Source organism: Schaalia sp. HMT-172, from assembly GCF_030644365.1.
In the GTDB taxonomy this organism is placed as follows: domain Bacteria; phylum Actinomycetota; class Actinomycetes; order Actinomycetales; family Actinomycetaceae; genus Pauljensenia.
On the sequence record NZ_CP130058.1, the window covers coordinates 864,162 to 921,832 of the forward strand.

Annotated in this window: 51 protein-coding genes (2 of these 51 cut by a window edge); 27 read left to right on the forward strand and 24 right to left on the reverse strand. The window is 65.7% G+C overall.

Translation table 11 applies throughout. From position 1 onward, the window contains the following. Together era and QU663_RS03520 are read left to right on the forward strand one after the other, a co-directional pair. Positions 1-272 carry the end of a GTPase Era gene (gene era / locus QU663_RS03515; protein ID WP_021612111.1) on the forward strand. It extends 958 nt beyond the left edge of the window, so only the last 272 of its 1,230 coding nucleotides appear in the window; the start codon falls outside the window, past its left edge; the stop codon is at positions 270-272. A gap of 1 nt (position 273) precedes the next feature. Further along, complete coding sequence (locus QU663_RS03520) at positions 274-2,739, forward strand: excinuclease ABC, A subunit (protein ID WP_021612110.1); 2,466 nt, start codon at positions 274-276, stop codon at positions 2,737-2,739. 688 nt (positions 2,740-3,427) lie between these two features. Here the strand turns inward: QU663_RS03520 and QU663_RS03525 are convergent. The 7 genes from QU663_RS03525 to QU663_RS03555 all read right to left on the reverse strand — a co-directional run bounded on the left by QU663_RS03525 (position 3,428) and on the right by QU663_RS03555 (position 10,398). Further along, positions 3,428-4,099 carry an LUD domain-containing protein gene (locus QU663_RS03525; protein ID WP_021612108.1) on the reverse strand — a complete coding sequence of 224 codons (672 nt, stop codon included), beginning with the start codon at positions 4,097-4,099 and terminating at the stop codon, positions 3,428-3,430. A gap of 1 nt (position 4,100) precedes the next feature. After that, positions 4,101-5,705: a LutB/LldF family L-lactate oxidation iron-sulfur protein gene (locus tag QU663_RS03530; protein ID WP_021612107.1), complete on the reverse strand. Its 1,605-nt coding sequence runs from the start codon at positions 5,703-5,705 to the stop codon at positions 4,101-4,103. Between the two features lies 1 nt (position 5,706). Continuing rightward, on the reverse strand, positions 5,707-6,504 hold the full coding sequence (locus QU663_RS03535) for a (Fe-S)-binding protein (RefSeq protein ID WP_034481523.1): 798 nt from the start codon (positions 6,502-6,504) through the stop codon (positions 5,707-5,709). Between the two features lie 365 nt (positions 6,505-6,869). Further along, positions 6,870-7,421 (reverse strand): hypothetical protein, encoded by a 552-nt coding sequence (locus tag QU663_RS03540; RefSeq protein WP_304990682.1) that lies wholly within the window; start codon positions 7,419-7,421, stop codon positions 6,870-6,872. A gap of 45 nt (positions 7,422-7,466) precedes the next feature. Continuing rightward, a complete protein-coding gene (locus tag QU663_RS03545) occupies positions 7,467-8,012 on the reverse strand; it encodes a hypothetical protein (RefSeq protein ID WP_021612103.1) in 546 nt (181 codons plus the stop codon). A 22-nt stretch (positions 8,013-8,034) separates the two neighbouring features. Beyond that, positions 8,035-8,586: a hypothetical protein gene (locus QU663_RS03550; RefSeq protein WP_304990683.1), complete on the reverse strand. Its 552-nt coding sequence runs from the start codon at positions 8,584-8,586 to the stop codon at positions 8,035-8,037. A gap of 150 nt (positions 8,587-8,736) precedes the next feature. After that, positions 8,737-10,398: an L-lactate permease gene (locus QU663_RS03555; RefSeq protein ID WP_021612101.1), complete on the reverse strand. Its 1,662-nt coding sequence runs from the start codon at positions 10,396-10,398 to the stop codon at positions 8,737-8,739. A gap of 204 nt (positions 10,399-10,602) precedes the next feature. Here QU663_RS03555 and leuA point away from each other — a divergent pair, with 204 nt between their 5' ends. Further along, positions 10,603-12,357 carry a 2-isopropylmalate synthase gene (gene leuA / locus QU663_RS03560; RefSeq protein ID WP_034481521.1) on the forward strand — a complete coding sequence of 585 codons (1,755 nt, stop codon included), beginning with the start codon at positions 10,603-10,605 and terminating at the stop codon, positions 12,355-12,357. A 70-nt stretch (positions 12,358-12,427) separates the two neighbouring features. On the opposite strand, the gene QU663_RS03565 is transcribed toward leuA, so the two are convergent. Beyond that, complete coding sequence (locus QU663_RS03565) at positions 12,428-13,012, reverse strand: TetR/AcrR family transcriptional regulator (protein WP_021612099.1); 585 nt, start codon at positions 13,010-13,012, stop codon at positions 12,428-12,430. A 397-nt stretch (positions 13,013-13,409) separates the two neighbouring features. Continuing rightward, positions 13,410-13,949 (reverse strand): TetR/AcrR family transcriptional regulator, encoded by a 540-nt coding sequence (locus QU663_RS03570; protein ID WP_021612098.1) that lies wholly within the window; start codon positions 13,947-13,949, stop codon positions 13,410-13,412. A gap of 242 nt (positions 13,950-14,191) precedes the next feature. Between QU663_RS03570 and recO the strand changes: the two genes are divergently transcribed. Beyond that, a complete protein-coding gene (recO, locus tag QU663_RS03575; RefSeq protein WP_021612097.1) occupies positions 14,192-14,929 on the forward strand; it encodes a DNA repair protein RecO in 738 nt (245 codons plus the stop codon). Next, positions 14,926-15,750, forward strand: coding sequence for an isoprenyl transferase (locus QU663_RS03580; protein ID WP_021612096.1), 825 nt, complete (start codon positions 14,926-14,928; stop codon positions 15,748-15,750). The genes recO and QU663_RS03580 overlap by 4 nt, the downstream gene beginning before the upstream one ends. On the opposite strand, the gene QU663_RS03585 is transcribed toward QU663_RS03580, so the two are convergent. From QU663_RS03585 to QU663_RS03610, 6 genes are all read right to left on the reverse strand, one after another. Further along, positions 15,747-16,289, reverse strand: a complete 543-nt coding sequence (locus tag QU663_RS03585; protein ID WP_034481518.1) for a membrane protein — start codon at positions 16,287-16,289, stop codon at positions 15,747-15,749. The genes QU663_RS03580 and QU663_RS03585 overlap by 4 nt on opposite strands. Positions 16,290-16,381: 92 nt before the next feature. Continuing rightward, positions 16,382-16,780, reverse strand: coding sequence for a Fur family transcriptional regulator (locus tag QU663_RS03590; RefSeq protein ID WP_021612094.1), 399 nt, complete (start codon positions 16,778-16,780; stop codon positions 16,382-16,384). Then, positions 16,768-17,718, reverse strand: coding sequence for a metal ABC transporter permease (locus QU663_RS03595; RefSeq protein WP_021612093.1), 951 nt, complete (start codon positions 17,716-17,718; stop codon positions 16,768-16,770). Before QU663_RS03595 ends, QU663_RS03590 begins: the two co-directional genes overlap by 13 nt. Then, positions 17,711-18,556: a metal ABC transporter ATP-binding protein gene (locus tag QU663_RS03600; RefSeq protein ID WP_034481516.1), complete on the reverse strand. Its 846-nt coding sequence runs from the start codon at positions 18,554-18,556 to the stop codon at positions 17,711-17,713. Before QU663_RS03600 ends, QU663_RS03595 begins: the two co-directional genes overlap by 8 nt. Then, entirely contained in the window at positions 18,553-19,575 is a 1,023-nt protein-coding gene (locus tag QU663_RS03605; RefSeq protein ID WP_021612091.1) for a metal ABC transporter substrate-binding protein, read from the reverse strand. Before QU663_RS03605 ends, QU663_RS03600 begins: the two co-directional genes overlap by 4 nt. A gap of 65 nt (positions 19,576-19,640) precedes the next feature. Next, a complete protein-coding gene (locus QU663_RS03610) occupies positions 19,641-20,657 on the reverse strand; it encodes a LacI family DNA-binding transcriptional regulator (RefSeq protein ID WP_021612090.1) in 1,017 nt (338 codons plus the stop codon). A 162-nt stretch (positions 20,658-20,819) separates the two neighbouring features. On the opposite strand from QU663_RS03610, the gene QU663_RS03615 reads away from it, so the two are divergent. From QU663_RS03615 to aroD, 9 genes are all read left to right on the forward strand, one after another. Beyond that, positions 20,820-22,043 (forward strand): extracellular solute-binding protein, encoded by a 1,224-nt coding sequence (locus QU663_RS03615; RefSeq protein ID WP_021612089.1) that lies wholly within the window; start codon positions 20,820-20,822, stop codon positions 22,041-22,043. 217 nt (positions 22,044-22,260) lie between these two features. Then, complete coding sequence (locus tag QU663_RS03620; protein WP_034481513.1) at positions 22,261-23,847, forward strand: ABC transporter permease subunit; 1,587 nt, start codon at positions 22,261-22,263, stop codon at positions 23,845-23,847. After that, entirely contained in the window at positions 23,847-24,743 is an 897-nt protein-coding gene (locus QU663_RS03625) for a sugar ABC transporter permease (protein WP_021612086.1), read from the forward strand. The genes QU663_RS03620 and QU663_RS03625 overlap by 1 nt, the downstream gene beginning before the upstream one ends. A 495-nt stretch (positions 24,744-25,238) precedes the next feature. Continuing rightward, positions 25,239-25,628, forward strand: coding sequence for a GntR family transcriptional regulator (locus QU663_RS03630; protein WP_009057142.1), 390 nt, complete (start codon positions 25,239-25,241; stop codon positions 25,626-25,628). Next, positions 25,625-26,518, forward strand: coding sequence for an ABC transporter ATP-binding protein (locus QU663_RS03635; protein WP_021612084.1), 894 nt, complete (start codon positions 25,625-25,627; stop codon positions 26,516-26,518). Before QU663_RS03630 ends, QU663_RS03635 begins: the two co-directional genes overlap by 4 nt. Then, the gene (locus QU663_RS03640; protein WP_021612083.1) at positions 26,515-27,219 is read left to right on the forward strand and encodes a hypothetical protein; all 705 of its coding nucleotides are present in this window, start codon (positions 26,515-26,517) and stop codon (positions 27,217-27,219) included. The genes QU663_RS03635 and QU663_RS03640 overlap by 4 nt, the downstream gene beginning before the upstream one ends. A 726-nt stretch (positions 27,220-27,945) precedes the next feature. Continuing rightward, complete coding sequence (locus QU663_RS03645; protein WP_021612081.1) at positions 27,946-29,334, forward strand: glycine--tRNA ligase; 1,389 nt, start codon at positions 27,946-27,948, stop codon at positions 29,332-29,334. 40 nt (positions 29,335-29,374) lie between these two features. Further along, entirely contained in the window at positions 29,375-30,652 is a 1,278-nt protein-coding gene (dusB, locus tag QU663_RS03650) for a tRNA dihydrouridine synthase DusB (protein ID WP_034481535.1), read from the forward strand. A gap of 12 nt (positions 30,653-30,664) precedes the next feature. Then, entirely contained in the window at positions 30,665-31,489 is an 825-nt protein-coding gene (gene aroD, locus QU663_RS03655; RefSeq protein WP_021612079.1) for a type I 3-dehydroquinate dehydratase, read from the forward strand. A 364-nt stretch (positions 31,490-31,853) separates the two neighbouring features. On the opposite strand, the gene QU663_RS03660 is transcribed toward aroD, so the two are convergent. Then, positions 31,854-33,980, reverse strand: coding sequence for a glucose PTS transporter subunit IIA (locus QU663_RS03660; protein WP_021612077.1), 2,127 nt, complete (start codon positions 33,978-33,980; stop codon positions 31,854-31,856). Positions 33,981-34,177: 197 nt separating this feature from the next. Here QU663_RS03660 and QU663_RS03665 point away from each other — a divergent pair, with 197 nt between their 5' ends. Genes QU663_RS03665 through QU663_RS03675 form a run of 3 tightly spaced genes read left to right on the forward strand, consistent with a single transcriptional unit; the run spans position 34,178 to position 37,984 of the window. Continuing rightward, positions 34,178-35,482: a deoxyguanosinetriphosphate triphosphohydrolase gene (locus tag QU663_RS03665; protein ID WP_034481532.1), complete on the forward strand. Its 1,305-nt coding sequence runs from the start codon at positions 34,178-34,180 to the stop codon at positions 35,480-35,482. Between the two features lie 45 nt (positions 35,483-35,527). Further along, on the forward strand, positions 35,528-37,498 hold the full coding sequence (gene dnaG, locus QU663_RS03670; protein WP_021612075.1) for a DNA primase: 1,971 nt from the start codon (positions 35,528-35,530) through the stop codon (positions 37,496-37,498). A gap of 6 nt (positions 37,499-37,504) precedes the next feature. Further along, entirely contained in the window at positions 37,505-37,984 is a 480-nt protein-coding gene (locus tag QU663_RS03675; RefSeq protein ID WP_009057133.1) for an S-ribosylhomocysteine lyase, read from the forward strand. Positions 37,985-38,101: 117 nt separating this feature from the next. Here the strand turns inward: QU663_RS03675 and QU663_RS03680 are convergent, their stop codons facing one another. Then, complete coding sequence (locus tag QU663_RS03680) at positions 38,102-38,599, reverse strand: hypothetical protein (protein WP_021612074.1); 498 nt, start codon at positions 38,597-38,599, stop codon at positions 38,102-38,104. Between the two features lie 91 nt (positions 38,600-38,690). Between QU663_RS03680 and QU663_RS03685 the strand changes: the two genes are divergently transcribed. From QU663_RS03685 to manA, 6 genes are all read left to right on the forward strand, one after another. Further along, positions 38,691-38,933, forward strand: a complete 243-nt coding sequence (locus QU663_RS03685) for a type II toxin-antitoxin system Phd/YefM family antitoxin (protein ID WP_016461269.1) — start codon at positions 38,691-38,693, stop codon at positions 38,931-38,933. A 2-nt stretch (positions 38,934-38,935) separates the two neighbouring features. Next, positions 38,936-39,196: a Txe/YoeB family addiction module toxin gene (locus tag QU663_RS03690; protein WP_021612073.1), complete on the forward strand. Its 261-nt coding sequence runs from the start codon at positions 38,936-38,938 to the stop codon at positions 39,194-39,196. 130 nt (positions 39,197-39,326) lie between these two features. Beyond that, positions 39,327-40,475 carry a branched-chain amino acid aminotransferase gene (locus QU663_RS03695; protein WP_021612072.1) on the forward strand — a complete coding sequence of 383 codons (1,149 nt, stop codon included), beginning with the start codon at positions 39,327-39,329 and terminating at the stop codon, positions 40,473-40,475. Between the two features lie 164 nt (positions 40,476-40,639). Beyond that, complete coding sequence (locus tag QU663_RS03700) at positions 40,640-42,241, forward strand: ABC transporter ATP-binding protein/permease (protein ID WP_021612071.1); 1,602 nt, start codon at positions 40,640-40,642, stop codon at positions 42,239-42,241. Then, the gene (gene cydC, locus QU663_RS03705; RefSeq protein ID WP_021612070.1) at positions 42,238-44,001 is read left to right on the forward strand and encodes a thiol reductant ABC exporter subunit CydC; all 1,764 of its coding nucleotides are present in this window, start codon (positions 42,238-42,240) and stop codon (positions 43,999-44,001) included. Before QU663_RS03700 ends, cydC begins: the two co-directional genes overlap by 4 nt. 80 nt (positions 44,002-44,081) lie before the next feature. Continuing rightward, positions 44,082-45,299: a mannose-6-phosphate isomerase, class I gene (manA, locus tag QU663_RS03710; RefSeq protein WP_304990684.1), complete on the forward strand. Its 1,218-nt coding sequence runs from the start codon at positions 44,082-44,084 to the stop codon at positions 45,297-45,299. Positions 45,300-45,514: 215 nt separating this feature from the next. Here the strand turns inward: manA and QU663_RS03715 are convergent, their stop codons facing one another. From QU663_RS03715 to QU663_RS03740, 6 genes are all read right to left on the reverse strand, one after another. Next, a complete protein-coding gene (locus QU663_RS03715; RefSeq protein WP_021612068.1) occupies positions 45,515-46,207 on the reverse strand; it encodes a type 1 glutamine amidotransferase in 693 nt (230 codons plus the stop codon). Positions 46,208-46,240: 33 nt separating this feature from the next. Then, positions 46,241-47,314: a hypothetical protein gene (locus tag QU663_RS03720; protein WP_021612067.1), complete on the reverse strand. Its 1,074-nt coding sequence runs from the start codon at positions 47,312-47,314 to the stop codon at positions 46,241-46,243. Beyond that, positions 47,311-47,946: an ABC transporter ATP-binding protein gene (locus QU663_RS03725; RefSeq protein WP_021612066.1), complete on the reverse strand. Its 636-nt coding sequence runs from the start codon at positions 47,944-47,946 to the stop codon at positions 47,311-47,313. The genes QU663_RS03720 and QU663_RS03725 overlap by 4 nt, the downstream gene beginning before the upstream one ends. Further along, a complete protein-coding gene (locus QU663_RS03730; protein WP_021612065.1) occupies positions 47,931-48,974 on the reverse strand; it encodes a hypothetical protein in 1,044 nt (347 codons plus the stop codon). The genes QU663_RS03725 and QU663_RS03730 overlap by 16 nt, the downstream gene beginning before the upstream one ends. Before the next feature lie 24 nt (positions 48,975-48,998). After that, the gene (locus tag QU663_RS03735; RefSeq protein ID WP_021612064.1) at positions 48,999-49,622 is read right to left on the reverse strand and encodes a hypothetical protein; all 624 of its coding nucleotides are present in this window, start codon (positions 49,620-49,622) and stop codon (positions 48,999-49,001) included. 325 nt (positions 49,623-49,947) lie between these two features. Then, positions 49,948-51,141 (reverse strand): cobalamin-independent methionine synthase II family protein, encoded by a 1,194-nt coding sequence (locus QU663_RS03740; protein ID WP_021612063.1) that lies wholly within the window; start codon positions 51,139-51,141, stop codon positions 49,948-49,950. Between the two features lie 322 nt (positions 51,142-51,463). Here QU663_RS03740 and ilvD point away from each other — a divergent pair, with 322 nt between their 5' ends. The 4 genes from ilvD (at position 51,464) to QU663_RS03760 (ending at position 57,432) form a co-directional block, all read left to right on the forward strand. After that, a complete protein-coding gene (gene ilvD / locus QU663_RS03745; protein ID WP_034481509.1) occupies positions 51,464-53,311 on the forward strand; it encodes a dihydroxy-acid dehydratase in 1,848 nt (615 codons plus the stop codon). A gap of 23 nt (positions 53,312-53,334) precedes the next feature. After that, a complete protein-coding gene (locus QU663_RS03750) occupies positions 53,335-54,384 on the forward strand; it encodes a biotin/lipoate A/B protein ligase family protein (protein WP_021612060.1) in 1,050 nt (349 codons plus the stop codon). Between the two features lie 139 nt (positions 54,385-54,523). After that, a complete protein-coding gene (locus QU663_RS03755; RefSeq protein WP_021612059.1) occupies positions 54,524-56,152 on the forward strand; it encodes a DUF262 domain-containing protein in 1,629 nt (542 codons plus the stop codon). A gap of 11 nt (positions 56,153-56,163) precedes the next feature. Continuing rightward, positions 56,164-57,432, forward strand: coding sequence for a type II toxin-antitoxin system HipA family toxin (locus tag QU663_RS03760; RefSeq protein WP_021612058.1), 1,269 nt, complete (start codon positions 56,164-56,166; stop codon positions 57,430-57,432). A 66-nt stretch (positions 57,433-57,498) separates the two neighbouring features. On the opposite strand, the gene QU663_RS03765 is transcribed toward QU663_RS03760, so the two are convergent. Further along, a protein-coding gene (locus QU663_RS03765) for a MarC family protein (protein ID WP_021612057.1) crosses the window boundary here: on the reverse strand, positions 57,499-57,671 show its final stretch. It continues 448 nt past the right edge of the window; only the last 173 of its 621 coding nucleotides appear in the window; the start codon falls outside the window, past its right edge — the gene reads right to left on this strand; it ends in the stop codon at positions 57,499-57,501.

Below are 57,671 nucleotides of genomic sequence, written 5' to 3' on the forward strand. Positions count from 1 at the left end.
CCGTCCAGGTCGAGGAAATCATCGAGCGCCCCCGCCGCGAGGGCGACGACCGCCCGCCCATGCTTGACATTCATGTGAACGTGTACGTCGAGCGCGACTCCCAAAAGGCCATCATTATCGGCCGCAAGGGAAGCCGCCTCAAGCAGATCGGCACCCAGTCCCGCGCCCACATCGAGGAGCTGCTGGGCCGGCGCGTCTACCTGGACCTGCACGTGCGCACCGCCAAGGACTGGCAGTCCGACCCGAAGATGCTGGGACGATTGGGGTTCTGACATGCCCAGCGTCATCCGCGTGCGCGGCGCCCGCGTCCACAACTTGAAGAACGTGGACGTTGACGTTCCCCTGAACGAATTCGTCGCGGTCGCGGGCGTGTCCGGGTCGGGCAAATCCTCCCTGGCCCTGGGCACGCTCTACGCGGAGGGGTCGCGGCGCTACCTGGAGTCCCTGGCGACCTACACGCGCCGACGCATCTCCCAGGCTGCCAAGGCCTCGGTCGACGAGGTTGCGCACGTGCCCGCCGCGCTCGCGCTGCGCCAGCGCCCGGGTGTACCCGACGTGCGTTCCACCTTCGGCACGGCGACGGAGCTTCTCAACCACCTGCGCCTCCTGTTTTCGCGCGCGGGCTCCTACCTGTGCCCGAACGGGCACCGCGTCCCGCCCTCGCGAAACGTGGCCCTAGAAGTGCCTCTCACGTGCCCGCAGTGCGCGGAGTCCTTCTACGGCCTCGGTGCGGAGGAGATGGCCTTCAACTCGGGCGGCGCGTGCCCCGTCTGTGAGGGGACGGGCGTCGAGCGCGTCGTCAACCGGGCAGCCCTCGTGCCCGACGAGTCCCTCACTATTGACGAGGGGGCGGTCTCCTCGTGGGGGTCCCTCATGTGGAAGCTCATGAAGGACGTCGCCCGTGAGATGGGCGTGCGCACGAACGTGCCCTTCCGGGACCTGAGCGATGCGGAGAAGGCGATCGTCTACGAGGGGCCCGCCGAAAAACGCCACATCGTCGTCGCCACCAAGACGGGCGGCGCGGAGCTGGACTTCACGTACTTCAACGCGGTGGCTACCGTTGAGAACGCCCTGTCGAAGGCGAAAGACGAGAAGGCCCTCGCCCGCGTGGAAAAATACCTCATCACCCGCACGTGCCCCGCGTGCGACGGCACGCGCCTGGGGGAACGTGTACGCTCCACATTGATCGAGGGCATCGACCTGGGCGAGGCCTCTCGCCTGACGCTCACGGAGCTGCGCGAGTGGGTCCAGCGCGTCCCCGGCCTCGTTCCGGATGAGGTAGCTCCCATGGCCCGCGTCATCGTCGACGAGATGATCGAGCCGATGCAGCGCCTCGTCGAGCTCGGCCTGTCCTACCTGTCTCTCGACCGCGCGTCCTCGACGCTGTCCAACGGTGAGCGTCAGCGCGTGCAGCTCGCGCGCGCCGTGCGCAACCGGACGACCGGGGTCCTCTACGTCCTCGACGAGCCGACCATCGGCCTGCACCCCTCCAACGTCGACGGGGTCCTAGCGATCATTCGTGAGCTCATTACTGACGGGAACTCCGTCGTCGTCGTCGACCACGACACGCGGGTTCTGGAGGCCGCCGACCACCTCATCGAAATCGGGCCGGGAGCTGGCGCGGACGGCGGTCGCGTCATCTTCCAGGGTGCCATCGACGAGGCCTTCCACGCCCCCGCTTCTCGCATCGGCCCGTACATGGCTGGGCTGCGTCGGGTTGAGCGTGTCGCGGGGGAGTCGGGTCGGGGCGCAGATCACGACGGTCGCGGCGCGCTTCACCTGGAGACTTCGCAGATACACACGGTGCGGCCCCTGAGCGTGGACGTACCCGTCGGCTCGCTGACGGCCGTCACGGGCGTGAGCGGGTCGGGCAAGACGACGCTCGTGCTGGAATCGTTGGTTCCCGCGCTGCGTGCGCGCCTCGCGGGTGAACCGCTGCCCGCGCACGTGCGCGACGTGGACGGCGCCGGTATCTCACGGGTCAACCTGATCGACGCGACACCCATCGGCGTGAACGTGCGCTCGACCGTGGCGACGTACTCTTGCGTCCTCGACGAGCTACGCCGGGCGTTCGCGCGCACTGAGGAGGCGCGGGCCGATGGGTTGAAGCCAGGTGCATTCTCCTACAACACGGGTTCGCTTCGATGCCCCACATGCGACGGGACCGGGCAGATCACCCTGGACGTGCAGTTCCTGCCCGACGTGGACATTGAGTGCACCGAGTGTCGGGGGAGCCGCTACGGTGCGCAGGCTGCGTCGATTCTCCGCGATGGGTTTTCGTTGCCGGATATTCTGGCGATGAGTGTCGACGAGGCCCGGGTTGCCGTGCGCGGCCTGAAGAAAGCAGGCGCTCTCCTCGAGACGCTGTCCGGCCTTGGTTTGGGCTACCTGACGCTCGGCGAGGCGACGCCCGCTCTGTCCGGTGGCGAGGCGCAGAGGCTCAAACTGGCCTCGGAAATGGGGAGGCAGCAGGACGGCACGCTCTTCGTTTTCGACGAGCCGACCATCGGCTTGCACCCCGATGACGTGCAGGTCCTCATTGACGTGCTCCAGCACCTCATCGAGCGGGGAGCGACCGTTCTCGTCATCGAGCACGACCTGGACCTGATCCGTTGCGCCGACTGGGTCATCGACATGGGGCCGGGCGGCGGAATTGAGGGCGGCCGCATCGTCGCACAGGGGACGCCGACCGATATTGCAGCCAACGAGGCCTCGGTGACGGGCCGCTATCTGCGCTGACGGGGCCATCATTACCGGCTCGGCGCCCTGTGCCTGGGCTGGTTGTGGCGGTGAGTGGTTCGGTTTGCCAGTTCCGCGTTTGTTCTTGTGTGTTGGGGCGCTGCACCCGATCCGTAGGCAATGCACCTCTTCTGTTCGGGTGCAGTGCCCCATATCGGGTGCAGTGCCCCTGTGCTTCTGGCAGTTGTGGTGGCCGGGGATGTGGGCGTCTTCTGGGCTTGAGTTTTCTTGTGGGCTTGTACGTCTTCTGGGCTTGTACGTCTTCTGCGTGGGTTCTTCGTGGCCTCGCGTTGTGGTTCCTCAGAAATGTCGCATGCAATTCCCATGTAAACATTTCAAACATTGAAATCACATCGTTGGAATTGCAACGTTTTGGGGTGCTGGAGAAAGTTCGGTCACCCGAATTGCATGCGACTTTTGGGTGATGAGGTGCCCGAGGCGAACTCCTGTGTGCGGACGTCGGTCCACGACACGGTCCACGATCTCTGGGACGCTTTGACCTGTCAGGCTCAGCTGCGATGTCGTGGTTTGCGGTGCCCCCGTAGGACCCAGCTGTGCATTGAGGAGCTGCGGGTGCGACCCATAGGACCCAGCTGCCATGCCCCGGCACAGAACGACGAAGAAGGCATAACGCAGCGCCCGGCTGCGCAATGGCAGCCGGGCGCGTGACGTTGTCAGAGCGAGACGATCACTTGACGATGACGACTCGCAGGAAGCGGGGGCCGTGCACGCCGTTGACGCGGACCAGCTCGATGTCGGAGGTCGCCGAACCGCCGGCGATCCAGGTCATCGGACGGGTCGGGTTCTTTCCGAGGATGTCCACCGCCTGGGGGACCGTGGGCACGATGTCGGAGGCCTTGAGGACGACGACGTGGGTGTCGGGCACGAGCGAGATCGCGCGGCGACCCTGGTCGGGCTCACCGTCGAGGACGATAGTGCCCGAGATGGAGATCGCGACGCGGCAGCGCGTGACGACCGCGTTGATCTCGTCCAGCTCCAGCGTCGGGATGGCCTGCTCGCGGCTGTCCTCGCGGACCGTGCGACCGTCGCGGGCGGCGGCCTTCTTGAAGGCGTCGTCCAGGCCGGTCGGCACGACGACGGAAGAGGCCTTCTGGTCGGCCAGGAACGTCGAGATCGCGTCGGCGACCTCGGACTCCTTGGAGACCACGACGACCTTCGCCGAGTAGTCCTCGAGCTTCTCGATCATTTCCTCGATGACGGCCTGCGAACCGGGCGCGTGCTCGGTGGAACGAATGTAGTCGCGGGGGATCGGGCGCACGGGACGGCCCTGCTGGGAACGGGAGATGGCGTCGCGTGCGCGCGCCAGAATCGCGGTCTTCGCGTCCATGGTGGTGGTCATGTCACGCCTCCTTCGGGGTCGTGCTGGTGGTCATGCCGTGTTCGGAAGCGAGCGGGAGTCCCGTTGCTGGGCGGTCCGTGCGCGGCGCGTTGGCGTCGGAGTCCTTGTGGGTGCGCTTCCACCACTGACGGAAGGTCTCCTTCGGGGCGACCGGCAGGTCGCGTGCGCGCGTCCACAGTGAGGCCGGGAATGGCAGCGCGCCGATCGAGCCCTTCTTGGCGAACAGGCGAGTGGCCTTGGTGCCGGTGCCGGCAGCCTTCCACAGGGTCGAGTTCGACATGACGGGGGTGGTCACGCCCATCGCGAGGTCCCACACGTCGGGTACGAGGTTGCGCTTGACGTCGACCGTGCGCGCACGCATGTGGATGAGGATCGTCGGAATGTCGATCTTGACGGGGCAGACCTCGCCGCACGCGCCACAGAGGGAGGACGCGAAGGGCAGGGTGTGCACCGGGTCGTGCTCGTCGAGGCCCTGGGTGAGCTGCGGGGTGAGGATCGCGCCGATGGGGCCCGGGTAGACGGAGCCGTAGGCGTGACCGGAGGTGTGCTGGTAGACCGGACAGATGTTCATGCACGAGCCACAGCGGATGCAGGCGAGGGCCTGGCGGCCGATCGGGTCACACAGGACCTTGGTGCGGCCGTTGTCCATGAGGATGAGGTGGAATTCCTGGGGGCCGTCGCCGGGGGTGACGCCCGTCCACATGGAGGTGTAGGGGTTCATGCGCTCACCGGTCGCGGAGCGGGGGAGCAGCTGGGAGAAGATCTCGACGTCCTGGAAGCGGGGGACGAGCTTCTCGATGCCCATCAGTGTGATGAGCGTGTCGGGCAGGGTCAGGCACATGCGGCCGTTGCCCTCGGACTCGAAGATGGAGACGGTGCCGGTTTCTGCGACGCCCATGTTGGTGCCGGACACGGCGACCTTGGCGTGCAGGAACTTCTTACGCAGGTGGGCGCGGGCTGCGGCCGTCAGCTCGGTAGGGTCGTCGGAGAGGTCGCGGGGCGCGTCTTCCATGCGATCCAGGAAGATGCCGCGGACCTCGGAGCGGTTGCGGTGGATCGCGGGGACCACGATGTGGCTGGGCATGTCGTCGGCCAGCTGGACGATCATCTCGGCGAGGTCGGTCTCGCGAGCGCTGATGCCCTCTTCCTTCAGGAACTCGTTGAGGTTGGTTTCCTGGGTGGCCATGGACTTGACCTTGACGATCTCGTCGACGCCCTTGGACTTGATGATGTCCGCGACGATGCGGTTGGCCTCGTGCTTGTCGCGCGCCCAGTGGACGATGCCGCCGCGGGCGGTCACGTTGCGCTCGAATTCCTCAAGCAGCTCGGGCATGCGCGAAGCGACCTCGAACTTGACGGCCTCGGCGGCGCTGCGCAGGTTCTCCCAGTCCGGCATTTCTGCGACGCGCTGGGCGCGCTTGGAGCGGATGGTGCGGGTGGCGTGGCCCAGGTTGCGGCGCATCTGGGTGTTGGCCAGCGTCTTGTGGGCGCCCTCGGGGAAGGTGGGGCCCCAGCGGAGGGTGTCCTCGGGGATGGTGACGGTGGTGCGCCAGCCGCCGGTGTGGGAGTCGGGGGCGGAGGGCATTCCGATGAAGGTTGCGGTCATGTCAGATCACCTGTGCGCTTTCGGGTGCGAAAGAGATGTTGCCCTCGAAGGGCTGGTCCTTGGTGGATGCCAGGATTTCAGCGAGGTGCATGGGGCGGATGCCGGAGTTGAGGCGGGACAGGCCGCCGCCGACGTGCATGAGGCAGGAGTAGTCGCCCATGACGAGGACTTCGGCGCGCGTGGACATGACGTTGGTGACCTTGTCCGCGAGCATCGAGGTGGAGGTCTCGGAGTTCTTCATGGCGAAGGTGCCGCCGAAACCGCAGCAGACCTCGGCGTCGGGCAGGTCGACGAGGGTCAGGCCTTCGACGGCCCGCAGGAGGCGGTAGGGGCGGTCGCCGACCTTGGCGATTCGCAGCGAGTGGCACGTCGGGTGGTAGGTGACGGTGTGGGGGAAGTAGGCGCCCACGTCTTCCAGGCCGAGGACGTCGGTGATCAGCTCGGTCAGGTCGTAGGTGTGCTGGGCGATGAGCTGGGACTTCTTGGCCAGCTCGTGGTCGCCCACGTGCTCGGCGACGACCTTCTGTTCGTGGCGCGCTGCACCGGTGCAGGAGCCGGAGGGGACGACGATGGCGTCCCACTGGCCGTCGAGCACGGGCTCGAAGGCCTTGACGTGGTTGCGGGTGATCTTGGCTGCGTCTTCGAAGTAGCCAGTGTTGGCGTGCATCTGTCCGCAGCACACCTGGTCTTCAGGGAAGACGACTTCGTGGCCGAGGCGCTCGAGCAGTGTTACTGTCGCCTGGGCAGCCTGGGGGAACATGACGTCTGCCAGGCAAGTGGAAAAGAGAGCGATACGCACTGGGGATCCTTCCTCGTGGGTGCTGTCGTCCATCAGTATGGCTGGGTCCGAGGTCCCGGGAGACCAATTGTGCGGGGCCTTCGGTGGGTGCCTTTCGGGAGTGGCGTTATCTCGCGGAAAAGTCAGGACATAGGGATCGTGAAAAGTTGGCTCGGGGAGGGGAGTTTGGGACCTCTGGGACCCGACTTAGAACAAGGAGATCTTGCGTTTATCGTTTCTTTATCGTCGCGTGCCCTCACAGGGAAACCCCGGCCTCGTTCATGGATGTTTCATGGACGAGGCCCGGCTGGGTTCTTGGGGGCGTGGCGCGGACTTTCGGGATGCGGCGGGGTAACGCCAGCGAAGCAATGGGGCGTGTGCGGGCGCTAGCCGTTGATGCCCTCGCCGGTGACGATGATGAGGTTGCAGTCGGTGGAGGCTGCGAAGTCGGTGATGTCGAATGAGCCCCATTCCGAGTAGATGGCGTCCTTGTTGGTCTGGAGGACGGTGTTTGCGTGGTCGGCGGGGATTGTGACGAAGTGGCAGTCCTGGGGGACGTACTGGTAGAGGCCGGGGTAGATGCCGGGCAGCAGGGTGTTGTTACCGGTGGCGCCCTCGCTGAGCTTCTGGATTGACTCGGGAGCAACGGTGGCGACGCCGGTCACCCAGAAGTGGTGGTCGGGGGAGGGCAGTCCGCGTCCCTCAGGGAAGTTGGCCGCCGCGACGTGTCCTTCGGATGCCCCCAGACCGGGCATGCGCTCGTTGAAGGAGTCGGTGCGCTCCTGAACCTTGATTTCTCCGTCGGTCTTGTAGGTGAATTCGGCGAAGCGCGGGTCTTCTGGAAGTCGTTCGCGAGACGAGGCCCCGAAGGGGTTGCACCCAGCGGTGAGAACGGCGATGGCTGCGAGTGCCGTGAGGGTGTGCAAGCGGCGTGTCATGAGATTCTCCGGTGTGAGGGGGCGTTCACTGGTTGTGTGCGGCTGCTAGTCGCTGAATCCGATGGCGGTGATCACGACGAGGTGACAGTCGCTTGACGCTGCAAGTGCTTTGACGGGTAGAGCTCCGAAGTCCTTGTTGACCTGCGTGTTGTCGCCCTTGAGGGTCTTGTCGGCGTGTTTTGGGTCGATGGTGGAGAAGTGACAGTCCTGTGGCACGTACTGATAGAGGCCTGGGTAGATGCCGGGCAGGAGCGCGGAGCTGGTTGTGCCCTCCATGAGTGCAGTGATCGTCTCGTCGGGGACGGTGGCGACCCCGGTGAGCCAAAACTCAGGATCGGGGTTGGGGAGCAGGCCGGACGGCGAGTACTCGATGGTTACGTGACCCTCAGTGGCCTGCAAGCCCGGCCAGCGCTCGTTGAAGGAGTCGGTGCGCTCCTGGACCGTCGGCTTGTTGTCGCTGTCGAAGGTGAACTCGGCGAAGCGCGGGTCCTCTGGAAGTCGTTCGCGAGATGAGGCCCCGAAGGGGTTGCATGCGGCGGTGAGTGCCACGACGGCGAGTAGTGGCACGATGGCCTTGAGTGGGAGCTTCATGTGTGGTCCAAAGGTCGGTTTTCTAGCCCCTCATGGCTTCGCCTGTGACGATGATGAGGTTGCAGTCGGTGGAGGCTGCGAAGTCGGTGATGTCGAATGAGCCCCATTCCGAGTAGATGGCGTCCTGGTTGGTCTGGAGGACGGAGTTCGCGTGGTCGGCGGGGATTGTGACGAAGTGGCAGTCCTGGGGCACGTACTGATAGAGGCCTGGGTAGATGCCTGGTAGCAACGTGTTACTTCCGTCTGCCCCTTCCGTGAGCTTCGTGACCGTGTCTGTGGGGACGGTTGCGACTCCGGTTAGCCAGGCATGGGAATCGGGGGTTGGTAAGCCGCGTCCTTCGTGGAAATTCGCGACAACAACGTGTCCATCGGATGCTCCCAGGCCGGGCATGCGCGCGTTGAAGGAATCGGTGCGTTCTTGAACCTTGATTTCTCCGTCGGTCTTGTAGGTGAATTCGGCGAAGCGCGGGTCCTCTGGAAGTCGTTCGCGAGACGAGGCCCCGAAGGGGTTGCACGCGGCGGTGAGTGCCACGACGGCGCCCAGTGTAACGATCAAGCGGAGGGGGGTCTTCACAGAAGCTGGCCTTCCTGGGCGGCGGGGAAACAGCGGGCGTCGCTGCGGGCTCATTGCTTCGAGACTACAAGGATGGGGGAGACGAAAGCAAATAGGACGGGGCCCCGAGAACGCAAGTCTCTCGGGGCCCCGCCTGTGCGATGAAGCTGCTCAGTGCGGCATGTAGGAGCCCAGCCAGCCCTGGGAGGCGACGAACACCAGGATGCACAGGACCAGGAGCAGGCCGATCGAGTAGGGGGCGGCCTTCTTAAGGATCTCCGCGTCCGATCCCTCCGAATCCACGGAGGTCGCGGCGATCGCCAGGTTCTGGGGGGACACGATCTTGCCGATGCCGCCGCCGATAGTGTTGGCGGCCAGCAGGATGTTCGGATCGAGGCCGGCGCCCGCGGCGGCGGTGGACTGCAGGTTCGCGAAGAGAGCGCCCGCCGAGGTCGCGGAGCCGGCGACGGCCGTTCCGATCCAGCCCAGGATGGGGGAGAGGAACGCGAAGGCCGCGCCCGTCGTCGCCAGGGCGGCACCGATCGAAGTGGTCTGCCCGGAGAAGTTCATGACGAAGGCGAGCGCCATCACGGAGGCGATCGTCAGGATCGCCATGCGCAGCGAGTAGATCGTCTGGGGCAGCACCGCGAACATCTTGCCCACGGAGGTCTGGAAGCGCCCGCCCGAGGAGTTCGTTCCGTAGACGATGGCGACGACAATGCCGGTGACGAAAATCCACGTGCCGGGGTTGGACAGGATCTGCAGCGAGTAGATCGCAGCGGTCGAGGGCGATCCGTCGCCGGTCAGCAGGTTGCCGTAGATGCCGGGCCACGGGATCTTCACGTCCGTGGACGAGAAGAAAGCTGCGACGGGCTTGGCCAGCTTCGTGATCGCGATGATGACGACGACGAGGACGTAGGGCAGCAGGGCCAGGCCGATACGCGAGCCGGTGGGCTTGTCGGCCTCGTCGGCCTCGGTTGCGCACTCCGCGGGGGTCGTGGGGCCCCACACCAGCAGGAATGCGTAGCAGGCGGCGAAGCCGAGCAGGGAGGCGACGACGGCGGTCAGCTCGTAGGAGATGGAGGGGGTGAAGAAGTGGCCTGCACCGGCAGCGAGACCCGCGACGAGGGCGAGGGGCCAGAGCTGGCGCACGCCGCGGGAGCCGTCCAGGATGAACAGCATGAGGAAGGGGATGAACAGGCAGAAGATCCAGGTCAGGTGGCCCATGTCGCCGGCGACGACGACGGGGTCGGCGCCGCCGAGCTTGCCAGCGGTGGTCGTGGGGATGGCCATGGCGCCGAAGCCGACGTTGATGGCGTTGCCGACGACGGCCACGACGGCGGCCTTGATCTTGGGGACGCCGAGGGTCACGAGCATGGCGCAGGTGATGGCCACGGGAGCGCCGAAGCCAGCCAGGCCCTCGAGCAGGCCGCAGAAGCACCAAGCGACGATGAGGGCCTGGGCGCGCTGGTCGCCGCGGCCGATCGTGTTAAAGACGGCCTTCAGGTCGGAGCTGCGCCCCGACTCCTCGGTGAGGTTGTACAGCCACACGGCCGCGATGATGATGTAAATGATCGGCATGAAGCCCATCGCCGCGCCCTGCGTGCCGGCCAGGAGCGCCATGCCAACGGGCATCTTGAAGGCAAGGACCGCGATGACGAGCGAGGTGACGAGCGAGATGATCGCGCACCAGTGGGTGGCGACCTTGAAGACGCCCATGAGGACGAAGAAGAGGATGAGGGGGAGGAGACCGACGATGGCCGTGAGGAAGACGTTGCCCGCGACGGACGTCGTCGACGGGGTAAAGGATTGAGCAAACAACAAGGGGGTCATGACTGCTCCGCGCGTCGTTGTGTGGGACATTGGACCCAATTATCATGACATATGAACGGCGTGCGTGAGGGACTTTGCGCGGAGAAAAGACGTTCATCCCCTCGCCGCGCGGCGAGGCCCCGCGGAGGCGACCGCGCCGCATCTCACGTCCAGTATGCGCAGCCCGTCCTCGCTGGGCCAGGAGCGCCGATAGACTTGCGAATTGTGAAGACTACATCTGACGTTCCCGTCCCCACCGGTTCGCGCATGCCGATCGGCAAGTACCGCGCGTTCCTGGATACGAATCCCGTCGACCTGCCGGACCGCCAGTGGCCCTCCAAGCGGATCGTGAAGGCGCCGCGCTGGATGTCCACCGACCTGCGTGACGGCAACCAGGCGCTTATCGAGCCGATGGACCCTGCGCGCAAGCGCCGCATGTTCGACCTGCTCGTCAAGCTCGGCTACAAGGAAATCGAGATCGGTTTCCCGGCCGCCTCACAGACCGACTACGACTTCGTGCGCTCCCTGATCGAGGATGACGCGGTGCCCGAGGACGTGACCATCTCGGTGCTCACCCAGTCGCGCCCCGAGCTGATCGAACGCACGGTCGAGGCCATCGTGGGCTTCCCGCGCGCCACCGTTCACCTCTACAACGCGACGGCGCCCGTGTTCCGGGAGGTTGTGTTCCACGCGGACAAGGCACAGACGATCGAGCTGGCCCAGTTCGGTGCGCGCGAGGTCATCGCCCAGGCGGAGAAGCGGCTGGGGGATGAGACCATCTTCGGTTTCGAATACTCTCCGGAAATTTTTGTGGACACCGAGCTTGATTTCGCCCTCGAGGTGTGCGAGTCCGTCATGGACGTGTGGGAGCCGGGCGAGGGGCGCGAGATCGTGCTCAACCTGCCTTCCACTGTCGAGCGCGCCACGCCCAACGTGTTCGCTGACCAGATCGAGTGGATGAGCCGCAACCTGAGCCGCCGCGAGTTTGTGGCCCTGTCCGTCCACCCCCACAACGACCGCGGCACCGGCGTCGCCACCGCCGAGCTGGCGCTGCTCGCCGGCGCGGACCGCATCGAGGGTTGCCTGCTGGGCCAGGGCGAGCGCACCGGCAACGTGGATCTGGTGACCCTGGGCCTGAACTTGTTCAGCCAGGGCATCGACCCGGGCATTGACTTCTCCGACGTGGATGCGATCCGCCGCACGGTCGAGCACTGCACGCAGATGGAGACCTCGCCGCGCGCCCCCTACGTCGGCGACCTCGTCTACACGAGTTTCTCCGGCTCCCACCAGGACGCGATCAAGAAGGGCTTTACGGCCCGCAAGGCCAAGGTGGACGCGGCCGACGGCGACGAGAACGCCGTCGTGTGGGAGTTGCCCTACCTGCCGATCGACCCGCACGACGTGGGCCGCTCCTACGAGGCCGTGGTGCGCGTGAACTCGCAGTCCGGCAAGGGTGGTGTCGCCTACCTGATGTCGACCGCGCACGCCCTGGAGCTGCCGCGCCGTCTCCAGGTGGAGTTCTCGCGCATCGTCCAGCGTCACACGGACACTTACGGCGGGGAGATCAACGCGGCCACCCTGTGGCAGATCTTCGCGGACGAGTATCTGCCCACGAGCGCCGCTCCCGGGCTGGAGCCGTGGGGTCGCTTCGAGATGCGTTCCTCGCAGGTCTCCTCGATCGACGACGAGCACGTCGAGTTGAACGCGACGCTCGTCGACAATGGCGAGCCGGTCAAGGTGCGTGCCACGGGCACGGGTCCGATCGACGCTTTCGTGTCGGCGCTGCACGAGTTCGATCTGGACGTGCGCATCCTCGACTACTCCGAGCATGCGATGAGCCAGGGCCGCGACGCGCGCGCCGCCGCCTACGTGGAGGCCGCGGTGGACGGTCAGATCGTCTGGGGTGTCGGCATCGACTCCTCGATCACGCGCGCCTCGTATAAGGCCGTCATCTCGGCGGTTAACCGCGCGCTGCGCTGAGCGCGCCTCGGCGACAAAAGGACCCCGACCTCGTCCATGCGTTGGAACGAGGCCGGGGTCCTTCGCGTTCTCAGGCGCGTCCCGGGGCCGCGGTGGGTTTCTCGGAGAAGAGCGTGAGCGCCCGCAACACCTGCCCGTCGAGGATGCGGGCGATCCGTTCGGTGAGGATGTAGGGGTCGGCGCTCATGCCGGTCGCGATCCACTGGGAAATGTGGCCGAGGATGGCAAGCGTGAAGTGGTCGGTGATGAATATGCGGTCGCCCTCGGTGACGGTGAGGTTGGCGCCGAGCTGGTCGACGATGGGCTCCATGACGGCACGCAGCTGCTTGTGGAGAAAGATCTGGAGTTCCTCCATGCCGAGCGAGGAGATGACCGAGCGTGTCTCCTCCGGGTGGGACTGCATCCATACGAGCATTGCGAGCAGCCCGTCCGACCAGTCGTCGTAGGTCGCGTGGGAGAGGATTTGGTCCGCGACCTCGCGCTTGAAGACCCACACGGTCAGGTCACGAATGTCGGCAAAATGATAGTAGAACGCCTGACGGGTCACGCCGGCAGCGCGCGTGAGCCCGGAGACCGTCACCTTAGACAGTGGTGTGGTCGTGAGTGCGTCGCGCAGCGCGAGCGCGAGCGCCGTTTTCGCATCGGGGTGGGGCATCGGAGGTCCTCGTCGACGGTCAGAGAGAGGTTACGTGCGAACTATACATGTCAGAATGCGGAACCGCTTAATCCCGCGCCTAGACACAACTGACCAATTGTACAGCGCGTCCCTGGCCACACGTGAATACTCTGACCATATTGCGTCTTGACACCTCGGGCTGACCGCAATCAAAAAGTTATAAACAGGCGCGCTGTGGGCATTTGGGGATGTGCTGCGTGAGCTGCGCGTGCGTCGTGGGGCGGTCGAGAGTGAGTCAATGGTCAGGTTATCGTTCGTGGTTCGTCGTCACAGGGGATTGGTGTTGCGCGGCATGAAGAACCCCGGCCTCGTCGAGTGGGACGAGGCCGGGGTGGGCTGCGTTGTGCACCCTCACGCGGCTGGTGGGAAGGCCGCGTTACTGTGCCAGGCGGGCCAGGGCCGGGGTGGTCTGGTCGGTCATGAGGATGCGCATGCGTGCGATGGCCAGTGAGGGGTTCACCTCTAGGCCGGAGAGCATCCACTGGGCCATGTGGGCGCCGGTGGCCAGGGCGAAGTGCTGGGCGACGACGTCGCGCGCGGTGGCCGAGGCGGAGCCGGGCAGGCGGGACTCGATGAGTTCCTGTGCGTTCGAGATCAGGAAGGCCCATAGGTCGTTGGCCTCGATCGTCTTCATGGCGGCGGCGGTCTCGTCGCGGTGCTCATGCATCCACATCATGGTCGCTTCGACCGCGTCGAGCCATTCTCCCGAACTGGCGGTCAGGCGAGATGTGACTTCCTCGCGGAAAACCCACGCATTGAGGTCCTTGAGGGAGTTGAAGTGGTAGTAGAACGCTTGTCGGGTGACTCCTGCGGCGCGTGTCAGTGCGCTGACAGAGATCTTTGACAGCGGGGTCTGCGTCAGGGCCTGGCGCAGGGCTGTGCCAAGCTTTTCGCGAGCATCAATCGGGGGAGCCATTTGTTTCCTTCCTTCGACGGTTACGAGTAAACCATAACCAGTTACGAGAAAACTATCTACTCGAAAACTCTTTGCCGGCTGTTAGACCGACCACGCTGTCAGTTTCCCACACTTTGTTGACAACGCCCACAGCTGGACTTGTCGGTGGATGTGACACCGCACTTCACACGAAATTTCGCCACGCGCGACGCCGCGCACCCCACGCCACCTGGGCCTCGACCCCGTGACACAATGGCCTCGTGATGAAGTCCTACCGAGACGAGGCGATCGTCCTACGCACCCACAAGCTGGGCGAAGCCGACCGCATCATCACCCTGCTCACCGCCGAACATGGCCAGGTTCGAGCCGTCGCCAAAGGCGTGCGCAAGACGACCTCCAAGTTCGGTGCCCGCGTCGAACCCTTCTCCGTCATCGACGCCCAGCTGCACCGCGGACGCACCCTCGACACCCTCACGCAGGTCGCCTCCATCGCCCAATACGGCGACGCCATCGCCGCCGACTACGACCTCTACCTCGCGGCCACCGTCGTCGTCGAAACTGCGCAGCGACTCACCGCCGACGCTCACGACGGCACCCACTCCCAATACCTGCTCCTCCTCGGGGCCCTCAACGCGCTCGCGCGGGGGCGCCACCATCCCACCCTCACCCGCACCTCCTACACGCTGCGCGCCCTCGCCCTGGCCGGATGGGCCCCCTCCTGCTTCGACTGCGCCGTGTGCGGCGCCCAAGGACCCCACTCCTCGTTCTCCATCCCCGACGGCGGCGCCGTGTGCGACACCTGCCGGCCGCCCGGGGCCTCCTCGCCCGCCCCCGACACCCTCGCCCTCCTCGGCCAGCTCCTCAGCGGCGACTGGGCGCGCGCTGACCACTGCGAGGCCTACGCGCGCACCGAGGCCTCGGGACTCATCTCCTCCTATACCCAATGGCACCTCGAGAGGCGCCTGCGCTCACTGACCGTCATCGACAGGAGTCACCCATGACCACCCACCGACCCACCCCCATGGACCGAGCCCCCTCCGACCCGAGCGCCCCGCTCCTCGGCCCCGGCCAGTGGCACATCCCCGCCCCCGCGTTTCGCAAGGGTGAAGCCCCCGCGCACGTCGCCCTCATCATGGACGGCAACGGACGATGGGCCAACGCCCGCGGGCTCGCCCGAACCGAGGGACACCGCGCGGGGGAGTACGCCCTCATGGACACCATCGCCGGAGCCATCGACGCGGGCGTGCGCTACCTGAGCGTCTACACCTTCTCCACCGAAAACTGGAAGCGCTCGCCCGCCGAGGTCTCCTTCATCATGAACTACGCCTCCGACGTCCTCGCGCGGCGCACCGACCAGTTGGCCGAGTGGGGAGTACACGTGCGCTGGAGCGGGCGGCGCCCCCGCCTGTGGACCAGCGTCATCAAGGCCCTCGAAAAGGCCGACCGCGCGACCTCCCACTGCAACACCCTCGACCTGGTCATGTGCGTCAACTACGGGGGGCGTGCCGAACTGGCCGACGCCGCGCGATCGATCGCCGAGGGAGTCGCGTCCGGGAGGCTGAGCCCGCGCGGCGTCACCGAAAAAACCCTGGCACGCCACCTCTACCTGCCCGACGTGCCCGACGTCGACCTCATGATCCGCACGTCGGGAGAGCAACGCCTGTCCAACTACCTGCTCTGGCAGATGGCCTACGCCGAAATGATGTTCGTCGACACCCCCTGGCCCGCGTTCGACCGCGAGGAGCTGTGGGGGTGCCTGGAGGAATACGCGGGACGGGACCGCCGCTTCGGCGGTGCCATCGACCGCGTCTCGCAGGCCTAGGCCGCCTCCTCCTCGACAGCGGCGTCGACGGTGGCGCGCTTGCGGCGGCCCCACCACACCTTGGCGGCGATCAAGCAGACGATCGCGCCCAGGCCCGCCCAACCCCACGGGGAACCGGCAATCGCACGGATGGTCGCGGCGAAGACCGCCAGCATACCGAGGCCGTACAGGAGCGCCCACAGGATGCAGCCCGGGATCATCGCGATGGTGTAGGTGCTCCAACGCATGCGCACCAGGCCGGCTCCCGCGTTGACCGCCGTCTGGATGCCCACCGTCAGGAAGCACAGGGGGATGACGATGATTCCCCACTTGTCCAGCATCGCCGCGCCCCTGCGCGGGATGGGGCCATCGAACCAGCGTGCGACGGAGCCTGGGAATCCCTTGCGGCCGCTGGCCAAGAGCGCGCCAGAGGCGGCCCCGCGCGCGAGCCAGTAGGTCAGTTGTGCGCGCAAGAGGACGACCATGAAGAGGAACACGAAGAGCCAGATGCCCTCGCGCGCAAAGGCGGAGACCATGTTGTTGATTCCTGCGCTGAACACAAAACCCTCCGCAGATGGGTAACCAAACGAAGCCTATCCTAACCTACCGTTGGGGAGGTAGGTACGCCGACCGTGCGATGCTCGGGCTATCCTTAGCGCGCGGTCCCCTTATCCCGGCACGACGCACACAGCCCGAAGAGCTCGAGGGAATGCTCAACATCGGAAAACCCGTGGTCGGCCGCGACGGCAGACACCCACGACTCGATCTGGGACTGCTCAATCTCCTCGGTGAAGCCGCACGTTCGGCACACCAGGTGATGGTGATGGTGCTCGCTCGTGCAACTGCGATACAGGACCTCGCCCTCGGAGGAACGCAGCGTGTCCACGCGCCCGTCCTCGGCAAGCCCCTGCAACGAGCGGTACACGGTCGCCAGGCCCACGCGCTGCCCCTGGGAATGCAGGTCCTCAAAAATTTGCTGAGCGCTGCGGAAGTCGCTGACGCGCGTCAGCTCGTCCAAGACGGCCTGGCGCTGCTTGGTCATGCGCTGCATGTCTGGTCCTTCCGTGGGGCGTGTGAGCGGGCGGTGGAGCGCTCGGGATGCTGGTTGTGCGTGCGTGCCACGCGCAGCCTGCGCACCCGGCGGATGCGGTCCCGGGCTGCCCTGATCATAAACCCGATCGCGTAGAGGCCGATAGCGCCCACAACGATCGTCGCGCCCGGCGACAGGTCGACGAAATAGGTCAGGGACAGGCCGCACGTGCAGATCAGGACTCCCAGGCCCATGGCGATGCCCATCGTGGATCGGAAGGAGCGGGCGCCCAGCTGTGCGATGGCGACGGGGATCACCATGAGGGCGCTGACCAGCAGTGAGCCGACGACGCGCATTGCAACAGCGACCGTGAGGGCCGACAGGATGGCGACGAGGAGGGAGAGCGTGCGCACGGGCAGCCCCGTGGAGCGCGCGAAGTCCTCATCGTTGGTAACCGAGAAGAGCGCGGGAGCCAGGCCGACGCCGAGCGCCACGATGGCCACGCCCAGGATCGTGATGAGCGCGATGTCGCTCCAACGAACGGTCGAGATGGAGCCGAAGAGGTAGGAGTTGAGCTGCGCGGATGTGCCGCCCGCCAGGCCGATGAGCAAGACGCCGCCCGCGATGCCTCCGTAAAAGAGCATGGCCAGCGCGGTGTCGCCCGACGTGCGTCCGCTCTGACGGACCAGCTCGATGGTGACCGCGCCGAGCAGGGAGACGACGACGGCTCCGGGGATCGCCCACGAATCGGCGGGGGTCACGTTCGCGAAGGTGCCGACTAGCCAGCCCAGGGCCACGCCGGTGAGCGAAATGTGCCCGATTCCGTCTCCGAGCATCGCGAGCCTGCGGTGGACCAGGTAGGTCCCGATGATCGGAGCAGTCAGCCCGACGATGAGTGCGGCCAGGAGTGAGCGCTGCATCATCTGGGAGGACAGGAGGGTGGTCAGGGCGTCAATCATTGTCTGTTCCCGTCCAGATTCCGCTGACGAGGCCGTGGTCGCCCTGGGAGGGTGCGGTGGCCTCTGAGGAGTGGCAGTGGTCGCCGCCACCGTGGTGCTGCTCGTGGTCGTCGTCGATGTGAGGGGCGCCGTCGTAGGAGACGTGGCCGGCGCTGATGTGGAGCTCGCGGTCCAGGAGGGGGCCGAGTTCGCCGAGCTCGTGCAAGACGATGAGAATGGTCGTGCCTTCGGCCTTTGCGTCGGCGACGATGTCCGCCAGGCGCGCCCGGGAGGTGGCGTCGATTCCGGCCATCGGCTCGTCCATGATGAGCAGCTCGGGGCGGCGTACGAGGGCGCGCGCGATGAGGACGCGCTGGGCCTGGCCACCCGAGAGGATGTTCATGGGGGAGTGGGCGCGGTGGGCCATGCCGACGCGCTCGAGGGCGTCCATCGCGCGGGCCGTGTCCCCGGGCATCGCCCACAGGCGACGAGGCCCGAGCAGGCCGGAGCGCACGACCTCGATGGCGCTTGAGCTGACGGCTCCTCCCGACGAGATGCGCTGGGGCACGTATCCGATTTTCTGCCAGGGTACGCGGCGTCGAGCGGTGATCGAGCGGCCGAAGAGCAGAGCGTCGCCGCTGGTGATGGGGGCTGTGCCGAGCAGTGCCTTGAGGGTCGTGGACTTGCCCGATCCATTCGATCCGGTGATGGCCACGGTCTGGCCGGCGGGGATGGACAGGGTGATCCCGTGGAGGATCAGGTCCGTGTCCCAGGCGACGTGCAGGTTATCGAGCCGCACGACGGCGGGAGCCTCCGCGTGGGAGGCTCCCGCCGTCGTGGTGGTGTCAGTCGTCATCACTGGCAGTTGTTTGCTGTCGCCAGGGCGTTGATGTTGTCCTTCATGACGGCCGCGTAGTCCTTGGAGGAGTCGGTCTGGGACTCGATCGGGTCCAGGACGGCCGTGGAGATGCCGAGGTCGTCGGCCAGGGTCTGCGCGACCTTGGGGTCGATGAGCGCCTCCGTGAAGATGGTGGTCACGCCCTGTTCCTTGGCGATCTGGCCAATCTCGGCGAGTCGCGCGGGTGAGGGGGAAGAGTCGGGGTCGAGGCCCGAGATGCCCACCTGGGTCAGGCCGGTGCGGTCTGCGAGGTAGCCGAACGCGGTGTGCGCGGTGACGAAGGTCTTGATCTGGCAGGTCGCGGTCTTCGCGACGAGGTCGTCACCCAGGGCGCTGAGTTCTTCGTTCAGGGCCTTAGCGTTGGCCTTGTAGGTGTCGGCGTTGGCTGGGTCGGCCTCGGCGAGCTTGTCGCCCACCAGGGTCGCGGCGCTCGCCATGCGCACCGGGTCCAGCCAGAAGTGAGGGTCGGCGCTCATATCGTGGTGGTGGCCCTCGTGATCGTGGCCCTCGTGATCGTGGTCGGCGTGCTCCTCGGTGGCGCTCTCGCCGGACTGGGCCTCGTCGGCGTCCTCGTCCTCGCTCGGATGGTTGGCGGACGAGTTGGCCTCGACCAGTTCGACGGCGGGGGAGACGTCAATGACGGTTGTGGGGGCCTGCTGCTCGATGGCCTCGTCCACCGCGGCCTGGAAGCCCGCGAGGTAGACGACGGCGTCCGCGGAGGCCAAGGCGTCGACTGTCTTGGGGGAGAGTTCGAGGTCGTGGGGCTCGGCGCCCGCGGGGGTCAGTGAGGTGACGGTGACGTGCTCGCCGCCGATCTTCTCAGCCAGGTACTGCAGGGGGTAGAAGGACGCCATGACGGTCAGAGTCCCGTCCTTGCTGGCGTTTCCTTCCGAGGAGGGGGCGGAGGAGCAGGCGGACAGTGCGAGCGCTGTGGCGGCCGCGCATGCGGCGGCGAGGAATCTCTTCGACATGAGAATCATTCTCTGGGGCTCTGAGAATCATTGTCAAATCATTCCCAGGGTGCGGACCCCGTCAGGCAGGGGCGTTACTTCGCGCGCGCAGTCGTCGCCCGCACGACCAAATCGGGCGAAAAGACGTAATCGGCGTGCTCAGGAGTGTAGTCGGGTGTGGCCAAGGCCTCGAATAGACTGCGCACCGCCGCCGCGACGATCGCGGGCACAGGCTGGTGGACCGTCGTCAGCCCCGGGCTCAGGTGTGACATGAGGAAAGAATCATCGAATCCGATGACCGAGATGTCCTCCGGGACGGCCAGGCCCAGTGAGGTGATCGTGTGGATCGCGCCGAGCGCCTGCAAGTCGGAGCCCGTCACGATCGCCGTCACGCCGCGCTCGATCAGGCCGTTCGTGTGAGCCGCCGCGGCCTCGTACGTATAGAAGGTCTCCTCGATGATGGGGGAGCGGTCGCCGACCAGTTCCTCCATGACCTGGGTGAAGGCCTCTGCCTTGCGCAGCGCCGGGACAACGTGTGTGCGCCCCGTCAACAGCGCGATGCGCGAATGACCGAGCTCATGCAGATGCGTAACGGCCGCGCGAATGCCCAGAGCGTCACCCGTCGAAAAATCGGGGGCCGGAATCTCCGCTCGCGCCCCGTTGATGGTCACGAGCGGGATCGAATCAGCCACGACCTCGTGATAGGGGCCGAGGTCCGCCAGTAGGTCCGCGTGCCTGCCCGAGACGAAGATCAAGCCTTTGACGCGATGCTCCAAGAGCGAGGAGAGGTGATCGAACTCGGAGGTGGCGCCCGGCGTTTGAGAACGGATCATCGCGATACCCCCAGCCCGCGCGACCTCCTCCTGGAGGTGATGGGCGAAGGTCGCGAAGATCGGATTGGTGAGCTCGGGGACGATGACGCCGATCGCCGGGGTGTCGGGGGTGCGCTCGGGGGTCGGGCGGTCGTAACCCAGCTCGTCAATAGCCGTCAGGACCTTGCGGCGCGTCTCGTCGGAGACCTGTCCGACGCCGTTGAAGACGCGAGAGACGGTGGCTGTCGAGACGCCGGCGTGCGCAGCAATATCAGCCATGCTAATGCGGTTTTTCGTCATCGACTCAACTCTCCTTTGGGTGTGTCCGCTCGACGCTTCGGTACAAATGTAACAGGAAGCTCACAATTCGGAAAATTATTGCAGAAACAAAAACGGAGGTACTACAGTGGCACTAGCAGGTCGCTGACGGAGGCGACCAGCCCGACCAACACAGGAGAAATAATGCGACGTGGCATCGCAGCACTCGGCGTTTTCGCGGCGGCTACCGCCCTGGCCGCCTGCAATAGCAACACCACCCCCACGACGAACTCGTCCGAGAATTCCAACGAGACCCTCGCGACCCTCACCATCTGGGCTGACGACACCCGCTTCTCGCAGGTGCAGTCCTTCGCCGAGGACTTCACGGCGTCGACCGGCGTCGCCGTCAACGTCGTCCAGAAGTCCGAGAGCGACATGGACACCGAGTTCACCACCCAGGTCCCCACCGGCAACGGCCCCGACCTGATCGTCATGGCCCACGACAAGCTCGGCGCCCTCGTCTCTAACGGCGTCGTCGCCCCCGTCGACCTGGGTCAGGCCAAGGATCAGTTCTCCGACGTGGCCGTCAAGGCCGTCACCTACAACGGCCAGACCTACGGCGTCCCCTACGCCGTCGAGTCCGTCGCCCTGGTGCGTAACAATGCGCTCACCCAGGACACCCCGACCACCTTCGACGACATGATCGCCTCCGGCAAGAAGGCGGGCGTTGAGTACCCCTTCATCATCCAGATGGGCGACAAGGGTGACCCGTACCACTTCTACGGCTTCCAGACTTCCTTCGGTGCCCCCGTGTTCAATACCAACGCCGACGGTGAGTACACCTCCGAGCTGGCCATGGGCGGCTCCGGCGGCACCGACTTCGCCAACTGGCTCAAGGCACAGGGTGACGCGGGCATCATCTCCCCCTCGATCACCGGCGACATCGCCAAGCAGGCCTTCCTCGACGGCAAGGCCGCCTACACGGTGACCGGCCCCTGGAACGTCGCCGCGTTCCGTGACGCCAAGATGGACGTCTCCGTCCTGTCCGTCCCCGCCGCCGGGTCGCAGGCCGCTCAGCCCTTCGTTGGCGTCCAGATGTTCTACCAGAGCGCCAAGTCCGCCAACCCGGTCGCCGCCAAGCAGTTCTTCAACTACCTGGCCACCCCCGAGGCCCAGGAACAGATGCAGAAGCTCGGTGGTCGCGCCTCCGCGATGCCGTCGGTCGCCGCCAAGTCGGATGACCAGGACATCAAGGACTTCTCGAAGGTCGCCGAGGCCGGCGCGCTCGCTCCCGCGATCCCCGCCATGGGCTCCGTCTGGAACTACTGGGGCCAGACCGAGGCCAACATCGTGACCGGCACCGAGACGCCCGCCGAGGGTTGGGCTACGATGATCAACAACATCAACAACGCCATCGCCTCCAAGTGAGCGATCGTGGTGGCCGCTAGCGGCCACCACGAAGGCTTGCCATCAGGCGTGACAACGCCCCACCCCCGCCCGCACCCACTCGGCGGGCGGGGGTGGGGCGACGTTGAACACCGCGGCCGCCCAGCGGCCAACAGGCACCCTCGGTGCCCACTTCTTTCCCCGCCGTCCGGCGGGGTACGTCGCAAAGACGCGCGAACGCGCACGTGTGGAGGACACGATGTCTGAGCCAGCGAAGGCTACAGAAAAGAAGAAGACGGGGCCCAAGGCCTCGCACGCGAGCGAAGTGACCAGGCCTGGTTTCTTCGTCAAGCTGATCCTGATGATGCTGATCGACGCCCTGGGGCTGTACGGCATGTTCACCGCGTACCTGGTGAAGTCGTGGACGGTGCTCGCCGTCCTGGCCGTCCTGCTTGCTGTCGTGAACTGGGTGTACTTCTCCAAGCGGATGATCCCCGCGAAGTACCTGGTCCCCGGCATGGTCTTCCTGCTGATCTACCAGGTGTTCGTCATGGGGTACACGGGTTACGTGTCCTTCACGAACTACGGTCAGGGCCACAACTCGACCAAGGAAGACGCCGTCGCCTCGATCTTGAAGGCCGCCGAACAGCGCGCCCCCGGCGCCGAAAACCTTCCCGCCGCCATCGTTGAGGACAGCTCGGGTCTGGGCCTGGCAATCGCTGACAGCTCGACCGGCGCCGTCAAGGTTGGTAACTCCGAGACGCCCCTTCACGAGGTCAACGGCACCGTCTCCGCCGGCATGATCACCGCCGTCGACGGCTACACCGTCCTCAAGCTCAACGAAGTCCTGCAGCGCCAGACCGAGGTCTTCGCACTTAGTGTCCCGGCCTCGGCAGACCCCAACGATGGTCACTACAAGAGCGAGGACGGCTCGACCGCCTACCTGGCCAAGTCCCGCTACAGCTACGATCAGGCGGCCGACACGCTGACCGACACGACGACCGGCGTCGTCTACACGGCCGACGGCAAGGTCGGCGCGTTCGTCGCCCCCGACGGCACCCAGCTCGATCCAGGCTGGCGCGTCTTCGTCGGCTTCGACAACTACATGAACATGTTCGCCCGCGGCGACCTGGCCGGCCCCTTCCTGAAGGCCCTGCTGTGGTCCTTCATCTTCGCCGCGGCCTCGGTCCTGTCGACCTTCGCGCTCGGCCTGATCCTCGGCCTCGTCTTCGCGGACAAGCGCATCAAGGGGCGCAAGATCTACCAGTCCCTCATGATCCTGCCCTACGCCTTCCCGGCGTTCCTGGCCACCCTGGTGTGGAAGGGCATGCTCAACAAGGACTTCGGCTTCATCAACGACGTGGTCCTCGGCGGCGCGCACATTCCGTGGCTGACGGACGGAACGCTGGCGAAGTTCTCGATCCTGGGCGTGAACCTGTGGCTGGGCTTCCCCTACATGTTCCTCGTCTGCCTGGGCGCCCTGCAGTCCCTGCCGGGCGACGTCGAAGAAGCCGCGAAGATCGACGGCGCCTCCGGCCTGCGCACCGTGTGGTCCATCAAGCTGCCCCTCGTGCTGCAGTCCACCGTGCCGCTGCTGATCGCCTCCTTCGCGTTCAACTTCAACAACTTCTCGCTCATCTACATGTTGACCGGCGGTGGCCCGAACTACCCGGGCATGGATGTCGGCCAGACTGACATCCTGATCTCGATGGTCTACAAGATCGCGATCGAGTCGGGTTCCCCGAACTACGGCCTGGCCTCGGCCATGTCCATCGTTATCTTCATCGTCGTGGGCGTGATCGCGTGGCTCGGTTTCCGCCAGACGAAGACCCTTGAGGAGCTGTGATGAGTGCTGCAACAGTGAAGAAGAATCGCCAATCCACCCTCAAGGGTGGCCGCTGGTGGAAAGAGGTCGGCTGGCGCCACATCGTCGCCATCCTGATGATCATCTACTGCCTGGTCCCGCTGCTCTACGTCCTGTCGGTGTCCCTGAACCCCGGCGCGACGCTGACCGGCTCGAACAGCCTCTTCTCGAACGTGTCCCTCGAGAACTTCATGGCGCTGGGCTCGGGCAAGTATGCCGCCTACTGGTCGTGGGTCGTCAACTCGCTCATCGTGTCCACCGTGACCGCGGTTGGTACCGTCCTCATGGGCGCAGCAGCGGCCTACGCGTTTAGCCGCTTCCGGTTCAAGGGGCGCCGCGGCACCCTGACCGGCCTGCTGCTCGTTCAGATGTTCCCGCAGATGCTGGCCTTCGTGGCCCTGTACCTCCTCCTCCTGGGCATCCAGGACATCTTCCCGGTCATGGGCCTGAACTCCAAGCTCGGCCTGATCTGCGTCTACCTCGGTGGCGCGCTCGGCTCGAACACCTTCCTGCTCTACGGCTTCTTCAACTCGATTCCGCGTTCGCTGGACGAGGCAGCCATGATCGACGGTGCGACGCACGCCCAGACCTTCTGGACGATCATCATGCCGCTGGTTCGCCCGGTTCTGGCGGTCGTTGGCCTGCTGAGCTTCATCTCCTCGCTCGGTGACTTCGTGATCGCGAAGGTCGTCCTGCAGGATCAGAGTCAGTTCACGCTGGCGGTCGGCATGTACATGTGGGCTGCCGACGAACGTACCGCCCCGTGGGGCATCTTCGCGGCGGGCGCCGTCCTCGCGGCCATCCCTGTCATCCTGCTCTTCCAGTACCTGCAGAAGTACATCGTCTCCGGCCTGACCGCCGGCGGCGTCAAGGAGTAAGCCCGCGCCCTCCTGCTGAGTTGGCCCCGGCCTCGTCCCCTATCCCCGTGGGACGAGGCCGGGGCTCTTTCTGTGTGGAGCGGGTAGTGTGCGTGGGGCGGCCAGTTGACGTGCGGGTGTGGATCCGGCATCGAGAGCGCGGGCCTTGCGGGCATCTCGGGCGCGGGCGCGGGCGGGGGCCTTGCGGGCATCTCGGGCGTCGGCATCGCGGGCGCGGGCGTTGCGGGCCTTGCAGGCTTGGTTCCCCAACAATGTCGCACGTAATTCCCATGTAAACCTTTCAAACATTAAAATGTGGTCGTTGGAATTGCAACGTTTGTGGGCGGTGTTAAAACCTGACCGGGGGGAATTACGTGCGAGATTTGGGTAGGGGGAGTGGATTTGTTGTTGTAGATATGATCTGGGACTCATTCATTGTGGGAGCTTGACGGGTTACCTGGTTCTATGGTTCATTAGTCATGTAATGAACCGCAGAACTTGAAGGGAGGGTTACGAATGGCACCCACGTTCGTCTCGGGGATCCCGATCTACGTGCAGATCGCCGACGACATCCGCGCGCAGATCCTGCGCGGCGCGCTGCGCGCCGGGGACCAGCTCACCTCCACCACGGAGTACTCCGCGACCTATCGCATCAACCCGGCCACCGTCGGCAAGGCCTTCGCCATCCTCGTCGATGAGGGCCTGGTTGAGAAGAGGCGCGGCATCGGCATGTTCGTCGCCGAAGGCGCACAGCACACGCTCGTGGCCGACGGACTCGCATCCTACGTGGAGGAGACCCTGAACCCCGCCGTCGAAGCGGGCCTGGCCCTGGGCCTCGACATCGACGCCATCATCGACCACGTCCGCGCCTACGGCGCCGACACAACCGCCAAGGACAACTCATGATCACCCTCAACTCCATCAGTCACACGTATCCGGGAGAGAGTGAGGCGGCGCTGCGCGATGTGTCCCTCACTCTCGAGGATGCCACCGTCACAGCCCTCGTCGGCCCCAACGGTTCGGGCAAGACGACCCTCATGCAGATCCTTGGTGGCCTGATGGTCCCCACCTCGGGGAGCATTGCCATCGACGGTAGCCAGGCCAGCGGTGACGACCTGCTCACCGGCTCGATCATCGCTTCCTCCGCCCGCGACTTCGATAACCTGTCCAGCCAGTCCCTCGTCACCTATGCGCGTCTGCGACCCACCTGGGACGAGCAGCTTTTCGCCCACTACACCCAGCGCTTCGACCTGACAGTCAACCGCAAGTTTGTGCGCAAGCTCTCCGGCGGGCAGGCAGCCATTTTCTCCGGCTCGATCGCCCTGGCGTCGGGCGCGCCCCTCACCCTCCTCGATGAGATCCAGGCGCCCCTGGACGTGCCCACGCGCTATGCGCTCTACGAGGAGATCCTCGCCCTGGCGGGAGAGGTCATGGAAGGACAGCGAGCACCGCGCCGATTCATCATCTCCTCGCACATGGTGTCCGAACTCGAAAAGGTCGCCGAAGACGTCGTCGTCTTGAAAAAGAGTGAGCTTCTCGCTCACGAGAGCGTCGACGACTTCACCTGCAGAGTCTGTGCACTGACCGGCCACGCCTCCGATGTTGAGCGCTTCCTCGCCGCCCACCCGGACCTCGCCCTCATCGCGAGCCGCGAACTCGGCCCCACGCGAGAAATCGTCGTGGACCTGCGCGCTAGCGCCGTCGGAGAAACTGAGCTAGCAACCCACTCCCTGACCTCTTCGCCCTGTTCCTTCCAGGACGCCTTCGCCTACCTCATCCAGGAGAACGACCAATGAGCACCGCAACCACCGTCTCCCGCACCCCCAGCGCCTGGCGCCTCGGCATGGTCAGTATCTGGCCTGCAGTCCTTTCCTGCCTCGGCGGCATCGCCGCGCAGTATGCACTCAACGCACTCTTCGCCATCGTCTTCGGTGCAAGCAGCGATAGGGGCCCGGAGTCCGTCAGTCTGGCAGCCTTTAACGCAGCTTTAGTTGTGGGGATCGTCCTCGTCGTTGCAGGGGTCAACCAGACGATCTCGTACATGCGCGCAGGGTCGCTGAGCGGAGCACCGCGCCGCACCCTGGCGCTCGCGAGCTACGTCACCTCCGTCGTGTGCATTGCCATGGGCAGCATCATCTGGTGGGTGCTCATCCTGGTCCGGCCGTACCTGTTTTTCATGCCGAAAACGGTCTACACCCCCGGCGTCGACACCTGGTTGCTCGTCGTGGTCTTTTGGATCACCTGTGACGCCGCAGGTCGCCTCGGCGCGAACGTGTTCCGGCGTCGTGGTGGGGGATGGAGAGTCGCCATCGCGTCGTTCGTGGGCGCCCTTACCGTCGCCGTCCCGGCTGCCTGGCTGCCGCTGACCCTCATTCACAAGGCCGGAGTCACCGGTCCCATGCCCCCGTCCCTCTGGCTGTTGGGAATCATTCCCCTCGTCGTCGTGATCGCGAACTGGCGCCTGACCCTCACGGGCAGGATCCGCGGCCTCAACTGAACGTCAGTTGGGCTTTGGGCGCGTGACCCCAGACCCGGCCCCGGCCTCGTTCCCTCCCGTTGGAGCGACGAGGCCGGGGCTGTTTTATGCATTCGGGCGTGTTGTGGTGGCGCCATGTGAGTGTCCAGGCGCTGCGAGTTGCTGTGGGGGGATGCTCAGGCGCTACTTGTTGCTGAGTGCGGCACCGTAGTTCTGTGCGCGCCCTGCAATTTCGCATGCAATTCGATGATGGAATGTTCAATCGTATGCTGAAAATGGCGGAATTTCAACGATATTATTTCATCGCATGAAATAGGTAAAGGGGAATTGCCTGCGACTTTTGGGGTGCTGTGCTTGGTGAGCGTGGGTGGTGGCTGTCGGCGCTGTCAGCTCTGTTGGTGCTGGCATGCGCGCATGTGGATAGGTTCGAAGTTGGCGTGCTCGCACTCGCCGTAGCGGAGCCTGCCCCTCCTGATCCGGATAGGTTACGACGATGTGGATAGGTTATTGACATCTGGATAGGTTAATAACCTATCCGGATCTGCATAACCTATCCGGATGCTCACAACCTATCCGCGAGCGCGCCGGGCGAAGAGCGCCGCAGGGCCCCGCCAGAACTCCCGGCGCGCACCTGTGGTGGGATCCATGAGCGCGGAGGGGCCCGGAGGCGCCCGAAACAGTAGTTATCGGCTAGTATCGATGGCGACACGACAGCCAGTCGTGCCCCAAATACTCAAGGAGTGACAAGTGGCTAAGGGACCCTCCCGCCTCGACAACGTGATCAGCCTGGCCAAGCGCCGCGGCTTCGTCTTCCCCTGCGGTGACATCTACGGTGGCACCCGCTCTGCGTGGGACTACGGCCCGCTCGGCGTGGAACTGAAGGAAAACATCAAGCGCGCCTGGTGGAACGCCATGGTCCGCCGCCGCGCCGACGTCGTCGGCTTGGACTCCTCCGTCATCCTCCCGCGCGAAGTGTGGGTCGCCTCCGGCCACCTCAAGGCCTTCACCGACCCGCTCATCGAGTGCCTCAACTGCCACAAGCGCGCCCGCCAGGATCAGCTCATCGAAGAGCTCGCCGAAAAGAAGGGCGTCGAAGAGTCCTCCCTGAGCAACGCCGACATCGCCTGCCCCAACTGTGGTGTGCGCGGCCAGTGGACCGAGCCCCGCGCCTTCTCCGGCCTGCTCAAGACCTACCTTGGCCCCGTCGACGACGAGGCCGGCCTGCACTACCTGCGCCCCGAGACCGCCCAGGGCATCTTCGTCAACTACGCGAACGTCATGAACGCCGCGCGCAAGAAGCCGCCGTTCGGCATCGGCCAGATCGGCAAGTCCTTCCGCAACGAGATCACGCCCGGCAACTTCATCTTCCGTACCCGCGAGTTCGAGCAGATGGAACTCGAGTTCTTCTGCAAGCCCGGCACCGATGAGGAATGGCACCAGTACTGGATCGACTACCGCAAGGCCTGGTACGTGGACCTCGGCATCGACCCGGAGAACCTGCGCGAGTACGAGCACCCCAAGGAGAAGCTCTCGCACTACTCCAAGCGCACCGTCGACCTGGAATACCGCTTCGGCTTCCAGGGCAGCGAGTGGGGTGAGCTCGAAGGCATCGCCAACCGCACCGACTACGACCTGACCGTCCACTCGCAGGCCTCCGGCGCGAAGCTCGACTACTTCGACCCGAACACCAAGGAACGCTGGACCCCCTACGTCATCGAGCCCTCTGCAGGCCTGACCCGTTCCCTCATGGCCTTCCTCATTGAGGCCTACCACGAGGACGAGGCCCCCAACGCCAAGGGCGGCGTCGACAAGCGCGTCGTGCTCAAGCTGGACCCGCGCCTGGCCCCCGTCAAGGCCGCCGTCCTGCCCCTGTCCCGCAAGCCCGAACTGACCGGCCCCGCCCAGGAGCTGGCCGACGAGCTGCGCGGTATCTGGAACGTCGACTACGACGACGCCGGCGCCGTGGGACGGCGCTACCGTCGCCAGGACGAGATCGGCACGCCCTTCTGCATCACCTACGACTTCGACTCGATCGAGGACCACGCCGTCACCATCCGCGAGCGTGACACGATGGAGCAGGTGCGCATCCCGCTCGATAAGGTCAAGTCGTACCTGATCGAACGCCTGGGCTGCTGACTTGCAGACAGCCTCCTCGTCCGCAGCGGCCCCTCTTCGCGTGGGGCCGCTGCGCCTGTGGACACCCGTCGTCCTGGCCCCCATGGCCGGGGTGACGGACGTGCCCTTCCGACGCCTGTGCCGCATCATGGGCGAGTCGGGCCTGCCCGACCACCTGCGACCCACCGGCATCCCCTCCTGGGTGGCCGAGTCGGGGGAGGGGGCCACGGCCTCGTCCCCGGACAACGCCGGCGAGAGGGCCAACGAGCCGCGCCACGTCGCCATCCCGCGCGTGGACGCGCCCGCCGGCCTGTACGTCACCGAGATGGTGACCAGCCGCGCCCTCGTTGAAAACAACGAACGCACCTGGGACATGGTGCGCCCCGACCCCGCCGAGCGCGTGCGCTCCCTGCAGCTCTACGGCGTTGACCCCGCCGTCATGGCGAAGGCCGCAACGATGCTCTTCGAGCGCGACCTCACCGACCACATCGACTTGAACTTCGGCTGCCCCGTCCCCAAAGTGACGAAGAAGGGCGGGGGAGCGGCCCTGCCCTGGAAGCGCGACCTGTTCACCGACCTCGTGGGTGCCGTCGTGCGCGCCTCACATGAGGCCGGGGAGCGTGCGGGGCGCGAGATCCCAGTGACCGTCAAGATCCGCATCGGCATCGACTCCGAGCACGAGACCGCGACCGACGCCGCACTGAGCGCGCAGAAGCTTGGCGCCGCCGCCCTCACCCTGCACGCGCGCACCCAGAACCAGCACTATGCGGGACGCGCCCACTGGGACGAAATCGCACGCCTCAAGGACCTGCTCGACATCCCCGTCTTCGGCAACGGCGACGTCTTCGAGGCCGCCGACGCCCTGGCCATGCTCGAGCGCACCGGATGCGACGGCATCAGCGTCGGGCGCGGAGCCCAGGGGCGCCCCTGGATCTTCCGCGACATCGTCGCCGCCTATCACGGTGGGACGATCCCGCCGGGCCCCAGCCTGGCCGAGGTCGTCTCCGTCATCGAACGCCACGCCGCCTGGTGCGTCGTCGACCAGGGCGACGAGGGGCGCGCGCTGCGCGAGATGCGCAAACACATCGGATGGTACCTGCGCGGATTCGCCGTAGGCGGCCCCCAGCGCCACGCCCTGTCCATGGTCTCCACCCTCCAGGAGCTCCACGAGCGCCTCGCCGACCTCGACCTCGACCAAGCGTTCCCATCCGCCGCGCGCGGGCCACGCGGGCGCGCCGGTGGTGAAAAGACCCCCCACCTGCCCGACGGCTGGCTGGACCACCCCTACCTGACAGATGCGGAGCGTTCGCGCCTGCACCTGGCTGAAATCGGCTACTAAAGCGAAGGAATCATGTCGCACCCATCGACGCCCGACCCCGACCCTGCCCCTAGCCTCGTCACCATCGGGCGAGCCGCCAAGAAAGCGACGCTCGGCGCGCGAACCCAGGTGATCGTCCCCGTCTGCGGGGATGCGCACTCCCTGAGCGAGCAGGTCGGCGCCCTGGCCTCCTGCTGCGCCGACATCGTCGAATGGCGAGCCGACACCTACCTGGCCTCCCTGGTGGGATCGCACTTCGTCGCCGCCAGCGAGGTCGCCGACGACCTGGTGCGCATGGCCCGCTACGTCGCGGATGCCTCGCCGCTGCCCGTCCTGGCCACCATCCGCACCTCCGTCGAGGGCGGGGAGGCCTTCCTGGACGACGAGGAGTACTGCGCCCTCGTGGCCGACCTCGCGCCCCTGGTCGGCGGCGTCGACGTCGAGATCTCGCGCGACGGAGCCCACGCTCTGATCGAGCGGGCGCACGCGGCCGGCGCCATCGTCGTCGCCTCCTTCCACGACTTCGAGGCCACCCCCGGTGACGATCAGCTCGCCGAGGTACTGGCCGGCATGAACTATGCGGGCGCCGACGTCCTCAAGTTCGCCTGCATGGCCCACAGCGCCACGGACGCGGCCCGCGTGCTCGGCGCGCAGGCATGGGCGCACGAGGCCTACGACCGTCCCGTCATCGGCATCTCGATGGGGCCCAACGGCGCGCCTACGCGCCTGGTCGGCTCTGCGCTTGGTTCCGCAGCGACCTTCGCAACTCTGCCCGGCGCCGAGGGGAGCGCCCCCGGTCAGTTCACCGTCGAGCAGGTGCGCGCGGTCCTCGACATCGTTGAGGGCTCCGAGGTCTAGAGTTTCTCGTCCTGTGCCGGGGCGTCGCTCGAGGCCGGGGTGCGGAGCCGGGATGCGGACCTCTGGCACGCACCTCGGGAGGCTTCCCCCAAAAGTCGCATGCAATTCGGTTGCCCGAATTTTTTGGGGAGTCTACAAACGTTGGAATTGCAACGACCGTATTTCAATATGTGAAAGGTTGACAGGGAAATTGCATGCGACATTGTTGGGGAACCATGTGGGGCCGCGCCCCGGGCTCTCCAGCGAGACGGCATGTTCTATACACGCGCGCTGAGCGTCCGCGTCGGTTGAACACCCGGCAGATACACGTGTGGGGGCGGGCCTTGCAGCCCACCCCCACAGCGTCAGCGAAACGCCGGGACGCTCACGCCTCCTTGGGAGCCACCGTCACAACGGTCTGGCCGATGGTGACCGGGCCTGGGGCGGCGGGGGTAATCGCGCCGAACTTCTTCTTGTTCGTCACGACCATCGGGGTGATGGTGTCGTAGCCGGCCTCGCGGATGACGTCCCAATCGACCTCGGCCAGGACATCGCCGCGGTGCACGACGTCACCCTTGGCGACGTGGGGGGTGAAGCCCTTACCCTCCAGCTTCACGGTGTCCATGCCGATGTGGATGAGCACCTGCACGCCGGAGGCGGACTTGATGCCGTAGGCGTGGCCGGTGGGGAAGGCCACGGAGACCTTGCCGTCGCACGGGGCGACGACGACCGCGCCAGGGGCGGGGGACACGGCGATGCCGGGGCCGAGGGCACCGGCGGAGAAGGCCTCGTCCGCCACGTCCGAGAGCGCGATCAGCTCGCCCTCCATGGGGGCCGACAGCGTCAGGTCGGCCTTCGCCTCGTCGCTGAACGCGGGAGCCGGGGCGGCCTCAGCTGCGGGAGCGGCGGCGGGAGCCGAGGCATCGGGAGCGGGGGTGGCGGAGACGCCGACCTTCGCGGCCTCCTTCTTCGCGCGCGCCTGCGCCTTCTGCTCCTTCGTGCGGTAGTCGAACAGCACGACCATCAGGAATGCGGTGATGAACGCGGCGGCAATACCCAGGCCGTAGACGGCCGTGGGGGTGAAGACGGGGATCGTCAGCAGTGAGGTGAACACGAAGGTGTTCGTCGTGACGCCGTTACCGATACCGATGACCAGGCCGCCGACGACACAGCCGGTGAGCATCAGCGGGTAGATGCGCTTGAAACGCAGGTGGATGCCGTACAGGGACGGCTCCGAAATACCACCGAAGAGGCCGGCCGCCAGAGCGCCGGACGCGGTCTGACGCATATCGGTGTCGCGGTCGCGGATCGACAGGAAGAGCACGCCGGCCGTTGCGCCGAAGCAGGCGAAGTTCCACGCGCCCATGGGACCTTGAATGAAGTCCGAACCCGTCGAAGCGATGTTGGCCAGCTGCAGGGCGTTGAGGGGCCAGTGCAGGCCGAGGGGCACCAGGAAGGGGTAGATGATCGGGATGATGATCGCGAAGAGGATGGGGGCGTGGCCGTTGAGCCATGCCAGGCCGCCACCCAGGCCGTTGCCGATCCAGATCGACAGGGGGCCGATCAGGAAGGCCGTCAGTGGCATGATGATGATGAAGGAGATGAAGGGGACGAACACCATCTGGACGTTCGCGGGAATAATCCGCTTCAGGCCCTTGTAGACCAGAGCCAAGAGCGGCACCATCAGCAGGGGCACGAAGACCTGGCCGCCGTAGTCGGCCAGCTGGAGCGAGATGCTGTGGGGGAAGGTAACCCGTCCAATGAGGGGGAGCCAGAAGTCGATTTTGTTCAGTATGGGGAAGGCGGACAGCAGGGGTTCAAGTGAGGCGATCTGGGTAACGCACTGCTCGGTGCCCAGGGCAGTCTGCTCACAGGTCGTCTCAGCGAACGAGGAAGCGTTGCTCAGGCCTATGAAGTTGGGGGTGAGCAGCGACAGGATGACGGCGGTGCCGACCCACGGGTCGATGTCCAGCTTCTTGGACGCGTTGTAGGCGACCATGGCGGGCAGGAAGTAGAAGACAGCGCGCCACATGGAGTTCACGTAGCCCAGCCACGCGGGGATCGTCTCCGCGTGCGTATCGACAACGCCACGAGCCTCGAGGACCGCGAGGAACGCCAGGATCAGGGAGGCGCCGAGGAGGACGGGCAGGAGGGGGCGGAACGAGTCAGACAGGTACTCAAAGAACGCGTCGACGAGAGCGTTCTTGCCGCGCGCCTTCGCGCGGGCGGCGGCCTTGACGTCGTCGTTCGAGGCCGTGGCGCCCGACTTCATGGACGGCAGGTTATTGATCTCGTTGAAGACGGACTGAACGGCGCCGCCGATGACGATCTGGTAGCGGTCGCCGGACTGGGGGACTGCTCCGAGAACGCCGTCGATGGCCTCGACCGTGTCCTTGTCGATGACGGAGGCATCGCGCAGTTCGAAGCGCAGGCGCGTTGCGCAGTGGGTGAAGTGTGTGATGTTGTCGGGACCACCGACCGCATCGAGGATTTCCTGTGCCGTGTTGGACACGGGGGACTCCTTCCGTGGATGTGATTCGACGCTGAATGCGACACCTGACATTTATCATGTTTGTACATTTGGTGAAAGACCCGACGGGGTATCTCACAGTAATAAATCGGTCATTTTCAACATCTTTCGGCAACGACGCTGTGACACCCGGTCCGCGCGCCGGCTCGGTGGCGGGCCCGGCCGCGTACCATGTGTTTGTGAATGAGTTTTCTGTGGCTATTCCCGGTGTTGACGGCGTCGGCTCGGCATCCCCTTACAGCTCGTCCGATTCTGAGCGCTGGGTGCCCGAGGAGCACAAGTCTTCGGCCCGCACGGAGTTCGAGCGCGATCGGGCGCGCATCCTGCATTCGTCCGCGCTGCGCCGCCTGGGTGAAAAGACGCAGGTCCTGGGCCCGATTTCGGACGATTTCGTGCGCACGCGGCTGACTCACTCCCTGGAGGTCGCCCAGGTGGGGCGCGAGCTGGGCAAGGAACTGGGGGCCGACCCGGATGTCGTGGATGCCGCCTGCCTGTCCCATGACCTCGGGCATCCCCCCTTCGGGCATAACGGCGAGCGAGCCCTGGACGCGGCGGCAGCCTCAATCGGCGGGTTCGAGGGCAACGCTCAGACCCTGCGCGTCGTGACCCGCCTGGAGCCCAAGGTGGTCGGGGCGGGCGGCGTGCCCGCGGGCCTGAACCTGTCGCGCGCGACGCTGGATGCGATCTGTAAGTACCCGTGGGTCAAGTCCGGCGGCCCCGACCTGGCCAAGTCGACGCGCAAGTTTTCCGTCTATCCGGACGACGCGCCCGTGTTCGCGTGGATGCGCCAGGGCGCGCCTGCGGGGCGGCGCTGCCTGGAGGCCCAGATCATGGATCTGTCGGACGACATCGCCTACTCGGTGCACGACATGGAGGACGCGGTCGCGACCCGCAAGCTTGACCCCGCCGATCTTTTCGACGACGAGCACTGCGCGGCGGTCGTCGCCTCGACGCTGGACTGGTACGGCCCCTCGGTGGCGCGTTCGGACCTGGAGGATGCCCTCGAGCGCATCGTCTCCATGCCCGTGTGGTTGCGTTCCTTCGACGGCTCCTACGCCTCGCTCGCCCGCCTGAAGGACGCGACGAGTGAGCTGATCGGGCGCTTCTGCTCGGCGACGGTGGCGGCGACGCGCGAGACCTTTGGGGACGAGCCGCTGGGCCGCTACCGCGCGGACCTGGTGGTGCCTCGCGAGGTGCGCGCCGAGATCCAGATCCTCAAGGGTATGGCCGTCCACTACGTCATGAGCCCGCGCGAGAGCGAGCCGGTGTACTACCAGCAGCGCACGCTCTTGGCCGACCTCGTTGACGCCCTGTACGAGGCCGGGGCGGGCGCTCTGGAGCCGGTGTTCGCCGCGCAGTGGCGGGCAGCATCGGACGACGGGGTGCGCCTGCGCGCCGTCATCGATCAGGTCGCGGCGCTCACGGACGTGTCGGCGTCGGCGTGGCACGCCCGCTGGTGTGGCATGCTGTCGTCGCAGCTCTGAGCGTGATCGGACGCAGACGTGGGTGGGCATCGGTAGACTGAGATTATGGCGGGTTTGATTCGCAAGGACGACATCGAAGCGGTACGTAGCGCGATCAAGATCGATGAGATCATCGGCGAGCACGTAGCGCTGCGGCCCGCTGGCATCGGTTCCCTGAAAGGTCTGTGTCCCTTCCATGACGAGCGCACGCCCTCCTTCAACGTGCGCCCCCACCTGGGCATGTTCCACTGTTTCGGGTGCGGTGAGAGCGGTGACGTCATCTCCTTTGTGCAAAAGATCGATCACCTGCCTTTCACCGAGGCGGTGGAGATGCTCGCGCAGAAGGCGGGGATCACCCTCCACTACGAGGAGGGCGGGACGCGGGTGCGTACCGAGGAGCCGGGCAAGCGCCAGCGGCTCCTGGACGCTCATCGCGTGGCCGAAGAGTTCTACTGCAAGCAGCTGGGCAGCAAGGAGGCTCACAGGGGGCGCACGTTCCTGGCTGAGCGCGGTTTCAACCAGGCGATGTGTGAGCATTTCGGGGTCGGCTATGCCCCGGCCTCGTGGGATTCGCTGACGCGCCACCTGCGCTCCAAGGGCTTCACGGATCAGGAGATCCAGATCGCGGGCCTGGGTTCGCAGGGCAGCCGCGGCATCTACGATCGTTTCCGCGGCCGACTGGTGTGGCCGATCCGCGATATTACGGGTGCGACGGTGGGGTTTGGCGCGCGCCGACTGGACGACGCCGACAAGGAGTCGCCCAAGTACCTGAATACTCCCGAGACGCCCATCTACAAGAAGTCGCAGCTGCTGTACGGGTTGGATCTGGCGAAAAAGTCGATCGTGACGGACCATCGGGTCGTCATCGTCGAGGGGTACACGGATGTCATGGCAGCACACGTCGCGGGGGTGACGAACGCGGTGGCGACGTGTGGCACGGCGTTCGGTTCCGAGCATGTGCGTATCATCCGGCGCCTGCTGGGCGACCACGCGGACCCGGCGGCCGGCGTCGTTTTGTCGAGCGGGCGCGCGCACGGCTCCGAGGTGATTTTCACCTTCGATGGGGACAGCGCCGGGCAGAAGGCAGCGCTGCGCGCCTACGGGGAAGACCAGAATTTCGCGGCACAGACATTCGTGGCGGTTGCCCCGGGCGGGCAGGATCCCTGCGACCTGCGCCTGGCCGAGGGTAACCAGGCGATCGTCGATCTGGTGAACTCGCGCATCCCCCTGTTCGAGTTCGCGATCCGCTCCGTCCTGTCTCAGATGGATCTGCGCAGCGCCGAGGGGCGCGTCCAGGGTTTGCGTGCCTCCGCCGGCATCGTCGCGCACATCAAGGACCGTGCGCTGCGCGCCGAGTACACGCGTTCACTTGCTGGGTGGCTCGGCATGGACATGGGGACGGTCGAGCAGGCGATTCGGGCGGCGGGCCGCGTCGAGGTCATCGCGCCGGGGCCTCGCCCGGGTGAGATCGAGATGGCGGGTGCGGGTCGCCCCGTGGCCGCGCCCGCGCGCAGGGGCCCCGAGGATCCGGTGACCCGCGTCGAGCGTCAGGCCCTCGAGGCCGTCCTCCAGCACCCGCTCTACGTCGTCGGCTCCGGCTTTGAGGAGCTGGACGGCCAGTCCTTCACGGTGCCCACGCACCGCGCCGTCCATGACGCGATCCGCGCGGCCGGCGGGCTCGACGCGTTCACGCAGATGATGCGTCAGGCCGAGGCCCACTTCGGACCGGGAGAGAACGCGACCTTGGCGGCGTCGCGCCACTTCGTGCAGGTTGTCTTGGAGGCGGCGGGGGAGTTTATTGCTCCGTCGGTGACGGAGCTGGCGGTCAATCCGTTGCCCGTCGCGGGCGAGGGGGATGTGCGTTCCTATTGCCGTGGCGTCGTCGCCGCGATGGTGCGCATGGACCTGACCAGGCAGTTAGGTGAAGCACGTGCGGCCCTGTCTCGCATGAATGAGGAGGACCCGCAGTATTCTGAGGTCTTCCGGTCGCTCATGCGTCTGGAGCAACGCAGGCAAAACTACACCGAAAGGGATTAAGACAAGATGGCAGAAGTGGAGAGCTTTACCCTGGACCATACCGCCGTGAAGGCGCCCTACGTGCGCCTCATCAACGTGGAGTCCGGCCCGAAGGGCGACCAGATTTCGAATTTCGACGTGCGCTTCGTCCAGCCCAACAGTGGCGAGATCCCGACCTCTGGTCTGCACACCATCGAGCACCTCCTCGCATCCCTGCTGCGCGACCGCATCGACGGCGTCATCGACTGCTCGCCCTTCGGCTGCCGCACGGGCTTCCACCTCATCATGTGGGGCACCCCCTCTGTCCGTGAGGTGACGGCCGCCATCGCTTCGTCGCTGCATGCGATCGCCGAGGAGGTGACCTGGGAGGACGTTCCGGGCACGGACGTGTACTCCTGCGGCAACTACCGCGATCACTCCCTGTTCAGTGCGCGCGAGTGGAGCCGGACGATCCTCGAGCAGGGCCTGTCCATCGACCCCTTCGAGCGAGTGTTCATCGTTCACTGATTCTGGGCGAGCGCCCGGGAACACAGACGGGACCCATCCGGCGTGGATGGGTCCCGTCGTTATCTGTGACGGAGCGCCCGAGGGTGTGCCCCCGGGCGGGTGCCACGGCCTCGTCGACTAATCCAGACCGACCGCGTCGCGCACGCGAGCCTCCAGGGCGACCGCCTCGCGCTGACCGGCCTCGTCCAGCGCGCCGTCGGCCGTCAGGACGGAGAAGAGCCCGTCCGGTCCGCGGCGCACCCATGCCGTCACCGTCGTCCCGTTGCCCACCTCCACCTGGGAGTGCAGCACGATCGACCGGTTGACGTATTCGCTCGCGTGTCGCATGAAGTCCGACGGGTCGCCCTCGGTGCGTCCAGCCAGGGGAGTGTGGGCCGGATCCACCCACTCCAGGGCGAAGAGAGAACCCTCGGCCTCCCAGCGCGCACGCGCCACGTCGTACCAGGGGAAGTGCTCCGGGGAGGGGACCCCGTCACCGGACGAGGCCTCGGCGCCGAACACGTACAGGCCCGACTTCGCGGCCACCATCCAGCGCCCGTCCTGAAGCTCCAGGCCGGGGGAGCGGCGCTCGCGGGAGGGCAGGGTACAGGCGAGGGAGTCAGGCAGAGTCGTCATGCGTTGATCGTATCGTTTCGGCAGAGATCGTGCGTATGGGCCTATGCGTGCGTGAAAGCGTACGTTATGATGGGGGTGGAAAGGAACAATCATGACTGCTGTGAGTGCTACCGCCGCCCGCTCGGACCTGTACCGGCTCATCGACACCGTGAACGAGGAGTCGACACCCATCACGATCACCGGCCGTCGTGGAAACGCTGTCCTCATTGGCGAGGCCGACTGGTCCGCCATTCAGGAAACCCTCTACCTGCAGGGAATTCCCGGAATGGCGGACAGCCTGAAGGAGGCCGCTCGCGAAGACCTTGACGACGCGCTCGACGACGTGGAGTGGTAGCGATGTGGCGGGTCGTCTTCTCCAAGCAGGCCGCGAAGGATGCGAAGAAGCTCTCCGCCAGCGGTCTCAAGGCGAAAGCTCGAAGCCTCATCGAGGTCCTGACAGAGGATCCGTTCGCGACGCCTCCACGCTATGAGCGCCTCGCGGGCGACCTCGCGGGGATGTATTCGCGCAGAATTAATATTCAGCACAGGCTCGTCTATGAGGTGTTCGAGGAAGAGCGCACCGTCCGCGTCCTGCGCATGTGGACCCACTACGAGTGAGTCGTCCTGTGGGGTGAGAACGTCCACAGCGGGCAGGGGAGTGGGTCACATTCCGAAATCGTTAGGCCGCGATGCAGACTGCGGGCATATTCTGGCTTCATCTTTGTGAAAAACCACGACAGGAGGCCTCATGGCATCGACGCAGCACACCCCGACGGAACTTGAGGCTGCCGGCGACCTGGTCCTTCCCGCCGCCGACGAGCTGGCGGGGCGTTTCCCCCTGACCCATAACCTGCACCCGGCGACGCCGGAAGAATACAACGAGATCATGTCGACCCTGGCCTTCGGTAAGAAGTTCACGGACCACATGGCCCACATGCGCTGGACGCGCGAGGGTGGCTGGAATGAGCGCGGCGTCATCCCCTACGGCCCGCTCGAACTGACCCCCGGCGCCTCCGTCTTCCACTACTGCCAGTCCGTCTTCGAGGGCATCAAGGCCTACAAGCGTGAGGACGGGTCCGTGTGGACCTTCCGCCCCGGCTACAACGCTGCGCGCCTGAATCACTCGGCCCGCCGTCTGGCGCTGCCCGAGCTGAGCCGCGAGGACTTCGTGGCTTCCCTCGTGGATTACGTGCGCGCGGACGTCAAGTGGGTGCCCGACGTCGATGGCTCCTCCCTCTACCTGCGTCCCTTCATGTTTGCGTCCGAGGAGTTCGTGGGCGTGCATCCCGCGGGCGTCGTCGACTACTACGTTATCGGCTCGCCGTCGGGCCCCTACTTCAAGGGCGGCCTGTCGGGCGTGGCCATCTGGGTGGAGCGCGAGTATCACCGCGCAGGCCCTGGCGGCACCGGAAGCGCCAAGGCTGGCGGCAACTACGCGGCCTCCCTGCTGCCCCAGATTCAGGCCGAGGCCAAGGGCTTCTCTCAGGTCTGCTTCCTGGACACCTACGAGGGCAAGTATCTCGAGGAGCTGGGCGGCATGAACATGTTCGTCGTCATGGCTGACGGCAGGATCCGAACCCCCGAGCTCACCGGCGTCATCCTCGAGGGAGGCACCCGCAGCGCGATCCTGCGCATGCTGCGCGACCAGGGCGTGGACGTGCGCGAGGAGAAGATCGCCCTGCCCGAGGTCGTGGAGGGCATCCGCTCGGGCGCGGTCGCCGAGGTCTTCGCCTGCGGCACGGCCGCCGTGGTCACCCCGATCACGCGCCTGGCTGGCGACGACTTCGACGTGGAGATCGCGGTGGGGGACAAGACCCGCGAGATCCACAAGCGCCTGACCGACATCCAGTGGGGTCGCGCGGAGGATCCCTACGGCTGGACGTACCGCCTGGCCTGAGCCTGATCGCGTTCCCTAGCCATGGCCTCGTCGATTGCACGAGGCCGTGGCTGTGTCAAGCCGTCTCATTGTCGTCAGGCGTCGCGTTCGTGACAGTAGTGTCAGAACCAAAGTAAGGGTATCCTTCTCTACATACTCGTGTGTGTCGCGTTGATAGGAGAACCATGAAACGCGCGATCGTGGTCGTCTGCTCGTGGGCGGCGGCCCTGTGTCTGGCGCTCGCCTACCTGGCGATCGGCTGGGGAATCGACGATGTCGTCGGAGGGGCGGCCTGGTCCACCTGGTGGATCGCGCTCGCCGCCGCCCTCGCCTCCGGCTTCTTCGCGTGGGCCGTCAGCGCCCTCGGTGCGACTACTATGAAGCAGCTGGAGCCGAGCCTGCGCCACTCGATGATCCGCCAGGTCTTTGCCCTGGGGCCCTCGCAGCGCACCAATGAGCGCGCGGGCCGCGTCGTCAACTCGGCCACCGACGGCGTCGAGCGCGTGGCCGCCTACAAGGGCATCTTCCTGGCCCCCATGATTGCGTCGCTGACGACCCCGATCCTCGTCGTCATCGTCGTCGCCCTCACCCTCGACCCGGCCTCGGGCGGCTTCCTGGCTATTGCCATCCCGTTGGTCCCAATCTGCGTCATGGGCTTCCGCAAGGCCTTCAAGCCGGTCTCCTCGCGCTACCGTCACGCCTCGCGCCAGCTCTCCGCCAAGGAACTCGACGCCATCCAGGGCTTGGGAGACCTGGCCCTCATGAACGCGGGCAAGGATATGGGCAAGCGCCTGGCCGAGGCCGCCGAAGAGGTGCGTTCGAAGGTCATGAGCTACCTGGCGGGCAACCAGCTGATCCTCCTCGTCATCGACTCTGTCTTCTCCCTGGGCATGATCACCGGCGCGATCACGCTGGCCCTCATCCGCTACGAGCAGGGGGCCCTGAGCGCTGGCGGCGCCATCTCCCTCGTGCTGCTCTCCTCGATCATGCTGGACCCCCTGGACCGGATCGGACAGTTCTTCTACATCGGCATGGGCGGCATCGCCGCCAACAAGGAAATCAAGAAGTTTAACGAGCAGACCCCGCCCGTCGTGGACGCCAAGGGCGTCAGCGTCCCCGCGATCCCGGCCGCCCCCGGCGAGATCGCCCTGTCTGGCGTGTCCTTCTCCTACACCAAGGACACCCCTGTCCTGCGCGGCGCAAACCTGATGGTGAGCCCGGGCGAACACGTCGCCCTGGCTGGACCCTCCGGCGCCGGTAAGTCCACGATCTCCGCGCTCCTGCAAGGATTTCTGCGACCCACGCGCGGACAGGTAAGCCTCAACGGCGTGGACCTGGCCACAGCGCCCCTGTCGTGGGTGCGCGCCCAGAGCGCTGTCGTCGAACAGACCACCTACCTCTTCTCCGGCACGCTGCGTGACAACCTCCTCCTGGCCGCCCCCACGGCCACCGACGACCAGCTCATTGAGGCCCTGCGCGCCGCCCACCTCGGCGAGTTTTACGACGCGCTGCCCGGGGGCCTCGATGCGCGCGTGGGCGCTCGCGGCCTGGCCGTGTCCGGCGGCGAGGCGCAGCGCATCGCGATCGCCCGCGCCTTCTTGAAGAACGCGTCGATCATGATCCTGGACGAGCCCACTGCCCACGTGGACCTGGCCTCCGAACGCGAGATCCTGGCTTCTCTCGACACTGTGTGCGCCGGGCGCACGACCCTGACGATCTCTCACCGCGACGCCACCATCAAGGACGCCGACCGCGTCGCGACGCTCCAGGAAGGAACGATCCGATGACCCGCAGGCACCTGTCCGTTCGGCTCCTGTCCATCACGCGTCGCGTCCTGCCCCCTCTGGCCGCATCGATCGCCGCGCGCGTCGTCTTCCTGATGGCCGGGATTGCTCTGTTCGCCCTGGGCGGTTGGGCCGTGGGGAGCCTGGCCGTCGGCACCAGCGCCTGGTCCATCCCCTTCATCATCGCGTTTGCTGTGGGATTGAGCCTGCTCAAGGGCGCAGCTCGCTACCTCGAGCAGTTCGCCGGGCACTTCGTGGCCTTCCACTCCCTGGCGATGCTGCGCAACTACTTCTACGACCAGCTTGAACCCCAGGCGCCGGCGGGCACGGATCGCCTGGATTCGGGCGACATCATGAACCGCGTGACGAAGGATATCGACCGTGTCGAGGTCTTTTTCGCGCACACGCTGGCGCCTGTGACGACGGCTATCATCGTCCCGATCGTGACGATCGTGTGGATGGGGTCCGCCGTCTCCTGGACGCTCGCGACCGTGCTGGCTCCGTTCCTGCTGGTCGTCGGCGCCATCATCCCCTTCCTGGGCTCGGGCTCGACCGCGCGTGCGGCGCGTGAGCTGCGCGAGGCCCGCGGCGCGATCGCCGCCCACGTGACCGACTCGGTTCAGGGCGTGCGCGAGGTCTTGGCCTTTGGCGCGCAGGATCGTCGCGAGGCCGAGATGAGCGCCATCGAGGAGCGTATCGACTCCGCTCTGGGCGTGCAGGGTCGCTGGATCGCGCTGCGCCGAGGCCTCAATCAGGCTGCCGTCGCCGTCGGCATTGTCACGGTCGCTATGGTCGCGGGATCCGGAGTGCTTGACGGTTCCCTGACCCTGCCGCGGGCGGGCCTGGCCATCGGCATCGCGATGGGCTCCTTCGGGCCGGTCCTCGCGGTCGAGGAATTCGCCGCGGACCTGGATCAGGCCTTCGCGTCTGCCGCCCGCGTCTTCGCGATCACCGACCGCTCGCCCGTCGTCGCCGACCCGGCCAACCCCAAGCCCCTGACGCCCGGCGACATCGAGATCACCGACGTGACATTCTCCTACCCGACGGACGAGGACGCGCCCGCGCCCGCGCCCACGGTCCTGGACGGCGTCAGCATCCACATCCCCGCCGGGAAGCGCACCGCCATCGTGGGAGCCTCCGGCTCTGGCAAGTCGACGCTGGCCTCGCTGCTGACCCGCACGTGGGACCCGGCCTCGGGCACCGTCACCATCGGCGCAACGAACGTGGCCGAGGTATCCCTGCACGACCTGCGCGCCACGGTCGCCTCCGCGCCCCAGCGTCCCTACCTGTTCAACGACACGCTGCGCGCCAACCTGCTGCTCGCCGCCCCCGACGCCACCGAGAAGGACCTCGAATCCGCGCTCGCGGCCGTGGACCTCACCGACTGGCTGGCCACGGAAAAGGACGGCCTGGACACGGTCGTTGGCGACATGGGCGAACGCCTCTCGGGTGGCCAACGCCAGCGCCTGGCCCTGGCCCGCGCGCTCCTGCGCGACGCCCCCATCTACGTCTTCGACGAGGCCACGAGCCAGGTCGACCCGGCCACCGAGGCGCGCGTGCGCGAGGGCATCGCGCGCGTCGCGAAAGGGCGTACCATCGTCGAGATCGCGCACCGCATCAGCGCCGTGCGCGACGCCGACCAGATCATCGTCATGGACGCGGGCCGCGTCGTGGAGAGCGGCACCTACGCCGAGCTGCACGCGCGCGGCGGTGCCCTCGCCGCCCTCGAGGCGCGCGAAACCGCTGATCAGCCCGGCGCCTGACAGACGCGAGCGCGCTGGGGATGGGGCCACGGCCTCGTCCCCCGCGTCTTTGCGTGCCCGATACCGATAGGATGCCACCTATGGAAAGACTGATCGGCTGGACGAAAGCTGACGCGTGGGGCTCCACGAACGCGATCCCCGAGTTCCTGGGGGCCGCCGCCGGGGACGACCCGGTGTCCGAGGTGTGGTTCGGTGCCCACCCGGACGGGCCGACGCTACTGACGGACGGACACACCCTCGCCGAGCACATCGGCGAGGACCCTAAGCGCGCGCTCGGCGGAGGCCTGCTCTACGCGTTTGGGCCGACCCTGCCGTACCTGGCGAAGATCATCGCCCCTGCGCAGACCCTGAGCCTTCAGGTGCATCCGACGAAGGAGATTGCGCGCGAAGGTTACCTGCGCGAGGAGGTCCTGGGGATTGAGCGCACGGACACGCGCCGCGTCTACCGGGACATGAACCACAAGCCTGAGATGATCTATGCGCTCACCGAGTTCAGCGCCCTTGTCGGCTTCCGCGTGCCGCGTAAGGCCCGCCAGCTCCTCGTCGGGCTGGAGGGCGAGCTCGCGGACCGCCTGCGCCACCGCCTCAAGATCGCGACCGTGCGCGGGGGACTGCGTTCCCTGGCCACGTGGCTCTTCGACGAGGACTCACCTGCGACCCCCGAGCGCGTCGCCGAGTTCGTGGCCGCGTGCCGCTCCCGCCTCGCGTCGGGCACGTCCCCCTCGCCGCGCACCGACGAGCTCGTGAGCGTCCTGGGGGAGAAGCACCCGGGCGACCCGGGCATCATCGTCGCCTTCCTTATGAACCCGGTGTCCCTGCGCCCGGGCGAGGCCGTCTACATTCCGCCGCGCCAGATCCACGCCTACCAGTCGGGCCTGGGCATCGAGGTCATGGCCTCCTCCGATAACGTCGTGCGCGCGGGCCTCACCGGCAAGTACGTGGATTCCGCTCAGCTCGTGGAGATCACCGAGTTTTCGGCGCTGCCGCCCGTGCGCGTGGCCCCCGAGCATCCCTCGGCGACAACGGACCGTTTCCTGGCGCCCGCGCAGGAGTTCGAGCTGTCGGTGACGATGCTGGCTCCCGGCAAGCACGCCTCCCGCGTGGACGAGGTCGCCGTGCCCGGGGAGGGCCCGCGCATCATCATCGCGACCTCCGGGTCGGTCACCCTGCATGTGCGCGAGGAGCAGGGCGGGGACAGCGTGGAGCTGGCGCGCGGCCAGGCCGTGTTCGTCTCGGCCGCCGAGCGGCGCGTGTGGGCGTTCGGCACCGGATCGTTCGTGCAGGTCGCGGCCCCCTGATGGGGGTGCGTCGTACGCGGGGACGAGGCCGTGGCAGGCCGCGTTGTCAAGTCGTTCCACGTGGTGGTCTTGGTTCCTGAAAAAGCCTTGTAGCTGGGGCTTTTTCCTCTAAAATAAAAGCCGGACCTCATCTCCGCTCGCTGCGACGAGGCCCGATTGTCAATCGCAGTGTGGGTACCGCGTGGGGGTGCCCGCACTGCGATTCTTTGTGCGCCTTAGAAGACGCCGCTGACCCAGTCGGCCAGGGTCTTGCAGGTGGAGGCTAGCTCGTCCTCGTGCGCGTCGTAGCCGGCGACGATGTCCTCGGTGTCGACGTCTTCGTTATTCACGCCCCACACGGTCGCGGTCTCGCGCGTGACCTCCGGGTGGAATTGGACGCCCAGGGCGGTGCCGTAGGAGAAGATCTGCGTGTACTTGTCCGAGCGCGCCCACTCGCGCGCGCCTCGGGGGAGTTCCACGATGGCGTCACCATGGTCGGCGAACACCGTGTGGGTCGAGGCCAGGGCCATGCGCAGGGGGACGGCTCCGCCGCCGCCCGCCTGGTCGTTCGTGCCCCACGCCAGGGGAATAACACCGTATTCGGGGCCCGCCGGGTCGGAGACGCTCACGCGCCCGCCGAAGGTCGCTGCGATCAGCTGGGCGCCCAGGCAAATGCCGAGCACCCGAATCTGTGCGGCTACGCAGCGGCGCAGGAGTTCGCGTTCTGCTTCCAGCCATGGGCAGGCCTCGTCGTCGTAGGCGTTGGCGCGGCCACCCAGGAGGATGAGGGCATCCGGCAGGGGAGCGGCCGCCAGGTCCTGGAGGCGCTGCGGGTCCTCCCAGGCGCGCACCACCTCGTGACCGCCGAGGAAGGCGGACAACTGACCCACCGGAACGATCGGGTCGTTTTGAATTACGAGGACGCTCATACACCAATTGTAGTCGCGATCACGCGCAGGCACCTATCGGCCCTTGAAGAAAGCGAACAACTGGCGCTCGCGGATCATCAGGGAGGTGATGACGACACCGATGAGCGTCCACGACGCGGCACAGACTCCCTCGGTTGCGACCAAACGCATGAGATCGGAGCGATCCCCGGGCGCCGCTCCGCTGAGGATCGTGAGACATATGCCGGAGGTGAGGACGAATGCGCCGCCCACCCATGCCACAGCCTCGAACAGCTGGAGGACCGTCGTATCCGACGTGCGGAGCCCAGCGTGCAGCGCCGAGGCGATCTCGAGGCGACGCCACCACGTGGCAGCGGCCCCTAGCACGATACCGATTGCGCTCGCGGCGATCCACGCCCACCAGGTCGGCCTATATTGCAGTCGCCCCGCCGCGTCGAAGGTCGTCCCGCGCGAAGGGTTCATGGCCAGGACCTGGGTGTTCTGGTCGTCGCTTCCAACGAGGGTTGAGCGCACCAGGGCATCGACGTCGTCGCTGTGCGGCCAGGATTCGTACCAGCACTCATCGAAGGTCCCCGTCGCGGGTACGGGGGCGAGAGCCGCGTAGGCGTAGCCGGGACGACGCCCGTCGTTCTCGTCCCACGGGTAGGTGCCCGCGACCTCGGCCTGCCCGTGTGCGAGGGGGAGAAGGGCTCCTTGAGTGGTGCCGAGGTCCTCGGCTACCTGCTCAGGGAGCAGAATTCCCGTCGGATCGGCCGTTGTTGTCCCCAGGAGAGAGACGGTTCCAGGCGTGACCTCGTACAGGGGCAGCGACGAGGCCGGAAGGGCGAGCGGGGACAAGCCGGATTCGACCGAGCGAACGGCTCCTGCACGCACCCCGGGGATTCGCGACAGTGCATCGCAAGTGGCTCCGTCGATGCCGCCTTGCGATTGGAGGACGCGTACCGATCCCAGGTGGGCGCGAAACGAGGCCGCCTCAGCGCTGAGGGAACGAAGCGAGAACGCATCGGCGCAGATCGCGCCTCCGACCAGGGCGGTGGCCAGGATGGTCAGAATCCCGACGCGAGCTGTCCCGCTCAGGCAGTCCCTCCAGGCCTCGGACAGGAGTGCGCGCCACGAGAGTGTGCTCATTGCGCTCCCTCCTCATCCTGGAAACGGGCGAGGTCAATGACGGCGTCGCACTGCGCGCGAATCGACGGATCGTGCGTCGCGATCACGACGCTCACCCCGTCCTCGCGCAGTGAGCCGAGCGTGGAGGCAATGTCACGAGCCGTGGACTGATCAAGCTGCGCGGTCGGTTCATCGACGAGGAGCAGGGTGGGGGAGCATGCGAGCCCGCGCGCGAGGAGCACACGCTGAGCCTCGCCGCCCGACAGATCCCGAAAAGAGCGCTCCGCGAGATGCGCCAGGTTGAAAGCATCAAGGAGCCGGTTCGCCTCGACATCGGCCTGCGCTCGGCTCATGCCACGGGCCAGCAGGGGCAGCGCGACGTGGTCAATCGCGCTGCGCGCGCGAACGCCGAACGGGTTCTGGAAGACCCACGCAATACGGGGGCTCTGTGAACCAGCCGGATGGGGGACGCTGATCGTTCCCTCAGCTGGAGCGTCCCATCCCGCGATCAGCGACAGCAGGGTTGATTTGCCAGAACCGGATGGGCCGATGATGGCGGTGAGGGCACCGTCCTCGCAGCGGGCGCTCAGATGGCGAAAGAGCCACGGGCTTGCGGTGAACTTGTGACCGACGTTGTCTAGCTCGACGGACATGAGCGTCCCTCGACGGCGGAGTCGACGGCGGAGATCGGGGTCGTTGGCAGGACGTAGGTTCGGCCAAGCTGGGAAGAAACGATAGAGACGGGGATCGGCGTGCCGCTTGCAAAGACGCACGCGTTCGTCGCGTCTCCGATCACTGAGGCCGGCGGGACGACCGTGACGGTGATGGGGGAGGCAAGCTTCCAGGAGACGGGCAGCTGAACGGGTCCATCGCCGCTCGGGGCGGAGCGGACGAAGTCCGTGTATTCGCGCGAGGACAGGATCGTCGCTGTCAGGGTGGGGTCGGTGATGACGCCGTCAGCGGGAACCGGGTAGTCCGTGTCCCCCAGGGTGATGACGTGGTCCTCGGGATACGCGTCCGGTGGGACGGAGAGGCGCAAGGCGTCGCGGGAGTCCTCAAGGGCGAGGAGAACAGTGCTCGTATCGACGCTGTCACCCAGGCGAACGGGAACCGACGAGGGGGTGACGGTCGGCGCGGGAATCCACAGGATGTGAGAGGCCTCGATACGGGAGGGGACACCTCCAGCTCCGTCGCTCACGCCCATCGCCGAGGCCAGGGCCGCTCGCGTGGAGGGCGTGACCCGCTGAGATTCTGCGGGAGCCGCATATCCGAGCCGTGCAAGTTCAGCGTTCAGGGCACCGATATCGGGTCCCGCGGCTCCGTCCACCACGTCCTGATAGAGCGGGGTGGCGAGTGCTAGGGCAAGAAGGGGAAGGCCATCAATCTCGCAGGGAATGGAACCTGACGTGATGGGAGTTCCCGGTGCTGCCTGGAGGGCCGTGATGCGCCCGGCGATGGGGGAGGTAAGTTCGTGAGGCGAGGCCGGGGGAATCGTGAGGGTGAGGGAGCGTGTATCGGTGAATTCGCGGGTGGTGACGGGGACCGTCGATGGAGCAGATGACGATGCCAACGAGGCCGGGGTGGGCGGCGAGGCAATGAGGATACCCGCGCTGACCCCACCCGCACCGGCGATGAGAGCGACAAACGCGGTGAGGGCGAGCCAGCGGCGAGAAGATGCCATCTCAACTCCTGAGGGTGGTTGTGGTCATTTGCTGGGGTCCTCGAGGCATCGGTGCAAAATGTCGGGACCCTGGGATGGGTCGATGAAAGGCAGTGCGCTGTCGAGAGGCGTTCCGCTCTCGCGAGCGCGCGCGAGCTCTTGGGCCGTGAAGGACGGCTCAACCGCCTTATTACGGATCAAACACTGCGTAAACAGCTCGTTGATATCCCGGTGATCCGGGTTGACTCGCATGTCGAACTCGAGCGCCTCGATGATCGGCTGACCGGCTTCGATGGAACAGGCTTGGACGAATTCTTGTTGCTGTTCCTCAGATATGGAGGAGCCGACCGGCTGATCGGGGACGCTCAGGTCGCCGCTCGGGCCAAACGATGCGCCGGTGACGCCCTTGTCTGTCAGGCAGCTCAGCACGCGCTGACGCATGTCCTGGAGTTCTGCCTCGCTGATGGAAGAGTCAGCGAGGACAGATTGGACGAATTCGTTGGACGCCCACTCACTGCGCGCCTGCTCGATGTCGGCCGCCCACGGCCCCTCCGCCGCGGGCGTGGTCTGTTGGCAGCCACAGGCCGTGGCGACGATGACAAGAGCGGCAGCGACCAAACCAACGCGCGAACGGATGGAGTACGTGCCCTCCCTGGTGTTTGCTCCCATGATGTTCTCCCTCGAACAGCCTCGACAATGGGTGCTTACTTCCAGAATAACAAAGGCATTTGCTCCGTAACTCGCATTACGGAGAAGCGAGTTAAAACGTGGGTGTCAAGATACTCCAGACGCGCCGCAGCCCCCAATCCCGGAACCCGACGCGGCGTGCGATCCCCACCGCGGCGAGCCGACCCGGAAACGGGGGCTGCAACACACCATTCATTGTGTGACGCCAAGCTCAAAAAACAGGGAGCTTTGGCTGAGAAAACACTGGGAAAAGCGCGCGGGGTGGATACTCATCCACCCCGCGCGCCCCAGGCCAGCAATCAGGCGATCACTTCGATGCGAGACGAGCGCCCTCGGCAAGAGCCTCCAGCTTCGCCCACGCAATCGACGGGTAGATGCGGCCGCCCAGGCCACAGTCCGTCGACGCCACGACACGCTCGTCGCCCACAATGTCCGCGAACTGGCGGATACGCTGAGCCACAAGCTCCGGGTGCTCCACAACGTTCGTCGAATGCGACACCACGCCCGGGATCAGGTACTTGCCCTCAGGTAGTTCGATATCGCGCCAGATCGTCCACTCGTGCGCGTGGCGAGCGTTCGCCGCCTCGAACGTCAGGCCGTTCGCATTCACGAGTAGGGCCAGATCCACGATGTCCTTGAACGGGATATCCGTCGTGTGCGGGCCGTGCCACGAACCCCAGCACACGTGGAAACGCACCAGAGACGGGTCGATGCCCTCCAGCGCGTGGTTCAGCGCGTCAATACGCACGCGCGAGAACGCGCGGTAATCCTCAACGGAGGGCTCCGGGTTCATCTGATCCCAGCCCTCCGCGATATCCGGCGCGTCAATCTGCACCGTCAGGCCCGCGTCCGTAATGCGCTTGTACTCCTCGCGCAGCACATCCGCGCACGCCCACACCACGGCCTCGTCGTCCTCGTAGAACGCGTTAGCCACGCGAGCCGCCGAACCCGGCGAAATCGCCGCCACGAAACCATCCGACACGGGCTTGCCGACAGCCTCCAGCGCGTGCTTCGTGCCCGCGATATCGCGCTCCACGGCCTCGGCGCCGATGTAGGTGAGCTCATCCACGATCGCCGGGAACACGACCTTGTTGTCGCTCACGATCTGAATACCCGACTCCGGGTCACCGTACGCGTCCGCGAAACGCTGCCAGTCGCGGCGCTCAGCGAACGACGAGAAAGCCAGGCGACCATCGCGGCCGGCCGGGGGACGCAGCTCAAAGCCACCCGAGTTCTCGAACGACAGACCGCCGAAACGCGAGAAGGAGTACGTCCACCATGCGCCGTAATCAACCGTGTCGAGCATCGCGTGGCCGTACTCGCCATCGTTGACGATATCCAGGCCAATTTCAGCCTGACGCTTCACAACTCCATCAACCTCGGTCTGCAGCACGCTGGTGAAATCAGCGTCGCTCAGCTCGCCCGCGCGGTGCGCGGCGTTCGCCTTGAGCAGCTCGGGGGTACGGGGCAGGGAACCAACATGAGTGGTGCGAATGGTCATCGCAGTCCTTTCTCTAATCTGTGCACCCAGCCTACGTTTCGCGCGTCGAGAACGAGGCCGAATGTCCGAAGCGTGGCCAATGCGATCAACCACTCTCTCGATACGGCACTAATTCACGCACGCGCCCCTTGCGTTTTCCTTGCAAACGCGCCCACAAGCGTCCACCCACTGACACGGCGCCACGCCCACCACAGCCCCCGACATACCGCGCGAAAACCAGCCGACCTGAGCCCCGGCCTCGTCCATGAGACGAAACCCGCACGGAAACGCAGCGCTCACGCTCCTAGGGTGGAGTCATTACAAGGCAAAAGAAAGGCACATCATGAGTCGCCCGCTGCGCTCGGCAACATCCACCCAGGGCCGCAACATGGCCGGAGCACGCGCCCTGTGGCGCGCCACCGGCATGACGGACGGCGACTTCGGCAAGCCGATCATCGCCATCGCCAACTCCTACACCCAGTTCGTCCCCGGCCACGTGCACCTGAAGAACATGGGCGACCTCGTCGCCGGAGCCATCGAAGCGGCCGGCGGCGTCGCCAAGGAATTCAACACCATCGCCGTCGACGACGGCATCGCCATGGGCCACGACGGCATGCTCTACTCCCTGCCCAGCCGCGACCTCATCGCCGACTGCGTCGAAACCATGGTGAACGCGCACCGCGCCGACGCCCTCGTGTGCATCTCCAACTGCGACAAGATCACCCCCGGCATGCTCCTGGCCGCCATGCGCCTGAACATCCCCACCATCTTCGTCTCCGGCGGCCCCATGGAATCCGGCGCCGCCGTCGACGGCGTCGTCGAGCACCGCCTCGACCTCATCGACGCCATGGTCATGGCCGTCGACGACTCCGTCAGTGACAACCAGCTGGCCAGCATCGAAGCCAACGCGTGCCCCACCTGCGGCTCCTGCGCCGGCATGTTCACCGCGAACTCCATGAACTGCCTCAACGAGGCCATCGGCCTGGCCCTGCCCGGCAACGGCACCACCCTGGCCACCCAGATCGAACGCAAGAAGCTCTTCACCGAGGCCGGCACGCGCATCGTCGACATGTGCCGCGCCTACTACGACAACGAAGACGACTCCGTCCTGCCGCGCTCCATCGCCACCAAGGCCGCCTTCGAGAACGCCATGAGCCTGGACGTAGCCATGGGAGGCTCCACCAACACCGTCCTGCACATCCTTGCCATCGCCAACGAGGCCGGCGTCGACTTCACGCTCGACGACATCGACGCGATCTCGCGCCGCGTGCCCTGCCTGTGCAAGGTCGCCCCCAACTCCACGACCTACCACATCGAGCACGTCCACCGCGCCGGCGGCATCCCCGCCCTCCTCGGCGAGCTCGACCGCGCCGGCCTGCTCCACCGCGACGTCCACTCCGTCCACTCCGACAACCTGGAGAACTGGCTGGGCGCGTGGGACGTGCGCAGCGGGAGTGCCACCGACGAGGCCAAGCATCGCTTCCTCGCCGCCCCCGGCGGCGTGCGCACCACCCAGGCCTTCTCGACCGCCAACCTCTTCGAGTCCCTCGACACCGACTCTGTCTCCGGCTGCATCCGCTCCGTCGACCACGCCTACACGAAGGACGGCGGCCTGGCCGTCCTCTACGGCAACATCGCCGCCAACGGCGCGATCATCAAGTCCGCCGGCATCGACGAGTCCCTCTTCCACTTCGTCGGCAAGGCCTTCGTCGTCGAATCCCAGGAAGAAGCCGTCGAGGCCATCCTCAGCAAGCAAGTCACCGAAGGCGACGTCGTCGTCATCTTGTACGAGGGCCCCAAGGGCGGCCCCGGCATGCAGGAAATGCTCTACCCGACCTCCTACCTCAAGGGCCTGGGCCTGGGCAAGAAGTGCGCGCTCATCACTGACGGCCGCTTCTCCGGCGGCACGTCCGGCATTTCCATCGGTCACATCTCGCCCGAGGCCGCGGCCGGCGGCGCGATCGGCCTCGTGCGCACCGGCGACGAGATCGAAATCGACGTCAACAACCGCGTCCTGCGCGCGAACGTGAGCGACGAGGAGCTCGAGCGCCGCCGCGCCGAGAAGGGCGCAGCGCCCTGGAAGCCTTCCAAGCCTCGCCCCCGCCAGGTCTCCGACGCCCTGCGCGTCTACGGTATGCTCGCCGCCTCCGCCGACAAGGGCGGCGTGCGCGTCCTGCCCGACTGGGCGTGAGTGGGGCGCCTACAATCGTGGGCATGCATGGAGAGTACAAAGTCCCCGGAGGAAAGCTCGTCGTCGTCGACACCGACGTGGAGGAGGATCGCCTCGCGCGCGTGAGCGTGTCGGGAGACTTCTTCCTCGACCCCGACGACGCGCTCACCCGGATCACCGCGTCCCTCGAAGGGGCCCCGGCCTCGTCGAGCGCGAAGGACCTGGCCGCGCGCGTCGAGGTCGCCCTCCACGAGGGCGACACCCTCATGGGGGTGACCCCCGAGGCCATTGGCATCGCCGTGCGCCGCGCGCTGGGCGCCGCCCTGTCGTGGGACGACATCGACTTCGACGTCATCCACGGCCCCGTCGTCGACCCGATGATCAACGTCGCCATGGACGAAACCCTGGTCGAAGACGTGGCCGCGGGGCGCCGCAAGCCCTTCATGCGCCTGTGGGAGTGGAACGGCCCCCAGGTCGTCATCGGCTCCTTCCAGTCCTACCAGAACGAAATCCAACAGGACGGCGTGGATCGATACGGCATCACCGTGTCGCGGCGCGTCACCGGCGGCGGCGCCATGTTCATGGAGCCCGGCAACTGCATCACCTACTCGCTCGTCATCCCCACCGCCCTCGTGGAGGGAATGAGCTTCGAGCAGGCATACCCGTACCTGGATCAGTGGGTCATGGAGGTCCTGGACAAGCTGGGCATCAAAGCCAAGTACGTGCCGCTCAACGACATCGCCTCCGAGTACGGCAAGATCGGCGGCGCCGCGCAGAAGCGCTGGGCGAATGGCTACATGGTTCACCACGTGACCATGGCCTACGACATCGACGCCATCAAGATGAACGAGGTCCTGCGCATCGGCATGGAGAAGATCCGCGACAAGGGCACCCGCAGCGCCGTCAAGCGCGTGGACCCCATGCGCTCCCAGACCGGCCTTCCCCGCGAGGAGATCCTGCAGGTGTTCTTCGACCACTTCAAGGAGAAGTACAACGCGAGCGTCGGCACCATCACCGAGGCGGACCTCGAGGTCGCGCGCGAGCGCTGCGAGACGAAGTTCGCGCGCGAGGAGTGGGTGCACCGCATCCCCTGAGTACGGATGTCTGGCTCGGCGCGAGCCGGGCGTTCCCGGGCCCGCTTCGGCCCTCGTTCATTGACGAGGCCGGGGCGGGCTTTCACTTATCCGCGCGCGTGACAGCGTCCGAGCATCGGTGTCGGAGTAACATGGACGCATGTCGAGCGAAGCGATGCAGCCGAAACACGAAACCTTCAGGCTCTCTGAGTTGCGTGACCTGGTGGCGACGGGGCGCGTACGAATCCCCGACTTTCAACGCTCCTTCCGATGGACGAACCAAGACGTCGTGGCCCTCTTTGATTCCTTGCACCAGGGGTATCCGATCGGGAACCTGCTCATGTGGAAACGTGAGGCCCCGGCGCAGCGGGTCACTGTGGGTTCCATCGATATCGACGCCCCTGGGCGCCCGGACGCACTATGGCTCGTCGACGGTCAGCAACGCGTGACGAGTATTGTCAACGCGATGGACGCACGCAGCGTAGGAGATCGTCGCTTTGCGGTGGGGTACGATCTGGAGAATTCCTGCGTTGTTTCAACCCTGGGGCGTCATTCCCGTGCCGTCATGCCGCTCTTTCGTCTCTTCGACTTTGAGAGCGCCTGGCAGTGGTTCGAGGAGAACACCGAATTCCAAGCGCTGCGCGGTCGTTACCAGGAGGCATTCAATACCTTTAACGCCGTGAGCGTTCCGGCCACCGTGCTGGAGGGAGCAGACGAGGATAAGCTCCGCGTCATCTTTGATCGCATTAATCAGAGCGGTAAGAAGCTCAAGTCTTCCGAGGTGTTTGAAGCGCTCAACAGCTCCGTATCCGATGGGCGTACTCTGCGCTCGATTTCGGATGCTGTGGCTCGCTCAACGAACTTTGGTTTACTGTCGGAAGATCAAGTGCTCAATGTGTTGAAGGCGCGTCGGTACCCAGACTATATGCGCGATGGACGCGATGAATTTGGGGATGAACGACGTAGATACTCCGATTTCCCGGATGAGGACCGCGACGAAGCGTACGCCCAGACGGAGCTCGTCTTGAAGCGAGCGACGCGATTCCTCCAAGACAATTGTTGTATTCCACATGTTACGTTACTGCCGTACAGCGCGATTCTGGTGGTGGTGTCGCGGTTCTTCGCGTTGTTCCCCGAGCCGAAGAGGCGTAACAAAGAGCTGTTGAAGCGGTGGGTGTGGCGGACCATTGTCAAGACCATTGAGGGCACTATCAGTAGCGGGAACGTCCAGACGCGGACTTTCCTGAAGAGCGTGCGGCGTGGCGACGAATCGGATTCTGTTCAGGAGCTACTGGAAAGCGTCGGTGAGAGAGTGACGGCAGATCGCATCGCGATCCCGACTGCGAGAATGAACCGTTCGGACGCGAAGGCATGTGTGTGTGCCATGTGGTCTCATTACATGCGTTCGGAGGACTGCACCGGGCAAGCTCTGACAGCCTTGTTCGATTCGCTCGTTGGAGACTACGGCAGCGCGGCTGATCTCCTCGTAGATTACGTCGGATATGACCGCATGGGTGTGGACAGTGGCGGCCGCTATTCATCGCTCGCCAATAGAATTTTGCTGGTTAATGAGGAAGCGAGGGAGGATGAGGATGCGTTGCGGGTATTTATGACTGCGCATGCGGACATGCTCATGCTTCCCGAGGGGACAGAAGAGAGCGAACCTCAGATGGATCCGGAGATGTTGATCAGTCGGCGTGAGGAAGTGGTCTCCGCGCGGGTGAATGAGTTCTTCGATTCGATGATGGCATGGGATTACGTGTCGTTCGCGCCCGTAGAGTTGTCGTGAAAGGAACGCAGATGTCGCGCTATTTTCCCGAAGCTGAGTTTCGTGTCAGCTTGCATGGCATCGAAGTTGGCACAATTTCATGCTATGCGTCCAAGAGCTCTTTTCGTTTCATCGACGAGTACTACTGGCGCGTGGATCGGCCTGTTCTTGGCTTCTGGTTTGAGAATGGGATGCGCCGTGAAACAAGCGTGAAAGGCCAGTTGGTTCTTCCGCTGTGGTTTTCTAACCTCCTGCCTGAAGGGTTGCTTCGAACGATTGTGTGTGCTCAGCATGGACTGAGAGAGGAAAACGAGCCGGGCATCCTTGGCGCGCTCGGCGATGATTTGCCGGGAGCTGTCACGGTGTCCCGTATCGGGGATCCCACCCCGGGTTCGTCGGATGATGCCGTTCGATCCGGTGATTTCGCGTCGTCCTCAGCGGATTCGCTGATTCGTGCATCCATTGCTGGTAATGTCCTGAAGTTTTCGATGAAGTCCTGTGATCAGCGCCTGACGCTGCCAGGCAGCGGCGAGTATGGAGACCGTATCGTCAAGCTGCCTCCGCCGGGTGAGTACGACGCGCTTGTCCACAATGAGTTCTACGTGATGTCGCTCGCCAAGGCGTGTGACATTGAGGTTCCTGACTTCGATGTTGTGCATCGGGAGAACGTTGAGATTGCGCCCTCCGATTGGGTCACACAAGAGGAACACGCATTCAGCATTGCACGCTTCGACAGGAGCGATCAAGGCCGCGTTCATATGGAGGATTTCTGTCAGGCGGGTAATCTGCCGGGATTTCAGCGGTCGAAATATCAGAGTTCGGTCGAGTACGTGATGAAGGTCGCGTACCGGAATTACGACCTGCTGTCGCTTGTTGAGTGTGTCCGTCGGACGGTATTCAATATGTTGTGTGGCAACGATGATGCCCATCTGAAGAATTGGAGCCTGGTGTATCCGGATCGTCGCAACGGCGTTCTCTCGCCTGCCTATGATCTGGTGTGTACGGCCGTTTATTTTGATCGGCCCCAGGATATGGCGCTCAAGCTATGCGGCAAGGAGATCTCGGCGGATATCTGTCTGGATGATTTCCGCAGTATCGCCGATATGTGTCGCGTTGAGCGAGAAGTCATCGAAGAAGCTGTCCGCTCCATGATCGCCGAGTACGGCGAGGCTCTGGACATGGTCGAGGTACCGACTCGCCTCACGAGCATCAACGTCAGGGGAAGGAGCCTCGACCTGCGTCCGTGGCTCCGTGAGCGCTATCGGCGCCTGTCGGTGTCATTGCTGTCCGAGCGCGGTTAGCGTGTCGCGTCCTCGAGAAATCGTGCGCGGCTTGTCCCGGGAGACGAGGCCGGGGCGGGCGAGAGCTTAGAAGAGCTGGAGTGCGCGCACCCCGTGGATGATGAGCTCGACGCCGATGACGAGGATCAGGAAGCCCATGATGCGCACGATCGCGCCGACGCCGGTGGCGCCCAGCTTGTCGATCCAGGGAGTGCCGTAGCGCAGCAGCAGCGCGATGATGGCGGCCGTCACTGCGATTC

Excerpts from the sequence above, each read along its gene's own strand:
- dnaG (WP_021612075.1), top strand. The coding sequence starts at position 35,528 with ATGGCGGGTTTGATTCGCAAGGACGACATCGAAGCGGTACGTAGCGCG.
- QU663_RS03695 (WP_021612072.1), top strand. The coding sequence starts at position 39,327 with ATGGCATCGACGCAGCACACCCCGACGGAACTTGAGGCTGCCGGCGAC.
- QU663_RS03740 (WP_021612063.1), bottom strand. The coding sequence starts at position 51,141 with ATGACCATTCGCACCACTCATGTTGGTTCCCTGCCCCGTACCCCCGAG.
- QU663_RS03555 (WP_021612101.1), bottom strand. The coding sequence starts at position 10,398 with ATGACCCCCTTGTTGTTTGCTCAATCCTTTACCCCGTCGACGACGTCC.
- QU663_RS03590 (WP_021612094.1), bottom strand. The coding sequence starts at position 16,780 with ATGCAGCGCATGACCAAGCAGCGCCAGGCCGTCTTGGACGAGCTGACG.
- QU663_RS03730 (WP_021612065.1), bottom strand. The coding sequence starts at position 48,974 with ATGGCATCTTCTCGCCGCTGGCTCGCCCTCACCGCGTTTGTCGCTCTC.
- QU663_RS03640 (WP_021612083.1), top strand. The coding sequence starts at position 26,515 with ATGAGCACCGCAACCACCGTCTCCCGCACCCCCAGCGCCTGGCGCCTC.
- QU663_RS03625 (WP_021612086.1), top strand. The coding sequence starts at position 23,847 with ATGAGTGCTGCAACAGTGAAGAAGAATCGCCAATCCACCCTCAAGGGT.
- manA (WP_304990684.1), top strand. The coding sequence starts at position 44,082 with ATGGAAAGACTGATCGGCTGGACGAAAGCTGACGCGTGGGGCTCCACG.
- QU663_RS03690 (WP_021612073.1), top strand. The coding sequence starts at position 38,936 with ATGTGGCGGGTCGTCTTCTCCAAGCAGGCCGCGAAGGATGCGAAGAAG.
- QU663_RS03565 (WP_021612099.1), bottom strand. The coding sequence starts at position 13,012 with ATGCCCCACCCCGATGCGAAAACGGCGCTCGCGCTCGCGCTGCGCGAC.
- QU663_RS03615 (WP_021612089.1), top strand. The coding sequence starts at position 20,820 with ATGCGACGTGGCATCGCAGCACTCGGCGTTTTCGCGGCGGCTACCGCC.
- QU663_RS03750 (WP_021612060.1), top strand. The coding sequence starts at position 53,335 with ATGCATGGAGAGTACAAAGTCCCCGGAGGAAAGCTCGTCGTCGTCGAC.
- QU663_RS03635 (WP_021612084.1), top strand. The coding sequence starts at position 25,625 with ATGATCACCCTCAACTCCATCAGTCACACGTATCCGGGAGAGAGTGAG.
- QU663_RS03685 (WP_016461269.1), top strand. The coding sequence starts at position 38,691 with ATGACTGCTGTGAGTGCTACCGCCGCCCGCTCGGACCTGTACCGGCTC.
- QU663_RS03570 (WP_021612098.1), bottom strand. The coding sequence starts at position 13,949 with ATGGCTCCCCCGATTGATGCTCGCGAAAAGCTTGGCACAGCCCTGCGC.
- recO (WP_021612097.1), top strand. The coding sequence starts at position 14,192 with ATGAAGTCCTACCGAGACGAGGCGATCGTCCTACGCACCCACAAGCTG.
- QU663_RS03700 (WP_021612071.1), top strand. The coding sequence starts at position 40,640 with ATGAAACGCGCGATCGTGGTCGTCTGCTCGTGGGCGGCGGCCCTGTGT.
- QU663_RS03630 (WP_009057142.1), top strand. The coding sequence starts at position 25,239 with ATGGCACCCACGTTCGTCTCGGGGATCCCGATCTACGTGCAGATCGCC.
- QU663_RS03540 (WP_304990682.1), bottom strand. The coding sequence starts at position 7,421 with ATGACACGCCGCTTGCACACCCTCACGGCACTCGCAGCCATCGCCGTT.
- QU663_RS03530 (WP_021612107.1), bottom strand. The coding sequence starts at position 5,705 with ATGACCGCAACCTTCATCGGAATGCCCTCCGCCCCCGACTCCCACACC.
- QU663_RS03720 (WP_021612067.1), bottom strand. The coding sequence starts at position 47,314 with ATGAGCACACTCTCGTGGCGCGCACTCCTGTCCGAGGCCTGGAGGGAC.
- QU663_RS03680 (WP_021612074.1), bottom strand. The coding sequence starts at position 38,599 with ATGACGACTCTGCCTGACTCCCTCGCCTGTACCCTGCCCTCCCGCGAG.
- QU663_RS03525 (WP_021612108.1), bottom strand. The coding sequence starts at position 4,099 with ATGACCACCACCATGGACGCGAAGACCGCGATTCTGGCGCGCGCACGC.
- QU663_RS03675 (WP_009057133.1), top strand. The coding sequence starts at position 37,505 with ATGGCAGAAGTGGAGAGCTTTACCCTGGACCATACCGCCGTGAAGGCG.
- QU663_RS03760 (WP_021612058.1), top strand. The coding sequence starts at position 56,164 with ATGTCGCGCTATTTTCCCGAAGCTGAGTTTCGTGTCAGCTTGCATGGC.
- QU663_RS03610 (WP_021612090.1), bottom strand. The coding sequence starts at position 20,657 with ATGACGAAAAACCGCATTAGCATGGCTGATATTGCTGCGCACGCCGGC.
- QU663_RS03520 (WP_021612110.1), top strand. The coding sequence starts at position 274 with ATGCCCAGCGTCATCCGCGTGCGCGGCGCCCGCGTCCACAACTTGAAG.
- QU663_RS03545 (WP_021612103.1), bottom strand. The coding sequence starts at position 8,012 with ATGAAGCTCCCACTCAAGGCCATCGTGCCACTACTCGCCGTCGTGGCA.
- QU663_RS03735 (WP_021612064.1), bottom strand. The coding sequence starts at position 49,622 with ATGGGAGCAAACACCAGGGAGGGCACGTACTCCATCCGTTCGCGCGTT.
- QU663_RS03580 (WP_021612096.1), top strand. The coding sequence starts at position 14,926 with ATGACCACCCACCGACCCACCCCCATGGACCGAGCCCCCTCCGACCCG.
- cydC (WP_021612070.1), top strand. The coding sequence starts at position 42,238 with ATGACCCGCAGGCACCTGTCCGTTCGGCTCCTGTCCATCACGCGTCGC.
- QU663_RS03620 (WP_034481513.1), top strand. The coding sequence starts at position 22,261 with ATGTCTGAGCCAGCGAAGGCTACAGAAAAGAAGAAGACGGGGCCCAAG.
- aroD (WP_021612079.1), top strand. The coding sequence starts at position 30,665 with ATGTCGCACCCATCGACGCCCGACCCCGACCCTGCCCCTAGCCTCGTC.
- QU663_RS03605 (WP_021612091.1), bottom strand. The coding sequence starts at position 19,575 with ATGATTCTCATGTCGAAGAGATTCCTCGCCGCCGCATGCGCGGCCGCC.
- QU663_RS03725 (WP_021612066.1), bottom strand. The coding sequence starts at position 47,946 with ATGTCCGTCGAGCTAGACAACGTCGGTCACAAGTTCACCGCAAGCCCG.
- QU663_RS03755 (WP_021612059.1), top strand. The coding sequence starts at position 54,524 with ATGTCGAGCGAAGCGATGCAGCCGAAACACGAAACCTTCAGGCTCTCT.
- ilvD (WP_034481509.1), top strand. The coding sequence starts at position 51,464 with ATGAGTCGCCCGCTGCGCTCGGCAACATCCACCCAGGGCCGCAACATG.
- QU663_RS03595 (WP_021612093.1), bottom strand. The coding sequence starts at position 17,718 with ATGATTGACGCCCTGACCACCCTCCTGTCCTCCCAGATGATGCAGCGC.
- QU663_RS03715 (WP_021612068.1), bottom strand. The coding sequence starts at position 46,207 with ATGAGCGTCCTCGTAATTCAAAACGACCCGATCGTTCCGGTGGGTCAG.